This window comes from Salinivibrio sp. ML198, assembly GCF_001996015.1.
Classification (GTDB): Bacteria; Pseudomonadota; Gammaproteobacteria; order Enterobacterales; family Vibrionaceae; genus Salinivibrio; species Salinivibrio siamensis.
Genome location: NZ_MUEZ01000013.1, coordinates 57672 through 114048, shown reverse-complemented (window position 1 = coordinate 114048; position 56377 = coordinate 57672). Strand labels below are relative to the sequence as shown.

Annotated in this window: 54 protein-coding genes (1 of these 54 running past the window's edge); 25 read left to right on the top strand and 29 right to left on the bottom strand. The window is 50.4% G+C overall.

The window, feature by feature from the left end; all coding sequences use genetic code 11:
* Positions 1-282: 282 nt before the first annotated feature.
* The gene (gene gmhB / locus BZG25_RS10870; RefSeq protein ID WP_077639060.1) at positions 283-837 is read right to left on the bottom strand and encodes a D-glycero-beta-D-manno-heptose 1,7-bisphosphate 7-phosphatase; all 555 of its coding nucleotides are present in this window, start codon (positions 835-837) and stop codon (positions 283-285) included.
* Positions 838-958: 121 nt separating this feature from the next.
* Here gmhB and tsaA point away from each other — a divergent pair, with 121 nt between their 5' ends.
* On the top strand, positions 959-1684 hold the full coding sequence (gene tsaA / locus BZG25_RS10865) for a tRNA (N6-threonylcarbamoyladenosine(37)-N6)-methyltransferase TrmO (protein ID WP_046074199.1): 726 nt from the start codon (positions 959-961) through the stop codon (positions 1682-1684).
* 44 nt (positions 1685-1728) lie between these two features.
* Positions 1729-3444: a proline--tRNA ligase gene (locus tag BZG25_RS10860; RefSeq protein WP_077578853.1), complete on the top strand. Its 1716-nt coding sequence runs from the start codon at positions 1729-1731 to the stop codon at positions 3442-3444.
* Positions 3445-3510: 66 nt separating this feature from the next.
* On the opposite strand, the gene BZG25_RS10855 is transcribed toward BZG25_RS10860, so the two are convergent.
* Positions 3511-4131, bottom strand: a complete 621-nt coding sequence (locus BZG25_RS10855) for a superoxide dismutase (RefSeq protein ID WP_077578854.1) — start codon at positions 4129-4131, stop codon at positions 3511-3513.
* A 165-nt stretch (positions 4132-4296) separates the two neighbouring features.
* Between BZG25_RS10855 and BZG25_RS10850 the strand changes: the two genes are divergently transcribed.
* The 4 genes from BZG25_RS10850 to BZG25_RS10835 all read left to right on the top strand — a co-directional run bounded on the left by BZG25_RS10850 (position 4297) and on the right by BZG25_RS10835 (position 6858).
* Complete coding sequence (locus BZG25_RS10850) at positions 4297-5427, top strand: patatin-like phospholipase family protein (RefSeq protein WP_077578856.1); 1131 nt, start codon at positions 4297-4299, stop codon at positions 5425-5427.
* Positions 5428-5547: 120 nt separating this feature from the next.
* Positions 5548-6402 carry a GGDEF domain-containing protein gene (locus BZG25_RS10845; protein WP_077578858.1) on the top strand — a complete coding sequence of 285 codons (855 nt, stop codon included), beginning with the start codon at positions 5548-5550 and terminating at the stop codon, positions 6400-6402.
* 62 nt (positions 6403-6464) lie between these two features.
* Positions 6465-6668, top strand: a complete 204-nt coding sequence (locus tag BZG25_RS10840; protein ID WP_046074194.1) for a YaeP family protein — start codon at positions 6465-6467, stop codon at positions 6666-6668.
* Between the two features lies 1 nt (position 6669).
* Entirely contained in the window at positions 6670-6858 is a 189-nt protein-coding gene (locus tag BZG25_RS10835; protein ID WP_046074193.1) for a DUF4250 domain-containing protein, read from the top strand.
* Between the two features lie 69 nt (positions 6859-6927).
* On the opposite strand, the gene BZG25_RS10830 is transcribed toward BZG25_RS10835, so the two are convergent.
* The 19 genes from BZG25_RS10830 to rpsB form a co-directional block, all read right to left on the bottom strand.
* Complete coding sequence (locus BZG25_RS10830) at positions 6928-8277, bottom strand: sodium-dependent transporter (protein WP_046074192.1); 1350 nt, start codon at positions 8275-8277, stop codon at positions 6928-6930.
* A gap of 190 nt (positions 8278-8467) precedes the next feature.
* Positions 8468-9778, bottom strand: a complete 1311-nt coding sequence (gene tilS / locus BZG25_RS10825) for a tRNA lysidine(34) synthetase TilS (RefSeq protein WP_108743411.1) — start codon at positions 9776-9778, stop codon at positions 8468-8470.
* A 95-nt stretch (positions 9779-9873) separates the two neighbouring features.
* Positions 9874-10833: an acetyl-CoA carboxylase carboxyl transferase subunit alpha gene (accA, locus tag BZG25_RS10820; protein WP_077578861.1), complete on the bottom strand. Its 960-nt coding sequence runs from the start codon at positions 10831-10833 to the stop codon at positions 9874-9876.
* Between the two features lie 55 nt (positions 10834-10888).
* Positions 10889-14368 (bottom strand): DNA polymerase III subunit alpha, encoded by a 3480-nt coding sequence (dnaE, locus tag BZG25_RS10815; protein WP_077578863.1) that lies wholly within the window; start codon positions 14366-14368, stop codon positions 10889-10891.
* 46 nt (positions 14369-14414) lie between these two features.
* The gene (gene rnhB, locus BZG25_RS10810; RefSeq protein ID WP_046074188.1) at positions 14415-15014 is read right to left on the bottom strand and encodes a ribonuclease HII; all 600 of its coding nucleotides are present in this window, start codon (positions 15012-15014) and stop codon (positions 14415-14417) included.
* A complete protein-coding gene (gene lpxB, locus BZG25_RS10805; protein WP_077639059.1) occupies positions 15007-16161 on the bottom strand; it encodes a lipid-A-disaccharide synthase in 1155 nt (384 codons plus the stop codon). The genes rnhB and lpxB overlap by 8 nt, the downstream gene beginning before the upstream one ends.
* Complete coding sequence (lpxA, locus tag BZG25_RS10800) at positions 16161-16949, bottom strand: acyl-ACP--UDP-N-acetylglucosamine O-acyltransferase (protein ID WP_046074186.1); 789 nt, start codon at positions 16947-16949, stop codon at positions 16161-16163. The genes lpxB and lpxA overlap by 1 nt, the downstream gene beginning before the upstream one ends.
* A gap of 2 nt (positions 16950-16951) precedes the next feature.
* Positions 16952-17404, bottom strand: coding sequence for a 3-hydroxyacyl-ACP dehydratase FabZ (gene fabZ, locus BZG25_RS10795; protein WP_046074224.1), 453 nt, complete (start codon positions 17402-17404; stop codon positions 16952-16954).
* An 83-nt stretch (positions 17405-17487) separates the two neighbouring features.
* Positions 17488-18513 carry a UDP-3-O-(3-hydroxymyristoyl)glucosamine N-acyltransferase gene (gene lpxD / locus BZG25_RS10790; protein ID WP_046074185.1) on the bottom strand — a complete coding sequence of 342 codons (1026 nt, stop codon included), beginning with the start codon at positions 18511-18513 and terminating at the stop codon, positions 17488-17490.
* Between the two features lie 14 nt (positions 18514-18527).
* A complete protein-coding gene (locus BZG25_RS10785; protein ID WP_046074184.1) occupies positions 18528-19037 on the bottom strand; it encodes an OmpH family outer membrane protein in 510 nt (169 codons plus the stop codon).
* Positions 19038-19057: 20 nt separating this feature from the next.
* Positions 19058-21490, bottom strand: coding sequence for an outer membrane protein assembly factor BamA (bamA, locus tag BZG25_RS10780; RefSeq protein WP_077578867.1), 2433 nt, complete (start codon positions 21488-21490; stop codon positions 19058-19060).
* A 33-nt stretch (positions 21491-21523) separates the two neighbouring features.
* Positions 21524-22879, bottom strand: a complete 1356-nt coding sequence (gene rseP, locus BZG25_RS10775; protein WP_077578869.1) for a sigma E protease regulator RseP — start codon at positions 22877-22879, stop codon at positions 21524-21526.
* Positions 22876-24072, bottom strand: a complete 1197-nt coding sequence (gene ispC / locus BZG25_RS10770; protein ID WP_077578871.1) for a 1-deoxy-D-xylulose-5-phosphate reductoisomerase — start codon at positions 24070-24072, stop codon at positions 22876-22878. Before ispC ends, rseP begins: the two co-directional genes overlap by 4 nt.
* A gap of 18 nt (positions 24073-24090) precedes the next feature.
* Positions 24091-24942, bottom strand: coding sequence for a phosphatidate cytidylyltransferase (locus tag BZG25_RS10765; protein WP_046074180.1), 852 nt, complete (start codon positions 24940-24942; stop codon positions 24091-24093).
* A gap of 15 nt (positions 24943-24957) precedes the next feature.
* Positions 24958-25728 (bottom strand): isoprenyl transferase, encoded by a 771-nt coding sequence (locus tag BZG25_RS10760; RefSeq protein WP_046074179.1) that lies wholly within the window; start codon positions 25726-25728, stop codon positions 24958-24960.
* A gap of 75 nt (positions 25729-25803) precedes the next feature.
* Complete coding sequence (gene frr / locus BZG25_RS10755; protein WP_046074178.1) at positions 25804-26361, bottom strand: ribosome recycling factor; 558 nt, start codon at positions 26359-26361, stop codon at positions 25804-25806.
* 53 nt (positions 26362-26414) lie between these two features.
* Positions 26415-27143, bottom strand: a complete 729-nt coding sequence (gene pyrH / locus BZG25_RS10750) for a UMP kinase (protein ID WP_046074177.1) — start codon at positions 27141-27143, stop codon at positions 26415-26417.
* An 82-nt stretch (positions 27144-27225) separates the two neighbouring features.
* The gene (gene tsf / locus BZG25_RS10745; protein ID WP_046074176.1) at positions 27226-28068 is read right to left on the bottom strand and encodes a translation elongation factor Ts; all 843 of its coding nucleotides are present in this window, start codon (positions 28066-28068) and stop codon (positions 27226-27228) included.
* 132 nt (positions 28069-28200) lie between these two features.
* Positions 28201-28929: a 30S ribosomal protein S2 gene (gene rpsB / locus BZG25_RS10740; RefSeq protein WP_046074175.1), complete on the bottom strand. Its 729-nt coding sequence runs from the start codon at positions 28927-28929 to the stop codon at positions 28201-28203.
* A 446-nt stretch (positions 28930-29375) separates the two neighbouring features.
* Between rpsB and map the strand changes: the two genes are divergently transcribed.
* From map to BZG25_RS10725, 3 genes are all read left to right on the top strand, one after another.
* Positions 29376-30170, top strand: coding sequence for a type I methionyl aminopeptidase (map, locus tag BZG25_RS10735; protein WP_046074174.1), 795 nt, complete (start codon positions 29376-29378; stop codon positions 30168-30170).
* A gap of 54 nt (positions 30171-30224) precedes the next feature.
* On the top strand, positions 30225-32843 hold the full coding sequence (gene glnD / locus BZG25_RS10730) for a bifunctional uridylyltransferase/uridylyl-removing protein GlnD (RefSeq protein ID WP_077578875.1): 2619 nt from the start codon (positions 30225-30227) through the stop codon (positions 32841-32843).
* A gap of 78 nt (positions 32844-32921) precedes the next feature.
* Positions 32922-33299, top strand: a complete 378-nt coding sequence (locus BZG25_RS10725; RefSeq protein ID WP_046074172.1) for a DUF3461 family protein — start codon at positions 32922-32924, stop codon at positions 33297-33299.
* A 60-nt stretch (positions 33300-33359) separates the two neighbouring features.
* On the opposite strand, the gene truC is transcribed toward BZG25_RS10725, so the two are convergent.
* Entirely contained in the window at positions 33360-34112 is a 753-nt protein-coding gene (gene truC, locus BZG25_RS10720) for a tRNA pseudouridine(65) synthase TruC (protein ID WP_241828699.1), read from the bottom strand.
* Positions 34109-34426 carry a YqcC family protein gene (locus BZG25_RS10715; protein ID WP_046074171.1) on the bottom strand — a complete coding sequence of 106 codons (318 nt, stop codon included), beginning with the start codon at positions 34424-34426 and terminating at the stop codon, positions 34109-34111. The genes truC and BZG25_RS10715 overlap by 4 nt, the downstream gene beginning before the upstream one ends.
* 139 nt (positions 34427-34565) lie before the next feature.
* On the opposite strand from BZG25_RS10715, the gene BZG25_RS10710 reads away from it, so the two are divergent.
* From BZG25_RS10710 to BZG25_RS10695, 4 genes are all read left to right on the top strand, one after another.
* On the top strand, positions 34566-35618 hold the full coding sequence (locus BZG25_RS10710; protein WP_077578878.1) for a DUF3549 family protein: 1053 nt from the start codon (positions 34566-34568) through the stop codon (positions 35616-35618).
* Entirely contained in the window at positions 35608-35931 is a 324-nt protein-coding gene (locus BZG25_RS10705) for a DUF3301 domain-containing protein (protein ID WP_077578880.1), read from the top strand. The genes BZG25_RS10710 and BZG25_RS10705 overlap by 11 nt, the downstream gene beginning before the upstream one ends.
* Before the next feature lie 876 nt (positions 35932-36807).
* Positions 36808-37041, top strand: a complete 234-nt coding sequence (locus BZG25_RS10700) for a DUF2789 domain-containing protein (RefSeq protein ID WP_046074168.1) — start codon at positions 36808-36810, stop codon at positions 37039-37041.
* 36 nt (positions 37042-37077) lie between these two features.
* On the top strand, positions 37078-37356 hold the full coding sequence (locus BZG25_RS10695; protein ID WP_077578881.1) for a hypothetical protein: 279 nt from the start codon (positions 37078-37080) through the stop codon (positions 37354-37356).
* Here the strand turns inward: BZG25_RS10695 and BZG25_RS10690 are convergent.
* Together BZG25_RS10690 and syd are read right to left on the bottom strand one after the other, a co-directional pair.
* Entirely contained in the window at positions 37353-38132 is a 780-nt protein-coding gene (locus BZG25_RS10690) for a Zn-ribbon-containing protein (protein WP_046074166.1), read from the bottom strand. The two genes, BZG25_RS10695 and BZG25_RS10690, sit on opposite strands and share 4 nt — an antisense overlap.
* A complete protein-coding gene (gene syd, locus BZG25_RS10685) occupies positions 38129-38677 on the bottom strand; it encodes a SecY-interacting protein (RefSeq protein WP_046074165.1) in 549 nt (182 codons plus the stop codon). The genes BZG25_RS10690 and syd overlap by 4 nt, the downstream gene beginning before the upstream one ends.
* A gap of 63 nt (positions 38678-38740) precedes the next feature.
* On the opposite strand from syd, the gene queF reads away from it, so the two are divergent.
* From queF to xni, 5 genes are all read left to right on the top strand, one after another.
* Positions 38741-39589 carry an NADPH-dependent 7-cyano-7-deazaguanine reductase QueF gene (gene queF / locus BZG25_RS10680; RefSeq protein WP_046074164.1) on the top strand — a complete coding sequence of 283 codons (849 nt, stop codon included), beginning with the start codon at positions 38741-38743 and terminating at the stop codon, positions 39587-39589.
* 57 nt (positions 39590-39646) lie between these two features.
* Positions 39647-41992 carry a hypothetical protein gene (locus BZG25_RS10675; RefSeq protein ID WP_077578882.1) on the top strand — a complete coding sequence of 782 codons (2346 nt, stop codon included), beginning with the start codon at positions 39647-39649 and terminating at the stop codon, positions 41990-41992.
* Positions 41993-42069: 77 nt separating this feature from the next.
* The gene (locus tag BZG25_RS10670; protein ID WP_052708027.1) at positions 42070-43626 is read left to right on the top strand and encodes a diguanylate cyclase; all 1557 of its coding nucleotides are present in this window, start codon (positions 42070-42072) and stop codon (positions 43624-43626) included.
* A 119-nt stretch (positions 43627-43745) separates the two neighbouring features.
* Positions 43746-45101, top strand: coding sequence for a nucleotide 5'-monophosphate nucleosidase PpnN (ppnN, locus tag BZG25_RS10665; protein ID WP_077607288.1), 1356 nt, complete (start codon positions 43746-43748; stop codon positions 45099-45101).
* A 118-nt stretch (positions 45102-45219) separates the two neighbouring features.
* On the top strand, positions 45220-46011 hold the full coding sequence (gene xni, locus BZG25_RS10660; protein WP_108743037.1) for a flap endonuclease Xni: 792 nt from the start codon (positions 45220-45222) through the stop codon (positions 46009-46011).
* Positions 46012-46096: 85 nt separating this feature from the next.
* Here xni and rlmM read toward each other — a convergent pair whose 3' ends face one another.
* The 4 genes from rlmM to BZG25_RS10640 form a co-directional block, all read right to left on the bottom strand.
* Entirely contained in the window at positions 46097-47173 is a 1077-nt protein-coding gene (rlmM, locus tag BZG25_RS10655; RefSeq protein ID WP_046074221.1) for a 23S rRNA (cytidine(2498)-2'-O)-methyltransferase RlmM, read from the bottom strand.
* A 119-nt stretch (positions 47174-47292) separates the two neighbouring features.
* On the bottom strand, positions 47293-47673 hold the full coding sequence (locus BZG25_RS10650; RefSeq protein ID WP_046074160.1) for a DUF423 domain-containing protein: 381 nt from the start codon (positions 47671-47673) through the stop codon (positions 47293-47295).
* On the bottom strand, positions 47670-48308 hold the full coding sequence (locus BZG25_RS10645) for an alpha/beta family hydrolase (RefSeq protein WP_077578886.1): 639 nt from the start codon (positions 48306-48308) through the stop codon (positions 47670-47672). Before BZG25_RS10645 ends, BZG25_RS10650 begins: the two co-directional genes overlap by 4 nt.
* Entirely contained in the window at positions 48305-49210 is a 906-nt protein-coding gene (locus BZG25_RS10640; RefSeq protein WP_046074158.1) for a transcriptional regulator GcvA, read from the bottom strand. Before BZG25_RS10640 ends, BZG25_RS10645 begins: the two co-directional genes overlap by 4 nt.
* A 356-nt stretch (positions 49211-49566) precedes the next feature.
* Between BZG25_RS10640 and BZG25_RS10635 the strand changes: the two genes are divergently transcribed.
* The 7 genes from BZG25_RS10635 to BZG25_RS10605 form a co-directional block, all read left to right on the top strand.
* Entirely contained in the window at positions 49567-50778 is a 1212-nt protein-coding gene (locus tag BZG25_RS10635) for an aminotransferase class V-fold PLP-dependent enzyme (RefSeq protein ID WP_077578888.1), read from the top strand.
* Between the two features lie 19 nt (positions 50779-50797).
* Positions 50798-51223 carry a cysteine desulfurase sulfur acceptor subunit CsdE gene (csdE, locus tag BZG25_RS10630; protein WP_046074156.1) on the top strand — a complete coding sequence of 142 codons (426 nt, stop codon included), beginning with the start codon at positions 50798-50800 and terminating at the stop codon, positions 51221-51223.
* A 504-nt stretch (positions 51224-51727) separates the two neighbouring features.
* The gene (locus BZG25_RS10625) at positions 51728-52468 is read left to right on the top strand and encodes an SDR family oxidoreductase (protein WP_046074155.1); all 741 of its coding nucleotides are present in this window, start codon (positions 51728-51730) and stop codon (positions 52466-52468) included.
* Positions 52469-52483: 15 nt separating this feature from the next.
* Positions 52484-53695, top strand: a complete 1212-nt coding sequence (locus BZG25_RS10620) for an acetyl-CoA C-acetyltransferase (RefSeq protein WP_077578890.1) — start codon at positions 52484-52486, stop codon at positions 53693-53695.
* Between the two features lie 58 nt (positions 53696-53753).
* Positions 53754-54101 (top strand): phasin family protein, encoded by a 348-nt coding sequence (locus tag BZG25_RS10615; RefSeq protein WP_046074153.1) that lies wholly within the window; start codon positions 53754-53756, stop codon positions 54099-54101.
* Positions 54102-54180: 79 nt separating this feature from the next.
* Positions 54181-56004 (top strand): class I poly(R)-hydroxyalkanoic acid synthase, encoded by a 1824-nt coding sequence (gene phaC, locus BZG25_RS10610; protein ID WP_046074152.1) that lies wholly within the window; start codon positions 54181-54183, stop codon positions 56002-56004.
* Positions 56005-56183: 179 nt separating this feature from the next.
* On the top strand, positions 56184-56377 hold the beginning of the coding sequence (locus tag BZG25_RS10605; RefSeq protein ID WP_158010031.1) for an ABC transporter substrate-binding protein. The gene runs 523 nt beyond the window's last position; 194 of the gene's 717 nt are visible here — the first part of the coding sequence; the start codon lies at positions 56184-56186; its stop codon lies beyond the right edge, outside the window.

Genomic DNA, 56377 nt, shown 5'->3' with positions numbered 1-56377 from the left:
ATCGAATAAATCTTTTTGTCTATTCTCAACGAGTGCCCACACAGATTGCATAGGTCAAATTGTTAAAGAGCGCCGCTCAATCTTGAGCGGGAGTGGCATTTTACGCCACCTCGGCAATGAGTCAAGCGTTTTGTTTTGCTCGTTTGTTTTGCCGTTGTTAGCGCGGTTTGCCGTGCCAACGAGAAGCGAATTATAGAGGGTAGATTTTTGGATGCAAGCGTTTTTGTTCAAAAAAATCTAACCGAGCAAATAATCGCCAACTCACTCTATAAAGACAGCTTTTTAGCGGCGAGAGATTAACGTGGGTATATCCGCGATCGAATTAACCACCTCAGTGGCTAATGCGACGCCCTGCTCGGTGATAGGTTTACCAGAGCGAACAAGAAAACGCGTAGTAATGCCCGCAGCCTCTGCCGCTATCATGTCATCTGCTTTATCTCCCACCATGACAGAGTGGACGAGGTCGATATTGAGCTCTTTCGCTGCATCTAGAAGCATTCCAGGCTTAGGCTTGCGACACTCACACTCGATGCGGTATTCCCCGCTTCCTTCGCTGGGATGATGGGGGCAGTAGTATATCCCATCAAAATCGACACCTTTGTCAGCAAAGTTCCAGTCCATCCATTCAGTCAATTGCAAAAAATCTTGCTCAGTGTAGTAACCTCTCGCGATACCGGCTTGGTTGGTCACGAGGACGAGTAAATAGCCTCTTTCTTTCAGCGCCCTACATGCGTCGAACACGCCCTCAATATATTCAAAGCTATCGATACTAGACACATAACCGTGATCGACATTAACGACACCATCACGATCGATAAAAACGGCTGGAAGACTCACGCGTTGTTCCCCTCGGTAAATAATGTTGGGATTATGTCACGCCCAAGACTGACTTGCATCCATACTCCCCTCTTCTATCACATGCTAAAGTATACCCACTTTATTTTCGGTTTATTTGATTATGTGTTCCCAGTTTTCTATCACGCCGATTGGCACACTTCATTCTCCTTTTAAAGAGAAATTTGCGGTACCTCGTCAACCTGGGTTAGCGCCTAACGCACTCGCTTATCTTTACTTGCAGGGGGATGCCAATCAGATCGACGCCGTGCGAGGCATTGAACAATACTCCCACCTTTGGTTACTTTTTCTTTTTGATCAGAACCTAGATAGGGGATGGCGCCCTACCGTCCGTCCACCTCGACTGGGGGGGAATGAGAGAATGGGTGTGTTTGCTAGCCGAGCTACATTTCGTCCTAATGGCATTGGTATGTCAGCCGTAGAGCTGGTTGATGTCACTCAAGATAGCGGGCAAGTCATCTTGGTATTACGAGGGTGTGATCTTGTTGACCAAACTCCGATTGTCGATATTAAGCCATATATTCCTTACTCTGACAGTATTGCCGACGCCCAAGGCGGATTTGCTCAAACCAAACCTACTCCGCTCGATGTTCATTTCTCTGACCGAGCCTTATTGGCCTTATCTCCATATCCTCAGCAAGCATACTATCAAAGCGTGATTGCTGAAGTCTTAGCGCAAGATCCACGCCCGGCTTACAGAAAAGGTCAACCGGATAATCGCCGCTATGCGGTTCACCTGTTCGACTTTAACGTCACGTTTTACGTTCAAAACGAGCAAATCGAAGTGGCTTCCATAGAAGCTTTTGTCGAAACTCCCCCACGCTGTTAATATGCTTGAACTTATTGATCGCCAATATCAACGGATAACTTTACATGCGTACCAGTCAATATCTGCTTTCTACTTTGAAAGAAACCCCTAGCGACGCAGAAATTGTCAGCCATCAGCTGATGCTGCGCGCGGGTATGATTCGAAAACTCGCTTCAGGCCTTTATACTTGGCTCCCCACAGGTGTTCGCGTCCTTCAACATGTTGAGCGTATTGTCCGCGAAGAGATGAATCGTGCCGGTGCCGTCGAAACCATGATGCCTGTCGTGCAACCAGCAGATTTATGGCAAGAAACGGGACGTTGGGAAAAATTTGGCCCTGAGTTACTGCGTATCGCTGACCGCCATCAACGCGATTTTGTCTTGGGTCCTACGCATGAAGAAGTGATTACGCACTTGGCGCGTAACGAAATTAATTCTTACAAGCAACTGCCGCTCAACCTGTATCAAATCCAAACCAAATTCCGTGACGAAGTACGCCCACGTTTTGGCGTCATGCGCTCTCGCGAATTTACCATGAAGGATGCCTACAGTTTCGATATTGATAAAGCAGGCATGGAGCAGAGCTACGAAAAGATGCGTGCCGCTTACTGCGCCATCTTTGACCGTATGGGATTAGACTATCGCGCGGTGCTGGCTGATACCGGCGCAATTGGTGGTTCCGCCTCACACGAGTTCCATGTTTTGGCAGACAGTGGTGAAGACCTGATTGCTTTCTCGACTGAGTCTGAATACGCAGCGAATCTCGAAAAAGCTGAAGCGCTCGCGCCCAAAGATCAGGCTGATGCGCCAACCCAAGCGATGGAATTGGTCGATACGCCAAATGCAAAAACCATCGCTGAACTGGTTGAGCAGTTTGATCTTCCCATTGAAAAAACGGTGAAGACGCTTTTCGTCAAAGCGTCTGAACAGGTCGAGTCTGATCTTATCGCGCTAATCATCCGTGGTGATCATGAACTCAACGAAGTGAAAGCAGAAAACCTACCAGAGGTTGCCGCCCCGCTGACTTTCGCCACCGAAGAAGAGATACGTGCACTTGTCGGTGCCGGTCCTGGCTCTTTGGGCCCGGTAAACCTACCCGCACCTTTCATCGTTGATCGCAGTGTTGCAGTGATGAGTGACTTTGGTGCCGGTGCAAATACCGACGACAAACACTACTTCGGAATAAATTGGGAACGCGATGTACAGCTGGGTCAAGTCGCCGACCTGCGCAATGTCATTGAAGGCGATCCTAGCCCTTGTGGTAACGGCACATTGATGTTTAAGCGTGGCATCGAAGTGGGCCATATCTTCCAGCTGGGCAATAATTACTCACAAAAGATGAATGCAGGCGTGCTAGGCCAAGATGGTAAGAACGCCTTGTTAGAAATGGGCTGTTACGGTATTGGTATTACGCGTGTTGTGGCTGCAGCCATTGAGCAAAACCATGACCAAAACGGAATTATATGGCCTGACGCTATCGCGCCTTTCAAGGTGGCCATTGTCCCCATGAACATGCACAAATCTGAACGTGTGCGTGAAGCGGCTGAAAAGCTATACGCCGATCTCTCAGCGGCAGGTATCGATGTACTCTTTGACGACCGTAAAGAGCGTCCAGGTGTAATGTTCTCTGATATTGAGCTTGTCGGCGTGCCTCACACGGTAGTGATTGGTGAACGCAGCATGGACAACGGTGTATTCGAATATAAACACCGTCGAGAGGGCGAAAAAGTGCCTTTTGCTATCGACGATGCACTGACGTTTATTCAATCCAAGCTTAGCTAAGCCGGAACTGACAGTACCATTTTAATGCCCCGCTCTGCGGGGCATTTTATATTAGCTAATGTTGCATCAGCTAATCGTCTCAAGCGCTTTTTGGTATGCCTTTTCAGCAAAATCCCAGTTGACTACTTGCCACCAAGCATTGACATAATCTGGCCGCTTATTCTGATAACTAAGATAATAAGCATGCTCCCACACATCGCAACCTAGCAGAGGCTCCCCTTTCACCTCAGCAACATCCATCAATGGATTGTCTTGATTAGGTGTCGATGTAATCGCAAGCTGTCCATCTTCTTTCACCACCAGCCACGCAAAGCCTGAACCAAACTGACCAATGGCCGCCTGACTAAAGGCCTCTTTAAACGCATCAAGTGAGCCGTACGTCGCTACAATGGCATCGTAGAGCGGCCCTTCTGGTGCCCCCTTAGGGTTAGGTGTCATTGATTGCCAGTACACCAAATGATTGTAATAACCACCGCCATTATTACGGATGGCAGCAGGCAGCGTTGAAATCTCAGCAAACAAAGCCTCAAGCGATTCACCATTACGCGCCGTCTCTTCGATCGCCGCAACAAATTTATCGTAATAGGTTTTGTGGTGACGCTGATGATGAATGCGCATCGTCGCCTCATCAATGTGGGGCGCTAGCGCATCGTAGGCATAAGGAAGATCCGGAAAAGGATAAGTCATAGTGTCACTCCATTGATGATTAAGACACCACCAGCCTAGATCGAATTGATAACAATTTTCAACCTAATTATCATTAATGATATTTAGGGTCTGTGATATACCGCCGCGCGTGAGATAAAAGAGCATCTATAATCAAACTGTTAGCGCGGTAATAATGGTAGCCCTATGTCAAAAAACAAACCTAAAATTGCCTTGGTACTCACCGGCGGCGGCGCACGAGCGGCTTATCAAGTGGGTGTCTTATCGGCCATCGCTCACTGGTATCCGCGTGTGCACACGAGTCCATTTACCATTTATTGCGGCACATCCGCCGGTGCTATCAACGCGGTATCTTTGGCAAGCTATGCGTCATGTTTTCGACTAGGCGTCAAAAAATTGTCTTGGCTATGGCATCGGTTGAACACCTCTCGGGTGCTCGCCAGTCAGCCCAGTGCACTTATCGGCCATCTTTTGTCGCAAACCGGGCAACGCTTTCAATCTCACTACCAGCCCACTCAGCCTTTCGGGTTGCTCAATAACCGGCCATTAAGAGAGTTACTGAATCAAACGATCAGCTTTAACAAGCTTAACTATCAATTACTGGCTGGGCATTTGAATGGCTTGTCTGTCACGGCCTCAAACTACCAAACGGGGCAATCGGTGAGCTTCTTTCAAGGCGCATCACATATCAAACCATGGGAAAGAGCCCGTGCAGTGGGAAAACGAAGTCAAATTTCCACCGAACACTTACTGGCCTCTTCTGCCATTCCTTTCATTTTTCCCGCCTCCAGGATTGGTCACGAATTTTATGGTGATGGCGCCATTCACCAAATTTCCCCGTTGCGTCCCGCTGTCAAAATGGACGCGGAGCGGATTTTAATTCTGGATCTGACCACAGGGATACGGCGGCCTGAACAAATTAAACACACCGCGCCAGGTTTAGCGATGCTCGGCGGTCATTTAATGAATGCGATCTTTGCCGATACGCTCTCGGCAGACTTAGAGCATTTACAACGGCTTAATCATGTTGCCAGCGCTTTATCTCCCGACCAAAAAGAGCGTCTAGGGCTGCGCCACATTGATGTTCTCCACCTTCGGCCTTCAGAGCCATTTGAACCCATGGCGAACCGCTACTACAGCCATATGCCACTCGCATTGCGCAGCTTGCTTAAACTTTTGGGGATTAATGCCAGTCAAGATGCCACCTTTGCCAGTTATCTATTATTTGAGCCGGCATACCTTCGCCAGTTGATTGACATTGGTTACCGTGATGCACACAATCACCAGTCTGAGATCCTTTCTTTATTGACAGATTAGTTACTTTAAAACAGTATCCTCACTCGCATCCACCCATCGCCATTCGCAAAAATATATAGACTGGCACGATACCTGCTTCATAGATTGAAACCGACGTTGTTACTGAGTAGTTGATCACGCATGAATGCCTCGCACATCAAACAATATACAAACTCTGATCGCGCCCCGCGGATTGTCCCGCTCGGTGCCGATCAACGTTTGTTGTTGTTACAAAAGCTGCAAGGCCACCTTGATATCAAAGTGTTGTTTGAAGTGTATGCGCGTGAACTAGAAAAGCAGATCGATATTGGGCGAATTATTTGGGAGCATGATGATATCTCCAACATCATTCGTCGTGGCGCACAACACACATTTCGTCAGACGTTTTCCATCAAGTTCAATAAGCAGCCATTGGGTGTGTTGCAATACTCTACCCCTTACAAGCTCGACCCAGATGAAATCAGCTTGCTCCATACCTATCACAAGCTGCTCGCCGGCCCGCTGAATAATGCCGTTGAATATACGCGAGTGAAAAACATGGCATTGCTCGATGGCCTCACTGGCCTACATAACCGCACCAGCTTTGAACAAGACCTTCAGCATGCCGTCGCAGTCTGTGAACGGGAAAATATTGGTCTGGTCATGGTGATGTTCGATATGGACAACTTCAAACAAGTCAACGATACCTATGGCCATTTGGATGGTGATAAGGTACTACGTCGTTTTTCATTGCTGGTCAAAGAAGCCGTGCGTGGCAGCGATCGTTGTTATCGACTCGGTGGCGATGAGTTTGCCGTTATCTTGCAACCTGCCAGTAAGAGCTCAGTGAAACACGTGACCTCACGAGTGAAGAGCTTAGTTAGCCAAGATCATTTGTTATCAAGTCACCAGATCAGCGCGTCAGTGGGTTTCTCTGTCTATCGACAAGGTGATAATAACTTGTCGCTCTATGAGCGCGCCGACCAAAGTATGTACCGGCAAAAACGCGCACGTTAGCGCTTTCCTCTCCCCAACGAGATTGGGTATAGTGATCCTCATCATTACTTGAGGAGAACACCATGAAAATAGCAGACTGCTGTGACTTAATTCGCCAACGCTATGCAGAAATTGGCAGTGGCGAACAAGGCTATATACCGGCGGCGATCCATTGCGCATTAAAAGCCCTCAACGATATTGCACAAGACACTGAGATCCAGCAAGCGCGTCGAGAGCAAGCCGCATTTGCCGCGGCCAACTTGTTGATCAGCGATCACGAGGACTAAGATGGATTTAAACAATTACGCCACCATGGACCCTGTCATGCTGATGAGCATCGTCAATATGAAACTACGTGACGAGTTTGACAGCTTAGAGGATCTGGTTCGTTATTATGATATCGACAAAGCCGTGTTGTGCACGCGGCTCGAAGAAGCAGGCTTTACGTATATCGAAGACGCCAACCAATTTCGCTAAGCCCATACCTACGGAAAAAGCGGACACATGGTCCGCTTTTTGTCTGCATTGACTTTCCCAGTACGCTTGTTAACCCAACGAAACCCAAAGGACGGTTGCCACTAAGACAGGACAAACGAACTTGACGTAGACAGGCCATACCTTCCAAAACATCCCCTGCTCAATATCCTCGTACCCTTCACGCAAGGCTGACAATTTGCGGTCACGCGACCAAATCCACCCACCAAACAAGCAGAATAGCAAGGCAGCAAAAGGCTGGAAGTACTGTGTTGCCACTTTCGCTACAAGTCCAAATAAAGTGCCAAAATGAAACACGATAACGGCACTGAATGCAGCAATCAGTCCACCCAGTACCCAACTGGTGATTTTACGGCTTGAGCCTAACCGTTCACTGGCGAGCGCGACCGGGCACTCGAGCATCGAGATAGAAGAAGTCAGCGCCGCAATGGTCATCAACAAGAAAAAGACCAAAGAGACATAAGGCCCTGCAGCGCCCAAGCTTTCAAACAACAAAGGTAACACGGTAAATACCAGTGTATCGGCACTCAGCAAGCTGCCATCTTGAGCATAGATTTCGACGCCCTGATTCATCGCCACGAACATCGCGGGCAGAACCACTAGACCGGCAATGACTGCCACCGCGGTATCTACCAGCGTGACACTCAATGCCATCTTAGGCAGGTTTTCTTTCTGACTCAGGTAAGAGCCGTAGATCAGCATCGAACATCCACCAATGGTCAACGAGAAGAAGCCTTGCCCCATCGCTGCCAAGAGCAGATCTCTGTCCATGATCTTGGAGAAGTCAGGAATAAGGTAGTGCTTTAAACCCTCTGTCGCCCCAGGTAACGTCATGATGTAGAGGAACATCGCGGCAAACAGCACGAATAACGCTGGCATCAAACGGGTTGACCAACGCTCAATACCTTGTTTCACACCTGCTTGCACAATAAAGATCGTCAACACATAAAAGAGGATGGCGCCAAACAAGTTACGTGAAGCCGAGAAGCCTTTTAACCATGCTGCCACGTCGGTAAAGTGCAAGATCTCTGCAACCGCGGCGAGGAGGAATGACACTAACCAGCCTCCAACAATGCTATAGAACGCCAGCACCATACAAGGAACGGCCAGTCCCACTAAACCCACACCGCTTCCTAAGCGCTTCATCAAAGGATTATCACTCAGTGCACGCATGCTATCCAGTGGATTCGCACGCCCATGACGGCCAATCGCCATTTCCACCACCAGCATGGGAAATGCAACCAGCAAAATCATCAACAAGTAGACGAGTAAAAAGGCGCCTCCGCCATTACTGGCCGCTTGAGTGGGAAATCCCCAAATATTACCCAGTCCAACTGCAGCACCTGCTGCAGCAAGAACAAAGCCAATCCTAGTACCAAATAATTCGCGACTTGATGCCATTACTGCTTACCTTATGTATCATTAGACTAGTACATTAAGTAATTCGTCACGATTAAGCAAGACAAGATAGCCTAACTGCTCAATTAATCATCACCAGCTCAGTGTTCTGATCTCATCCAGCTCGCCCGACGTTTGCTCTGGCACCTTGTGAGCGATGTTCAGTGAGCAAATCGCACAGGTGACAAGGAGACTAAGACTCTTGCTGCCAAATAAGCCGCCATTGTTTACCGCTCGCGGTCTGGCTAACATACCTATCGGCAATGGCCACCACTGTCTCGCCATCGCAAATAATCGGTTGGCGTCGGCGCAACCAGCTGGGGATCCCCGCTTCTTGGTAAAGTTTTTTCAGCTTTCGACGCCCTTGTCGGCCAGCAGGATGAATCGATAAGCCACGAGGGTTAAAGTGTACATGCAGTGCCCGCGACGCGAGATCTCCCAGCGCGAGTCCTTTCGCTGTCGACGAATAAGGCAGTAAGTATAAGGTACCCAGTCCATCTGGCAGCACTAACGGCGATTCTGACGTCAATGTGCCCTGCCATTGAGATAAATCTGCATAAGGCATCACGATATAAAGCTGTTGCTGGAAGCGGCGAATGCTCACCGTTCCCACGCTCAAGCTTGGGTTGGCATCCGATTTAGCGTTGATGACATCTGAGAGCAATGCCTGTAACTGTGCTTGCGTTAAGGTAATACTGTGACGCTTTAGCCAATGGCGCAGCATGGCCTGCGTGAGTGCTAAATCGTCTTGTGGTAATGCGGTAATAGGCAGGCTACCTGCTTCTGTCTCCGCCTGTGTCACCATAGGCTCAATCAAACGTGCCAATAACGAAGCTTGTTCGGCACACAGAAGTTGGGTCCGTTGTACCGCTTTACGAAACCCTGGCCAGCGCGTATCCGCTTGCGGTAACCAGTGCTGACGCAAAAAATTGCGATCAAATCGCGTGTCTTGGTTGCTCGGATCGTCTACCCAATCGAGTTGATGTTGGCGCGCATACGCCTCGAGGCTCGCCCGTGATTGCGTCAAAAAAGGACGCACCAGATAGCCTTGCCCGAGAGCTCGCACCGCTGGCATCCCTGCTAAACCTTCCAAACCACTGCCGCGTTTTAGCGCGAGGAAAAAGGTTTCAACCTGATCATCGCTATGCTGAGCGGTTAACACCAGTCCATTGGGCTCAAGCAGGTGCGCGATGGCCTGATACCTTGCTTGTCTTGCCGCATGTTCCACACTGAGCGACGTATCCAATCTTACCCTTTCCACGCAACAGCGAAATCCGGCGTTGTCCGCCCACGTTTGGCACTGTTCCGCCCATCTATCTGCGTCGGGATGCAAACCGTGATGAACATGAACCACAAGGTAATCATGTTGGGGGTGCTGGTCGCGATACTGCGTTAATAATTCAAGCAACACGCGAGAGTCTAACCCGCCACTGAGCGCTAGCACCACCTGTCGCGGTGCCGATGTCAGCGGGGCTAATGTGTCACTCAGTTGATGGTAAAGCATAGCCATTCATCATTGATATAATGTGTCATTGTTACTGCCCTTTACGTAAAAGAAAAGGGCCCGCAGGCCCTTTATCGCAGTTCATTCCATCACGATTAGCAGTAACCGTAATTGAGCAAGCGCTGATAGCGGCGATCCCGCAAGCTTTCGATATCAAGACTGTCTAAATCGCTTAGCTGGGTAAGCAGCGTTTGCTTAATGCTCTCAGCCATCGCGTTAATGTCGCGGTGTGCGCCCCCCAGTGGCTCAGTGATCACACTGTCAATCAAGCCAAGCTCTTTGAGGCGTGGGGCGGTTATCCCCATCGCATCAGCCGCTTGCGGCGCTTTTGCAGCATCACGCCACAAAATAGATGCACAACCCTCGGGGGAGATCACCGAGTAGGTGGAGTACTGCAGCATATTGACATAGTCACCCACGCCAATCGCCAACGCGCCACCTGAACCACCTTCACCGACCACATTACAAATTACCGGCACGGTTAGGCCCGCCATTTCTTTGAGGTTACGTGCAATCGCCTCTGATTGGCCTCGCTCCTCGGCACCGACACCTGGGTAAGCGCCTGCGGTATCGATAAAGGTAATCACCGGCATATTAAAACGCTCGGCCATTTTCATCAGACGCAGCGCTTTTCGATAGCCCTCAGGCTTGGGCATACCAAAGTTACGCTTAACCTTTTCATTGGTGTCTCGTCCTTTTTGATGACCAATCACCATCACTGGACGCCCTTCTAATCGCGCCATTCCTCCCACCAATGCTTTATCGTCAGCATAGGCGCGGTCGCCAGCCAATTCATCAAATTCATGGAAAATGCGATCCAGATAGTCGTAGGTATAAGGACGTTGAGGATGACGCGCCAGTTGTGCCACCTGCCATGCGCCTAAATCACCAAAAATCTTTCGCGTCAGCTCAAGGCTTTTTGTTTCCAGTTGCTCAATTTCTTTATCTAAGTTAACCGCGTCTTCTCCACCCCGCTTAGAGACAGCGCGAAGGGCCTCAATTTTGGCTTCTAGTTCTGCGATAGGTTGTTCAAACTCTAAAAAATTAAGACTCATACCAAGAGAATCCTATTGGTCACCGCCAGTGTACGCGTTACGTCACCAGCCTGGCTTAGTTAAACTCTAATTCGACCTGCTCGTTACCGAGCAAGCCTTTCAAGGTGTCGATTAATTCATCGGTTGGCGTTACGCGCCACTCTGCGCCTAAGCGTAACCGCGCGCGCGCATCGTCGCGCTGATAGTAAAGATTCACAGGAACGGTACCGGATCGGTAGGGTGCCAGTGCATCATGAAACCGTTCAAAAAAGGGCGCATCGACCTGCTCAGATGTCATCGATATCCCTAAACAACGCGCATATTTTTCCCGCGCCTGACTAATGTCCATCACTTCACGGGCGGTCATTTTAAGCCCCCCGTTGAAGTCATCAAAGCTGACCTGTCCTGAGACCACTAAAATTCGATCTTTCTCCACTAAATCGAGATATTTGTCGAGCACATCAGAGAAAAGCATCACTTCCATACGCCCTGAGCGATCGTCTAGTGTGAGGATCCCTAATCGAGACCCTCGTTTAGTGGTCATCACCCGAGCTGCGATCACTAATCCTGCCACCGTCGACACCACATCGCGTTTCGTTGCATGAGCATCCTCGAGCCGCCACGTGATATAGTTTTTTAGCTCTTTGCGGTAACTGTTGATCGGATGACCGGTCAGATACAAGCCCAGTGTTTCCCGCTCCCCTTCTAACCATACTTTATCTGGCCACGGGTTGGCATGCGCATAGGCATGCTCGACTTCTTCGGGGGCATCGGTCAACACCCCAAACATATCGGTTTGCCCGTAGGCTTCCGCTTGGTGATGTTGGCTCGCAGCACGAATAGCTTCATCGACCGAGGCCATCATCGCCGCACGATGAGGGCCGAGTTTGTCCATGGCACCAGCGCGGATCAGGCGCTCTATCACGCGCTTATTGACTTTTTTGGTATCAATGCGGGCGCAAAAATCAAACAAGTCGCGGAAATAACCGTCTTGCTCTCGCGCGGCGACAATGGTGTCGATAGGGCCTTCACCGACCCCTTTTATCGCCCCAATACCGTAAACAATTTCCCCTTGCTCATTGACGGTGAAATGGTGCAGTCCCGCATTCACATCCGGCGGTAACACCGTCAACTTCATTCGCCGACACTCCTCGACCAAGCCAACCACTTTATCGGTGTTATCCATATCCGCGGTCATTACCGCCGCCATGAACTCCGCCGGGTAGTGAGCTTTCAACCACAAGGTTTGGTAAGAGACCAGCGCGTATGCGGCTGAGTGCGACTTGTTAAAGCCATAGCCGGCGAACTTTTCTACCAAGTCAAAGATCCGCATTGCCAGCTCGCCATCAATGCCGTTGGCAATCGCCCCTTTTTCAAAGATGTCTCGCTGCTTGGCCATTTCTTCTGGCTTTTTCTTACCCATTGCCCGGCGCAACAAGTCCGCCCCACCCAAGGTGTAGCCTGCGAGTGTCTGAGCAATCTGCATCACCTGCTCTTGATAGAGAATGATGCCATAGGTCGGCTCAAGCGTTTCTTTCAACGAGTCGTGTTGCCATTTTTCATCCGGGTAAGACACGACTTCACGGCCATGCTTACGGTCGATAAAGTTATCCACCATCCCAGATTGCAATGGCCCAGGCCGGAACAAGGCCACCAATGCGATCATGTCTTCAAAGCAGTCAGGCTGAAGGCGCTTAATCAGCTCTTTCATGCCACGTGATTCAAGCTGGAATACCGCAGTCGTCTCTGCCTTACGCAGCATCTCGAATGACGCTTGGTCCGCCATGGGAATCGCGGCGATATCAATAGGATCTTTCCCTTGACGCTGTAAGCGCGGATTTATCATCCCCAGCGCCCAGTCGATGATGGTCAGCGTCCGCAGACCCAAGAAGTCAAACTTAACGAGACCGGCGGTTTCAACGTCGTTTTTATCAAACTGCGTGACCGGATGATGCCCTTCACTGTCGCAATAAAGGGGGGCGAAATCGGTGATCGTGGTGGGTGATATCACCACCCCGCCCGCGTGCTTACCCGCATTTCGGGTTACCCCTTCAAGCATCCGCGCCATGTCAATCAGCGCTTTGACTTCCTCATCGTTGTTATAAACCTCGACCAGCTGAGGTTCGGCGTCGAAGGCTTTCTCGAGGGTCATACCTGGGTCTGGTGGCACCAGCTTGGAAATCCTGTCCACAAAACCATAAGGATGGCCCAACACACGGCCCACATCGCGGATCACGGCTTTCGCAGCCATGGTACCGAAAGTAATGATCTGAGATACCGCATCACGGCCATACATTTCAGCGACGTGATCGATCACCAGATCCCGCTTGTCCATGCAGAAGTCGACGTCGAAGTCAGGCATAGAGACGCGTTCGGGGTTCAAAAAGCGCTCGAACAGAAGATCAAACTGTAGCGGGTCGAGATCGGTGATTTTTAGGGCGTACGCCACCAAAGAGCCAGCCCCTGAGCCGCGTCCTGGGCCCACGGGGATATCATTATCTTTTGACCATTGGATAAACTCCATGACGATCAAAAAGTAGCCGGGAAACCCCATTTGGTTGATGACCCCAAGCTCGCGCTCTAGCCGAGCATCATAGTCGGGGCGTCGGCGCGTTCTTTCCGCTTCGTCAGGAAAGAGAAAAGCGAGACGTTCTTCCAAGCCTTCTTGTGAGCGCTTAACCAAATATTGATCAATTTCCATTCCCTCAGTCGGGAAGTTAGGCAAAAAGTACTCATTCAGCCGCACCGGGACGTTACATCGCTTGGCGATTTCTACGCTATTGGTCAGTGCCTCGGGAATATCCGCGAAGAGCTCACACATCTCTTGCTCGGTACGCAAATACTGTTCGGCGCTGTATTTCTTGGGACGGCGAGGATCATCGAGAGTGAAACCATCATGAATCGCAACTCGGATCTCATGCGCATCAAACTCCTCAGATGAAATGAAGCAGACTTCATTGGTCGCCACCACAGGCAAGTCATGCTCGGTCGCGAAATCAACCGCAAAATGGAGATACACTTCTTCATCTTGCCGCCCGGTGCGCACCAGCTCCATGTAGTAGGCATCGGGAAAATAGGTTTGATAGAAACGGGCGCATTCCTTAGCCAGTGTTTGATTGCCTTTGAGTAAGGCTTTCCCCAAGTCGCCGCGGCAGCCGCCAGACAACACAATCAATCCTTGTGCATGCTCAACCAACCACTGCTGATCGATCACTGGGCGGTGCTGAATATGGCCTCGGAGGTAGGCCTTGGAGATCAGCAAGGTCAAGTTCTTGTAGCCGGCTTTATCGGTCGCCAACAAGGTAAGCTGGCAAAGCTCCTCGCCAAAGGCGTCAGACTGGACCAGAAAGTCAGCGCCGATAATCGGCTTAACACCAACGTTATTGGCCGTGTTGTAGAATTTGACCAACCCACAAAGGTTACTGAAATCGGTCAGCGCCATGGCGGGCATGCCCATTTCCGCCACTTTTTTTACCAGTGGCGGCACTTTGGACAACCCATCTACCATGGAAAAGTCACTGTGGATGCGTAAATGGACAAAACGTGGCTCAGACATACGGCTCGTTACTTAACGGTAATAGGGCTGGAATTCGCCGCACGCACTAGTCAATGCCCAGTGCGCGCTTAACAGGTTTAAAACTTTTACGATGCATTGGCAGAGCGCCATGCTCGGCCAACGCCGCCATGTGGACCTTGGTGGGATAGCCTTTGTGTTGAGCAAACCCATAGTTCGGGTAAGCGGCATCCAACATGGCCATTTCATGATCGCGATCGACTTTCGCCAAGATCGAGGCGGCACTAATTTCTGCTACCCGCAGGTCACCTTTTACCACGGCCTGTGCCGGCATCGGCAAGGATGGTACCCGGTTGCCATCAATTAATGCGTAATCAGGGGTGACCGATAAGCCATCAATCGCACGCTGCATCGCCAGCATGGTCGCATTTAAGATATTCAGCGAATCGATTTCATCAGGCTCTGCGCGCCCCACTGACCAAGCCAATGCTTTTTGTTTGATTTGATCATAAAGCGCGAGCCGTTTTTTCTCGCTCAACTTTTTCGAGTCCGTTAGACCCGCAATAGGCTGAGCCGGATCGAGAATCACCGCGGCAGTGACCACGGCACCGACCAAGGGCCCACGTCCGACTTCGTCGACCCCCGCGATAAGCTGTGCGTCAGGGTAGTGAAAAGGGTGTTCAGTCATGGCTATCTAATAAATTTAATACGGCATTGGCTGCAGACGTATCCGCATCTTTGCGGATGGTGTGATGCAACTCAGTAAAGGTGGTCAACAATGCCTGGTTATCACTGTCTAATTGCGCACTGACCGCGTCAGCCAGTGCGCCTGGCTCACACTCTTCTTGCAGCAGTTCCGGCACTAAAGGCGCGTCAGCGAGAATATTGGGTAAGGAAACATACTGCGTTTTAAGCAGGCGTTTGGCAAGCCATGCCGTGACCGGCTTGACCTTGTATCCCACCACCATCGGGCGTTTAAGTAACATGCACTCTAACGCTACGGTGCCAGAAGCGAGCAGCACCGAGTCGGCGGCGCTAATCACTTGGCGCGCCGTATCATCAACCAGGGTAAATGAAAGCTCTGGCGCGATCGCTTGCCAAGCCTGCTCAAATTGCTGTCGCCGGGTTTCATTAACGAGCGCGACCACAAACCCCAAGTCCGGATATCGCGCCGCTAGTTGCTGACACGCTTGTAAAAACGGCGGAGCTAACATCGACATTTCACTGCCACGGCTGCCAGGCAGCACTGCTAACCAACGTTTTTGGCTATCTAACCCAAGAGCACTCTGCGCGGCGAGTTTGTCCACCTGCATCGGAATGCTATCGGCCATGGTATGGCCAACAAACGCACAAGGCACATTAAACCTATCGTAAAACGCTTTCTCGAAGGGCAAAAAAGCCAGAACCAGATCAGTGGCTGCAGCAATCTTAAAAATCCGCTTTTGCCGCCATGCCCACACTGATGGGCTGACATAGTGAACGGTTTTGATCCCCGCTTTTTTTAATGATGCCTCGAGACGTAAATTAAAATCTGGGGCATCGATACCAATGAACACATCCGGCGGATTGACGGTAAAATGCTTGACCAACGCCGTTTTTACTTTCAGCAAACGTGGCAGTCGTCCTAGCACTTCCACCAGCCCCATCACAGAAAGCTCTTCCATATCGAACAAGCTGTGACAGCCTTGAGCCATCATTCTTGGGCCACCGATACCGACAAACTCAACATTAGGGTGTTGAGCTCGCATCGCTTTGATCAGGCATTCACCTAAAACATCGCCGGAGATTTCTCCGGCGACGATTCCAACGCGTAATGGACGTTCACTCGGTAACATTAACGAATAACGCCTCGCGTCGAACGCTCAAAGAAGTCAATGAAAAGAGCCAGCGCCGGCTCGCTCTCGGCTTGCTCTGCAAGCTCTTTTTTCACTTCTTCCAACGTTTTACCGGAGCGGTACATATTTTTATATACCGCCCGAATGGCGCGAATCGCTGATTTTTCAAACCCGCGTCGCTTCAGGCCTTCCACATTAATACCAAATGGCGCGCAATGATTGCCCTGTGCCATCACATAAGGGGGGACGTCTTGAACCACAATCGAGCCACCGCCGAGCATGGCGTGGCTGCCAATCACACAGAACTGGTGAATGGCTGACATGCCACCGACAATCGCATAATCATCGACATGAACGTGGCCCGCTAAGGTAGCGTTGTTGGCAAAAATACAATGATTACCGACCACACAATCATGGGCGACGTGGGCATTAATCATAAACAGGTTGTCGCTGCCAACTTTGGTTTCGCCTTTATCTTGGACCGTACCACGGTGCATCGTCACGCTTTCACGAATGGTGTTACGATCACCGATTTCTAGCGTGGTTGGCTCCCCAGCATATTTAAGATCTTGGCACGCTTCACCAATGGAAGCGAATTGATAAATGCGATTGTCTGCGCCGATACGGGTCGGGCCTTTGATCACAACATGTGTCATCACCTCGGTACCTGTACCGATTTCAACCCCTTCGCCAATATAAGAAAAAGCGCCGATTTTTACGTTTTCGCCCAATACGACGCCGTCTTCGACAACCGCAGTGGGGTGAATGTAAGCCGTTTCGTGGATCACAATTAGATCTCTCTTCTTGCGCACTTCAGTTCCGCCGAGCAGACAACCTCGCCGTCTACTTTCGCCACCCCATTAAAGGCCGCAATACCTCGACGCTCTTTAATAAATTCCACCTCAAGCACCAATTGGTCACCCGGTGAGACCGGACGGCGGAATTTCGCATTATCAATGCTTGCAAAGTAGTATAGCTCGTTGTCTTTCGGCTTACCGAAGGTCTTAAACGCCAACAAGCCTGTTGCTTGCGCCATGGCCTCTAAAATGAGTACGCCTGGGAAAACAGGCAATTGCGGGAAATGACCCGTAAATTGAGGCTCATTGACAGTGATGTTTTTAATCGCGTGAAGGTATTGCCCTTCTTCAAAATCGATAACGCGATCAATCAACAAAAAAGGATAGCGGTGTGGTAACAGCTCTTTGATTTCGTTGATATGTAGAACTTTGTTTTCGCGAGTCAAGGTAGTATTCCCGTTCAAATCCAATACTGACTTCATTAACGCAAAACGGCCCGCGTTGCTAAGGCGGGCCTGTCATCTCGGCGTTAATCTTGTTTTTCGAGCTGATTTTCCAGCTCTTTGAGCCGCTTGTGCATCTCATCAATTTTGAGTACACGCGCGGCAGTCTTCCGCCACTCGCGGTTGGGCTGCAACGGAATGCCGGACGAATACATGCCCGGCTCAGTGATTGGCCGCATCACCATCGCCATTCCCGTGATGGTCACGTTATCTGTGATTTCCATATGGCCATTAAACACGCTGGCGCCACCAATGATGCAGTGTTTACCTACCTTGAGGCTGCCTGCCATGACAGTCGCGCCGGCGATTGCCGTGTTCTCACCGATCGACACATTATGCGCAATCTGACACTGGTTGTCGATAATCACCCCATCGGCAATTTCGGTATCATCCAGTGCGCCCCGGTCAATGGTGGTGCACGCACCAATTTCGACCCGATCCCCAATCACAACGCGGCCAAGCTGAGGGATTTTAACCCACTTGCCTTTGTCATTGGCATAGCCAAAGCCGTCCGCACCGATCACGGTACCCGCTTGAATCAAGCAGTCTTGCCCTATCACTACCTCATGATAAAGGGTGACATTCGCCCAAAGCTTGGTCCGAGCGCCCACCTTTGTCCCTTTGCCGACAAAGCAACCCGCACCGATTTGCACACCATCACCAATGAGCGCGCCGGATTCAATCACCGCATTCGGTCCAATCGCCACACCTTCTCCCAACACTGCATCATCGGCCACCACCGCGGATGGGGCAATGTCGGTGGCGCAAGCTGGCGTCGAGTCGAGAATTTGCGCGACGTGGGCATAAGCCAAGTAGGGGTCTGACACCACCAAGGCGTTGCCTTGGCAGTACGATAGGTCGCCCTCTTTTAGCATCACAGCGCTGGCGCGGCAGAGTGCCAAATTTTTACGGTATTTAGGGCTGGATAAGAAGGTGATTTGCCCTTCTCCCGCTGAATTCATCCCTGCAAGCGAGGTTATCGTTACAGCGCCATCTCCGTGGAGCTGTGCATCCAGTTTATCCGCTAATTCAGCGAGAGTAATCGAAACCATGGGCTCCTCGACTGTTATTTAACTGCGTTGATCACTTTTTCAGACAAGTCATCACTTGGGTTGGCGTATAAAACGGCATTGGCGTCAATCACCATGTCGTAGCCTTCTTGCTCAGCCACTTGATCGACCGCTGTCTTCAGCTTTTTGACCAGTTTAGACTCTTCTTGACCACCACGCTTGCGTTGATCTTCTTGTAACGCTTTCACTTTCAGCTTGTAATCGGACTCCATTGATTGGAGTTTACGCTGAAGCGTTACGCGCTCGTCTTCACTCATCAACTCACCATTACGCTTGAGCTTTTCCACGCCTTCAGAGAGCTTCTCTTTCAAGCGCTCAATTTCGGCCACTCGGTCTTTAAACTCACCGCGTAGCTTCTCATTGAGGTTGTTTTTCTTCGCCAATTGCGACATCACGGCCCCGGTTGATACATAGCCCACCTTCTGTGCAGCATCAGCCGCTGATGCGTACATGGACGTCGTCAATACCGCGACACTCAGTCCCGCTGCTTTCAAAAATGATTTCACAATAGTCTCCTTTCTGATCATCAGAATGTGCGCCCGATCGTGAAGGTAAAGAACTCTTCATCGTCGCCAGGCTGGCTTGTAATAGGTTTTGCGATGGAAAATACCAAAGGTGCCATCGGGGACATCCACTGCAGTGCCATACCATAAGAGGCACTGATATTGGATGGATCTGAATAATCCTTAATGTTATCTCGGCCACTGTAATTAGCAGCAGCGGATACGTCATACTCGGTATCCCACACTGAGGCAGCATCAATAAACACACTGGTACGGATTTGTTCGCGCGCTTCCTCTGAGGCAAACGGCGTTGGCACAATCAGCTCAGCACTGGCGCGTGCCATAGCGTTACCACCGACGGAGTCTGAAGAGCCATAATCTCCTTCATTTTTCTCAACATCGTCACTACCAGGCTGCGTGGAACCACCGTTCTCATACACCGCTTTAGGGCCTACAGAGTTCGAACGGAAGCCACGCAGTGACGAGAAGCCCCCCGCGTAATAGTTCTCATAAAACGGCAGCATGTGATCTTGGCCATTGGTTTGCCCATAACCGTTACCATACGCAAGTCGGCCACGCATCAACAGCGTAAACTCGTGCTCTTGTGTCAGCGGCACGTATTGGCGGATGTCATACTGCATTTTAAAGTACTGTACATCCGAGCCGGGTACCGTCATCCGATACGAGGCACGTTGGTAGTTACCTGCGGTTGGGAAATAGCCGCGGTTGAGGTTATTGCGCGTCCAGGATACTGAAATATCAAAGTCGTCAACTTCCAGGCCTTCATTGTGATTCAGGTTATCCTGATGACGCTCCAAAAACTCATCAATTTGATAATAACGGCCGAGGTTCTCAATCTTGTTATGCGTGTACCCTAGCGAGAAATCAATCGAGTTCAGCTCATCAGTCCAAAAACCCCAGGTGAGGTTGGTACCGTAACTTTGGTTGGTATACTCAACGATGTTAGCGTCACGGGCTTCAAACTCGTTATAGAATACCTTACCGCCCAGGCTCACACCGTCGAGCGTAAAGTAAGGATCACGGTACTCAAGCGTCAGGTTTTTGCGATAGTCGTTGACCATGGCGTTGATACCAAACCGGTTCCCAGTGCCCGCAAAGTTATCTTGCTGTAAGCCGAGCTGTAAGCTTGCGCCTGACTCGGTGCCATAACCGATACCAAAGTTGATACTACCTGAGTTAGCTTCTTTAACTTTGTAGTTAACGTCGACTTGATCATCAGTGCCTGGTACGCGCTGAGTGTCCACTTCAACATTCTGGAAAAAGCCGGTTCGACTGAGACGCTCTTTACCGCGGGTGACCGCTTTTGAGTTAAGCCAAGTGCCTTCAAGCTGTCGCATTTCACGGCGCAACACTTCATCTTTGGTGGTGGTGTTGCCTGAAAAACGGACATTGCGCACGTAAATACGCTTACCTGGCTCGACATTGACCGTTAACGACACTTGCTGATTGTCATCATCAAAGCTGGGTAAGGTGTTCACTTTGGGGTAGGCAAAGCCTGTCTCGCCTAAGTGGCGTTTGATCGCCTCTTCAAGTGCAGTCACTTTATCACCGTTATAGGTATCACCACGGGTGAAGGTGACTAATGAACGGTAAATCTCTTCATTCTGTGGATCACCACGAAAGTCCAAATCAGCGACCTGATAAGGCTTGCCTTCGTTGACATTCAAGGTGATGTAGACCCCTTTTTTGTCAGGTGAGATAGCCACTTGTGTCGACTCAACACGGAACTTAAGGTAACCGCGATTGAGATAAAAACTGCGTAGTTTTTCAAGATCGCCTGCAAGAACCTGTTTTTGGTACTTTTCGTTGGCGAGGAAGTTCCACCACGGCACGTCGGCACGCAAATCAAAATTATCACGCAGCTGCTCATCACTGAACACGTCATTGCCGACAAAGTTAATTTGCTCAATTTTGGCCGATACGCCCTCAGTGAAAACAAATTTCAAATCGGCACGATTACGCGGCAAGGGAGTAACCACCGCTTTCACCGACGCACTGTACTTACCGACGCTGTAGTAAAAGTCTTCAAGACCTTTTTCGATTTTGCTCAGTTGGGTGCGATCGAGCGCTTCACCGACACGAAGGCCTGACGATGTCAGGTTCTCTTTTAGCTGCTCTTCCTTAATCGCCTTATTCCCTGAAAAGGAAATACTGGCAATGGTCGGACGCTCTACCACTTTGACCAGCAGTGCTTCGTCATCGCGGTAAACTCGCACATCCTCAAAGTTACCAGAGGCAAAAAGTGCATTGATAATGTCAGCCACATCGTCGTCGTCCACTTTGTCGCCGACACGCACTGGCATTGACAACAAAGCGGCCCCTAGACTGACTCGTTGCAGTCCCTCAAAGCGGATATCGCTGACTTGAAATGTGTCAGCATGCGCCATACTACTGCTTACTAAAAGAGACGCTATTAATAGTTTTTTCATCGCCATCTGCTATCTGACTTATCCTTGAATACTAACCGTTTAAAGTCGGGCGAAGTCGTTAAACAATGCCACTGCCATTACCATCATCAACACGGCAGCGCCGATTCGATACCCAAAGTCCTGCACACGCTCCGATACCGGTCGCCGTGTGACAGCCTCAATCCCAAAGAACAGCAAATGGCCGCCATCCAATACGGGCAGAGGGAGTAAATTGATAATGCCTAGGTTCACACTAATCAGTGCCATAAACCCTAAAAATGAGATCAGCCCGATCTCCGCGGTCATCCCCGCGCCTTTTGCTATCGATATTGGGCCACTCAAATTATTCACCCCAACATCGCCGGTAATCAGTTTTTTGATCATATTGACCGTCATACTGATCACTTGGCCTGTTTTCCCCACTGCCTCCGGTATCGCTGCGAATGGTCCATACTGTTGGGTGAATCGATATGACTCGGGCCACTCGCCCATTTGTGGCGCAATGCCAGCATAGCCTGTGACCTCACCATGACTGCGACGCGCATCCGGCGTTAATACCACAGATTGACGCTGCCCCTGTCGCAATATTGTCAGCGACAGGGCTTGGTCTGGGCTCGCTTTAATCACCTCGACCAAGCGCTGCCATGACGACAGCTCGGTATCAGCCACTGCAATAATTTTGTCGCCTTGCTTGAGACCCGCTTGCTCTGCCGCGCTTCCTTCTACCACTTGCGCGATCGATAAAGTAATCGCAGGGCGATAGGGGGTGATCCCCAGCGTCGTCAGAGGTGATTGGTGCTCTGGGTCAAACTGCCATTGGCGTAAATCCAGTTGATAGTCTCTGCCATAACTAGACGTTGGGCTCGGTTTGGCGGTGAGGGTCATGCTCTCATCACCAATGTGACCAATCAACGCAAAATTAACAGCTTGCCAATCAGCGGTTTCGACGCCTGAAACCTGGGTTAGTTCCATACCTGGTTCAATTCCCGCTTCTGCCGCGATCGAATTGGGTGCAATTTCACCAATCACAGGTTTGACGGCAGGAACACCTATCATCATCACCAGCCAGTATGCAAAAACGGCAAATACGAAATTAGCGATGGGGCCAGCGGCAACAATAGCACTGCGCTGCCACAAAGGCTGGTTGTTAAATGCGCGTGGTTTATCGGCATCCGGCACCGCTTCGATGCGCTCGTCCAGCATTTTGACATAGCCGCCAAGGGGGATGGCGGCAATCACATATTCGGTGCCATCCTTACCAAATTTTCGCCACAATGCGCGACCAAAACCAATGGAAAAGCGCTCCACTTTCACGCCACAACGGCGAGCCACCCAAAAATGGCCGAACTCGTGAATCGCAACCAGTATGCCCAACGCGACGATAAACGCCGCTGCATTCCATAGAAACCCGCTCATGGTGTCACCTTAGCAATCTGCTCATTTGCAGTGATGCGCGCTATTCTATCCAGCTCAAATAAGCAATCCAAGCTTGTTGGCGTAGGAAGCGAGGACTGGGTCAAAACCTGTTCATTGATACGCGCAATATCCATAAACCCGATTTTTCCTGCCAAAAAGGCTGCTACCGCCTGTTCGTTGGCCGCATTCAAGCTCGTCGTCGCCGCTTGTCCTTGCTCGCAGGCCGCGATCGCGAGCGATAAGCAGGGATAACGTCGAGCATCCGGTGCCATAAAGGTAAGTTCGCCAATTTGGGTAAAATCCAGCGGCGCAACGGAGGCATGAACACGCTCAGGGTACCCCATCGCATGAGCAATAGGGGTACACATATCTGGCGTCCCTAATTGTGCTAACACCGAGCCGTCACACATTTGCACCATGGAGTGGATCACTGACTGAGGATGGATCACCACCTCCAGCTGTTCAGGCTTGGCGTTGAATAACCAACGCGCTTCTATGTATTCCAAGCCTTTATTCATCATGGTGGCTGAGTCGACTGAGATTTTAGGACCCATCGACCAGTTCGGATGTGCGACTGCCTCTTCGACGCTCACACTGGCAAGACTTTGCGGATCGCGATAACGGAACGGGCCACCAGAGCCGGTTAACAGGATTTTGCTGACCCCCGCGGCATGAAGATCGCAACGCCCAGGCGTGTGTTGAACCGCCTGCGGCAAGCATTGAAAAATGGCATTGTGTTCACTGTCGATAGGGAGCAGCTCGGCGCCATATTGATAAACGGCGTCAATAAAGAACTGTCCAGACATCACTAAGGCTTCTTTATTGGCAAGCAGAACACGTTTGCCCGCCTTCACCGCCGCCATGGTCGAGGATAACCCTGCCGCCCCGACCACGGCAGCCATCACCATATCTACCTCAGGTAGCGAAGCCAGTTGACACAGCCCCTCCTCTCCAGCAAGCACCTCGGTAGCTAGGCCTTTGCTCGCGAGTCTTTTCCTGAGCTGCTGAGCCGCATCGTGGTCGGCCATCGCCGCATAAGCGGGCTGCCAACAAAGACACAAAGCGGTCATTTTTTCCACATTGGTATGGGCAGCCAGTGCCACTACCTCATACTGCTCAGGGTTCGCTTCAACCACTTTCAATGTGCTTGAACCAATCGAACCTGTCGCGCCTAACACGGTGATTTTTTGCATTTCAACGACTCGTTTCACTTAATTCGCAAACGCGAAGTACAACACGGTAAAAACAGGGAATGCCGCCGTCAGACTATCAATACGATCGAGAATGCCGCCGTGACCGGGCAGCAGGTTCCCGCTGTCTTTAATCCCTGCCACACGCTTAAACATGCTTTCCGCGAGATCCCCCAATACCGACGCAAGGGCCGTCACCATTGCAATCGCCAACAAGATACCGAGGTTGGCAAAATGAAGCTCGAGGACATGGGCGCCAAGCCAGGTCACACCAACCGCTGCGGAAAGTCCACCCAGCAACCCTTCGAGGGTTTTATTGGGGCTTACCGCCGGCGCCATTTTGTGTTTGCCAAATTTCTTTCCGGCAAAGTAAGCGCCACTATCGGCGCACCACACCAAAACAAAGACCAGCAAGACTAGCTTCGCACCGTAATAGGTCGAAAACTGATAGTCCGCCGCCCGCAATAACAACACACTCCACATAAACGGCAGCATAGTAAGCAGGCCAAAGACAAGACGGAGTAGCTTGCTATGAGTCCAATAGTTACCCGAGCGCGGGAACGCGAGCACTAAAACGGTGGCAAACAGCCACCACGCCGCCCCCGCAGCAGCAACCGCAAAAGGCGGAAAACGTACGTGCCCCAATGCCATGGCATCAAAAGGGAGAGCAAACAGAGACAATGCCAACGCAGCAGCGGGAATGATAAAAGTCAGCAGGCGTGAAGACGCTGAAACAAATTGCGTCCACTCCCATAGCCCAATAAGCGTGACGACCGCTATCGCTGCCACAAAGGCAGGAAAGGGTAAGTAGAAGACGCCCGCGACCACTAACGGGACTAATAAAGCCGCGGTTAAAACTCGTTGTTTGAGCAAACTGATTCCTCGTGGTTACTTATCCGTTGTTATCATGGCTTTGATTTGCTCGCCCGTGCAACCAAACCGTCGCTCCCGGTTGACGTACCAAGCCACAGCATCATACAAACTCTGTTCGTTGAAGTCCGGCCAATATTGCTCGGTGAAACACAGCTCGGCATAAGCGGCTTGCCATAAAATAAAGTTACTAATGCGACACTCCCCGCTGGTGCGGATCATCAAGTCCACATCCGGCAAGTCGGCCAACATGAGATGGCGCGCAATATCTTGTTCGCCAATATCATTGGGCTGCAACTGTCCTGCCGCGACTTCTTCAGCCACACGGCGTGTTGCCTGAGTGATGTCCCACTGCCCACCATAATTGGCAGCAATATTGAGCACTAAACGGTCATTGTCGGCCGTTAGGGCTTCGGCTTCGGCTATTTTGGCTTGCAGTGACGGGCTAAAGCGAGAGGTATCACCGATGATGCGTAGTTGCACCCCATGACTGTCGAGTCGTTTGACTTCACGAGAAAGCACATTGATAAACAGCTCCATCAATACACTCACTTCGTCTTCAGGGCGACGCCAGTTCTCGCTGCTAAATGCAAACAAGGTGAGGGCTTTGACCCCGATTTCAGACGCTGCTTTCACCGTTTTACGCACCGCTTTCACACCCGCTTTATGTCCAAACACACGGGCTTTGCCTCGTGCCTTGGCCCAGCGTCCATTACCGTCCATGATTACGGCAATGTGCTGCGGTAAAGCGGCAGATTCGAGCTGCGCATCAAGAGACTGGGAACTCATGTTTCTCCTTGGCAAATAAAAAGCGCTGTACTGCACGCACAGCGCTTTAGCATCGGCGGTAAAGTCTAATGAGATTTAGACTTCCATCAACTCTTTTTCTTTTGCATCAAGAAGTGCATCAACATTCTTGACCGCTTCGTCAGTCAACTTTTGAATATCATCTTGCGCACGACGTTCGTCATCTTCAGAGATTTCTTTGTCTTTAAGCAGCGCTTTAAGCTCATTGTTAGCGTCACGGCGAATGTTACGAATGGCCACACGGCCTTGCTCGCCTTCGGCACGCACTACTTTCACCATGTCTTTACGACGCTCTTCGGTCAGCGGCGGCAAAGGGACACGGATCACGGTGCCGGCAGAGGCTGGGTTGAGACCCAAGTCTGAGGTCATGATTGCTTTTTCAACCGCTTGAGTCACTTGCTTGTCGTATACGCTGATCGCCAACGTACGCGCATCTTCAGCCACGATAGAGGCGAGCTGATTAAGTGGCGTTGGAGCCCCATAATACTCGACAGTAATCCCCTCCAGTAAACTGGGGTGAGCACGGCCTGTGCGCAATTTACCTAGCGTGTGTTTTAGCGCCTCTACACTTTTATCCATACGCGCTTTCGCGTCGTCTTTTATGTCATTAATCACGGGAGTATCCTTGCGATTGAATTAGTTTGTAAGATTATGCCACCAATACCGGCTTAGCTGTTAGTGATCAAAGTGCCTTCTGCCTCGCCCATCACGACACGGCGCAATGCACCTGGCTTGTTCATATTAAAGACACGAAGTGGCAACTTATGATCGCGTGCTAACGTAAATGCGGCCAAATCCATCACTTTCAACTCTTTTTCTAAAACATCTTGATATGTCAGCGAGTCATAAAGCGTTGCATCCGGGTTTTTGGTTGGGTCATCACTGTAAACACCATCAACCTTGGTTGCCTTAATCACGATATCAGATTCAATTTCGATACCGCGTAAGCACGCCGCCGAATCCGTGGTGAAGAAAGGGTTACCTGTCCCGGCGGAGAATATCACCACGCGACCATTGCGAAGCTGGCTAATCGCTTCTGCCCAATTGTAGCTATCACACACACCATTCAAGGGAATGGCTGACATCACTCGCGCGTTCACATAGGCACGATGAAGTGCGTCACGCATTGCCAATCCGTTCATCACGGTGGCTAACATACCCATGTGATCGCCCACAACACGGTTCATTCCCGCCTCAGCAAGACCAGCACCACGGAATAGATTACCGCCGCCGATAACCAAACCCACTTGAACACCCAGCTCGACCAGTTCTTTGATTTCTTGTGCCATGCGATCTAGCACGGCGGGATCAATCCCGAATCCATCATCGCCCTGCAGGGCTTCACCGCTAAGTTTAAGTAAAATTCGTTGATAAGCTGGCTTAGGATTTGTAGTCATTTCACTACCTTTCTATTAGGCACTAGTTAGGGAAGAAGGTTATGGAAGACCGCGGCGAGCACCGCGGTCTGAGTCAGAAAAATCAGCTTTGTTGTGCCGCAGCAACTTCTGCAGCAAAGTCTACTTCTTCTTTCTCGATGCCTTCGCCCACTTCAAAGCGGATGAAGTCGGTCACTTCGGCACCTTTCTCTTTCAGCATTTGGCCCACAGTTTGTGATGGATCCATGACGAATGCTTGACCCGTCAGAGAAATTTCACCGGTGAATTTCTTCATGCGGCCAGCAACCATTTTCTCTGCGATGTCAGCAGGCTTGCCTGATTCCATTGCGATATCAACCTGAATTTGCTTCTCTTTCTCTACCACGTCGGCAGGTACATCTTCAGGGTTAACATAGTCAGGCTTAGACGCTGCAATGTGCATAGCCACGTGCTTGATGGTTTCTTCGTCCGCTTTTGCCGCAACGATAACACCGATGCGACCGCCGTGACGGTAAGAACCCACTTTCTCGCCTTCGATGAATGAAACACGACGAATATCCATGTTTTCACCGATTTTCGCGACGAGATCAGCACGCTGCTGTTCAAATTTTTCTTTCAGCGCGTCGATTTCAAGGCCTTCAGCCAGTGCAGTTTCAGCAACTTGATCAGCAAATTCCGCGAAGTTTGCGTCTTTTGCAACGAAGTCAGTTTCACAGTTGATCTCAACGATCGCTGCTTTGCCTTCGTTTTCTTTCACTAGGATCACACCTTCAGCAGCAACACGGCCAGCTTTTTTCGCTGCTTTTGCCGCACCGCTCTTACGCATGTTCTCGATTGCCACTTCGATATCTGCGTTCGCTTCAACCAGTGCTTTTTTACATTCCATCATGCCAGCGCCAGTGCGCTCGCGAAGTTCTTTAACCAGGGCAGCGGTAACAGTTGCCATTGTTCAATCCTCGATTCGAAACTATTTGGGTAAAAAACAGGGGCCCGAAATCGGCCCCTGCTAACCATACTTAGCTTACAGCATGAAAGATGACACGCTGATGGCTAAGAACGCTCACAAGGAGCTGTCGTCTTATTCAGCGACTTCAACCAGCTCGTCTTCTGCTTGCGCAACGATGTCTTGGCTACGGCCTTCTTTGTAAGCGTCAGACGCGGCATTCAGGTAAAGCTGGATAGCGCGGATTGCGTCATCGTTACCTGGAATGACGTGGTCAACGCCGTCTGGGTTAGAGTTAGTATCTACCACTGCAAATACTGGGATACCCAGGTTGTTCGCTTCTTTGATGGCAATGTGCTCGTGATCCGCATCGATAACGAACATTGCATCAGGCAGGCCGTTCATGTTCTTGATACCACCCAGTGATTTGTCGAGCTTTTCCATCTCACGGGTGTACATCAGTGCTTCTTTCTTGGTCAGCTTCTCAAACGTACCGTCAGTAGACTGAGTTTCCAGGTCTTTCAGACGCTTGATAGATGTACGAACGGTTTTCCAGTTAGTGAGCATGCCGCCCAACCAACGGTTGCTTACATAAAACTGCTCGCAGTTTTCTGCTGCCGCTTTTACCGCTTCGCTTGCTGCGCGCTTAGTACCAACGAACAGGACTTTACCTTTACGCTCACCGATTTTTGACAGTTCAGCCAAAGCATCGTTAAACATTGGTACAGTTTTCTCAAGGTTGATGATGTGCACCTTGTTACGTGAACCAAAGATGAAAGGCTTCATTTTTGGGTTCCAGTAACGAGTTTGGTGACCGAAGTGTACGCCCGCCTTGAGCATGTCGCGCATTGAAACAGTAGCCATGATAATTTCCTCTTGGGGTTAGGCCTCCACATATCCCATTCACCGACCCGCTTGAGGGCACCCCGGTTAATGTGTCGATATGTGTGTGATTTAAAATAAAAAGTATTGAGTGAAGACCATCAAACTGAAACCCAGCTCGGCTAGATTGATCACAATGACGGTTTTCGGCGCGCTTTATACCACAAAAACACCAGCAAAATCCAGCAATATTGCGCATTCGGTCAAGCGTGGTTGCCACTGCATCTCATCGGGATCCTGCCCCTTTTGGTTTCCAGAATGCAGATGGCTTGGTACCATAGCGCCACATCATACGGCTGATCACCTCAGTCACTGCGACAAGCGTAGCAGGTCTGGGCGGCTGTGCTCGATGATACCGAGCGTGAAAAGATCCGGCTCTCGTTCTTATCGTCATCATTGAGCGACCCAAATTAAAGTGAGAAAGCAAAATGACAATCCCGATTAAAACAGAAGAAGAAATTGAAAAAATGCGCGTCGCTGGCCGCTTGGCGTCCGACGTGCTCGTCATGCTTGGCGACCATGTAAAACCCGGTATCACTACGCGTGAGCTGGATGACATTGCCCACCAATACATGACTGAAGTGCAAGGCACCACGCCGGCTACCTTGGACTACCACGGTTTTCCAAAGTCAATGTGCACCTCGATTAACCACGTGGTTTGTCACGGCATTCCGAATGATAATGATGTGTTGCAGGATGGCGATATTGTCAATATCGATGTGACCGTGATTAAAGATGGCTACCATGGCGATACCTCAAAGATGTTTTTAGTCGGAGAGGTCTCTTTGGAAGACAAACGTCTTTGTCGTGTGACACAAGAAAGTCTCTATCACGCGATCAAAAAGGTAAAACCGGGGGCTACCGTGGGTGAGCTCGGGACCGCCATTCAAAAATTCATTAAAAATAGCAATACACGCTACTCTATCGTGAAAGAGTACTGTGGGCATGGCATTGGTGCGAGCTTCCATGAAGACCCTCAAGTGGTGCACTACAAAAATAATGATCGCACTGTACTCAAACCTGGCATGTGCTTCACCATTGAGCCTATGATTAATGCAGGTAAATACGGTACCGTGCTTGATGAAGACGACGGCTGGACGGTATACACCATCGACGGTAAAAAATCGGCCCAGTGGGAGCACACCCTGTTGGTCACCGAGACGGGCGTCGAGGTATTAACGTTGAGAGAGGAAGAAAACCTCCCGCGTTACATCAACCACTAATCCAACCCTTAAAAGCCGGCTTCGCTCCGGCTTTTTTTTGCGCAAAGGATCGCCATGACAGACACAGTGATTACGCCACAACACCTTGAGGATGATCAGCTCGACCCCATCACCCTCAAAGCCCAATTTCAGCAATTGCTTGAACAGCAAAAACAGGACTTTTTGGCCAATGTTCCTGTGGCGGAATTGGTGTACCAGCGCACCGATTATATGGATGCCTTACTGGCACGCTTGTGGCATCACTTTGGGTTCGCACACACCTCACTTGCCTTAGTCGCGGTGGGGGGATATGGTCGGCGCGAACTGCACCCTCTGTCGGATATCGATTTACTCCTGCTCTGCCAGGCCCCATTAGATGCTCACCAGCAACAAAGTTTAAGCGATCTGCTTACTCTTTTATGGGATTTAAAGCTCGAAGTCGGCCACAGTGTACGCACCGTCGACGAGTGCATTCGGGTTGGGCTGGACGATTTGACTGTCGCCACCAACTTACAAGAATCTCGCTTATTATGTGGTGACGCGCAGCTTTTTGATGCGCTTGAAACGCGCGTGCATGATGACAGCTTTTGGCCCAGCGAACGGTTTTATCAAGCCAAAGTTGAAGAACAAAAAGCCCGCCACCGCCGCTATCATGACACCGCCTACAAGCTTGAGCCTGATTTGAAACTCAGTCCTGGCAGCCTGCGCGATATTCACACCTTATCGTGGATTGCGCGCCGTCACTTTGGTGCCACCAGCTTACGAGAGATGAGTGATTTTGGCTTTTTGACCGACGCGGAATATCGCGAGCTCAATGAGTGTCAAAATGTATTATGGCGAATTCGCTTTGCGCTTCACCTTGAGCTGCGCCGTTACGACAATCGCCTCACCTTCGCGCATCAAACATCGGTCGCGGAACTACTCGGTTACCGCGGTGAAGGGAATCGTGCGGTCGAAACCATGATGAAAGACTTCTTCCGCACGCTTGGGCGGGTCGGTGAGCTCAACAAAATGCTGCTACAAATCTTTGATCAAGTGATCATCGATAATGGTCGCGCCGGAGAAACCGACGTCTTAAGTGATGATTTTCAGCGCTGCGGACGCACCATCGAAGCGCGCAAACCCGCGCTATTTCAAGCGCGACCGGAAACCATTCTCGACATGATGCTGCATATTGCCAATGACACGTCGATTGAAGCGATTGCAGCGCCTACCCTGCGGCAGTTGCGTACAGCAAGACGTCGACTCAATCACTTTTTGTGTCAGCAAGAAGACGCACGCGAAAAATTCATGGCCTTGGTTCGTCACCCCAATGCGCTGCACAAGGCCTTTGGCTTAATGCATCGCCACGGGGTGATGTCAGCCTACTTACCACAGTGGAGTCAAATTGTTGGGCAGATGCAGTTTGACTTGTTCCATGTCTACACGGTTGATGAGCACACGATCCGACTGCTCAAACATATGCGCTTATTTGATGACGAAGCCAACCGAGACCGCCATCCGATCTGTTGTGATGTCTTCCCCCGTTTAGCACGCCGTGAGCTTTTATTGATTGCAGCCATTTTCCATGACATTGGCAAGGGACGTGGCGGGGATCATAGCGAAATTGGCGCCATTGAATCGCATGATTTTTGTTTAGAGCATGGTTTGTCAAAACCAGAAGCGAATATTGTTAGCTGGCTCGTCCGTAATCACTTATTGATGTCCGTCACCGCACAGCGCCGCGATATATACGATCCTGATGTTATCACCGATTTTGCCAAAGAAGTGCGCGACGAAGAACGACTGGACCTTCTCCTTTGTCTCACCGTCGCAGACATTAATGCCACCAACCCAGACTTATGGAACAGTTGGAAGCGCACACTGATCGCAGAGCTGTATTACTCTACACAAAAAGCGCTCCGCCGAGGCTTAGAAAACCCACCAGATGTGCGTGAACGCATTCGTCATAACAAACATTTAGCGGCTGCAATGTTACGTAAACAAGGCCATAGCCCGAGGGATATAGAAGTGTTATGGCAGCGTTTCAAGGCGGACTACTTTCTGCGCCATACCCATAAACAAATTGCTTGGCACAGTGAGCATCTCCTTCATCACACCGGCGACGCCCCACTGGTGCTGGTAAGTAAAAAAGCAACCCGTGGCGGGACCGAGATTTTTGTTTACTGCCAAGACCGGCCCAGTTTGTTTGCGCGCGTGGTAGCGGCTCTCGATAAGAAAAACCTGAGCGTCCATGATGCACAAGTGATGACCAGTAAAGATGGTCACGCCCTCGATACCTTTATGGTGCTAGACCAAAATGACGATGCCATTCCTCTTGACCGTCACCCGAGCATAATCAAAGGGGTCAGCAAGGCGCTGGGAGAAACCGGGACAATGACTATCCCCAAACGGCGAGCACCGCAAAAACTTCAGCATTTTTCGGTTAAAACCCAGGTACTTTTCTTACCCACGAAAAACGGTCGTCGCACATTGATGGAGCTAGTAGCACTCGACACACCTGGACTACTAGCTCGGGTCGGGGCCGTCTTTGCGCGCCAAAATGTCAGTGTCCATGCCGCTAAAATCACCACCATTGGCGAGCGCGCCGAAGACTTTTTTATCGTCACCGACGCAGAGAACCAAGCATTAACTTCCGAGCATCAGGAACAGTTAAAAGCGGCACTGGAGAAAGCGCTCGCTCGCGCCAAGTAACAAGCAACCCCCATCAACTATGCTAAGCGACGATGAGTTCGTCGCTTAATAGAGAAAACATTCAACCATGAGGTGGCTATGTATCAGCAGTTGAAAAATATCGGTATTGAACATCCGGAAAAGATTGAGCGTTATTCTCTGCGTCAAGAAGCCAGTTATGACACGCTCAAAGTGTACTTCAGCAAGCAAAAGGGCGACCTTTTTGCGCGAAGCATGAAATTTAAGTATCCACGCCAGCGGAAAAATGTGGTTGTCGACAGTGGCACCGGACGCTCTCGAGAGGTCACTGAGATCAACCGCAGCTTGTCTCTGGTGATCGATGAACTGGATCGTATCGTTCAGCACGAGCACACCGAACAAGACGTGAAGCAAAAAGTACTCACCGATCTCCGTCATCTGGAAAAAGTGGTCGCCAGTAAGATTGCCGAAATCGAAGCCGAGCTAGATAAACTCTAACACGTATATTGGTGCGGCCTGCAAGGTGCGGCCTGCAAGGTGCGGCCTGCAGAGGGCTGTTTACGCCAAGGAGGTTGTGCAAGGCACATCCCACTCCAATGCCGACAGGATACGTTGCCACGTGGTATCGAGCGGCGCCTGTATCTTGACCGTCTCAGCGCTAACGGGATGGATAAACTGCATCTCATTGGCATGAAGTAAAAGCTGATGGCAGTGAAAATGCTCGCGGAAAACACGATTGTGCCTTCCGTCGCCATGCGTAGTATCGCCAATAATCGGATGACTGAGGTGATGCATGTGGCGACGCAATTGGTGTTTTCTTCCCGTTTGCGGCTGCATCGCCACGAGGCTATAGCGGCTGGTCGCATACCGTCCTGTTGCGATAGGCAGCTCCACCGATGCCAGCGGTTGATAATCCGTCACGGCCGGTTTGGCCGTGGGCGGCTGGCTCGCCTTTTTATCTGCTATTTTGTCTTGTTCTTCCACCAGTGGGTAATCGAGTCGACTGGCTTCTGTGATCCAGCCTCTGACCACCGCATAGTAGGCTTTTTTAATCTGCCCTTGCGCAAACTGAGGCATCATCAAGGACGCCACCTCGCTCGACAGCGCAAACACCAACACACCAGACGTCGGTTTATCGAGTCGGTGTAAAGGGTAAACATGCTGACCAATCTGATCCCTTAGTGTCTGCATAACAAAACGCGTTTCCCCTTTATCCAGCCACGAACGATGGACCAGCATCCCTGCAGGCTTGTTCACCACAACCAATGACTCATCGCGGTATAAAATGGATAATGGTTGTTCACTCATCATTGGGTTAAAAGCGCATCAATACGATAAGTCACTTTGACCACCGCCGTCGCCCCTTGCTGCTCTTTCATCGCTTCTTCCACATAGGGGGCGATTTCAAAATTTCTTGGCAACGGCTGGCGAGCAACCACCAAGGCACGCATTTTGGGTATAAATATCCACTGTAACCACTCATGGCAATCAAGCGTATCCACCGCAAAAGGCTCGCGGCTGGCCAGTCGTTTAGGTGATGGTGGCTCGGACTGGAGTAGGTCACACGCATCTAACACTTGCTCAAGCTCATCCAGAAGTTGCTCACACTGTTGGTAAAGTGTCATTGACAGTCCCATCATTACTCAAATTAGAAACCGCGAAGCATAGCATGATCCCGACAAAGACAACATCAACAAGACAAGCATCTAGCCGGGAAAAACTGATATACTCGCGCGCATCAAGCGATAACTAAGAGCGGACATCATGGAAACGGTTCACGCCCTCAGCGCCCTATTCGACCACGCCGGTTGTCAATTCAGTATTTACGACCTAGGCCGTCGTGTTTGTCAACTGGATGAAACGGCCTTTCGTGCGGTTGAGGCCAATCAACAACCTTACCCTTACCCCTTGCGTCAACACGCGCATATGGCTATCGCCTTTTGGCCGTCAGGCGGCGCTCCTTGGGTATGGTTCTTAAAAATGCCTCTCGATGAACGCGGCCTCCTCAATCACACCGCGATGGGAGACTTTTTACAGTATGTCAGCGCGGCCATGGGAGAGCGCTTAACCGCGACACCGAATAAAGAGCAGCGTGAGAAACTGGCCAATAACCCCTATACGTTTACGCCCACCGACGACAAAATGGCGATGTTTCATGCCACATTGACCTATCAACTGGGCCGGCCAGCTAGCCAGTATTATGATCATGCACAGCATTATTTAAATGGCGAGCTTGGCTGGGATAATTGGCAAGGGGTGGGCCTACAAGGGCTCGCTGATACCTGTGTACGCATGGCCGAGCAAAACAATGCCACTCGCGTCCGCAAAGCGCTCAATCATCTACCGACCACGCCATTGTACGCCCTTCTCGGGTGCTTGGAGCACTGCCAAATCAATGACAAACTCGCGGCAAGCTTGCGCGATATGTTTCAGCAAATGTGTCAGACGCAAGAGGTTGATATTTTTTTGGTCAGCGCATTAATCCGCACACATGCGGGCGCCCCATCAGCCACTCGGCATCAACTGATTGATGCGGTACTTGATCGCGCTGAATTACACCATCGCGAGATTTTTGTCGCGATAGCCGGTCGCTGCTGGCATCACTTGACCGATGATGCTGCTCTGGATCGCTTTTTGATTGCTCTCGCCGATCAGCACGATGCGACGTTATTTCAACAGGTTTATGCGGATCTGGTGATGTTACCTCCCCTTCGTGGCGCGCTATTGGGTCGTTTACATGGCCATACATCACCCGCCCTGACTCAAGCAATGGCACGCATGCAGCAAGCGGTGAAGCAAACCCACCATGATCACTGATCTATTGACCATTCTCTTGGTTGTTGTCGCCGCTTTACTGTTCTGGCAACAGCGGCGACAATCCGAGCAAGCGCACCAGTACATTCGCCAATACTGCCAGCGGATGGAGTTGCAATTATTGTCTATCGCACGAGGCCGTCACACCATACGGAGAACCGAGCAAGGGTGGCAATGGCTCACTCAATACTGGTTCGAGTTTTCTGCCACCGGGGATGATCATTATATCGGTCACGCTCAGCTTCGAGGGTTAAGATTAAAGGCCATAGACACACCGGTTCATGCGATGCCAAGAGCAGGCCAAACCGACGGTTAGATGTCACCCGACAACGCCAACCATGTTGATACTAAAAAGGCGGGGATAATTATTCGCGCGACGTGAAAAGCTGTACTAGATTAGAAGTATGGTGCACACGCAAGGTTAGTGCTAACGGTGCGTGACAGGGAGTCACCGGTGTCGGTTTAACCGGCCAGAAAAAAGGAAAGGGCGCAGCTTGCGCCGCGCCCTAGAGTTTTACTTGCAGCCATCCTGCTACTAAAAGGTGCTCCCTGCATCATTCCTTGATCAGTCGCCGAATCCTTCAGCGTCGTTCCATGTCTCTCCGTCTTGGAGGTGTCCTTTCGTCATCCTGACAAACCGAAATTCCCGTTTTCGATAAGCTCTCCATCCTGGAGGTGTCCATGACTTCGTCCTGAAGTAGTCCTTAAGCCCCCATCCTGGGTTGTCCTAAGTCTTCCTGACGTACAAGCTTCCTGCTTGTAGAGAACGGCTCCATCCGTTGTCCTTTTTGCAATCCATGCCAGCGCTTCTTCCTGAAGTACTGCCTCATCCTGAGGTACCAAGTCCTTGGTGATTCCTGTTCCCTGTGTCAGTTCCCTTCCGACACCGACAAGATTACGCGACTGAGCGTTTGGTACAAGCCATTCTCACCTGCTCAATCTCTCATTTTTTATCTTAAACCAAAGAATAAACAGTAAGCACTTGTAATAGAAGAAAAAATAAAAACAAGGGGGTCAATTTTCGTAGCAAGATTCTGCTTTTATCCCACGCTCTTGTAAGAGATATCTCACACGGAGCAGGGATCTTTTCTATGCATTGTCCTATGCTCACAGGCACCGCTTTCATCACAACATGGGGCGGAGGCTGCTACTATAGTGAGTATAGACGCGTATCGAGCAGCCAGGAGGGACAATGGAAACCTTTCAACACGACTTACAGCACCTTTTTGAGCAGCTGGGCTTAGCAACCGATAAGGCCTCAATTGAGCACTTCCTATCCAGCCACTGTTTGGTTGAAGGGCAAACACTGGTCGATGCCCCATTTTGGAACGCGGCACAACGGGCGTTTATTGATGAAGCCATAAAGGAAGACGCGGATTGGGCGGAACAGGTTGATATGCTTGATGCGCTGCTGAGAAAGCCCTAATCTTTCTCTCTCCTGTTATGTCGCTAGGATTAACTGATGAGCTATCAAGCTGAGCTGGCGCGAGCACTCAAGGTGCTCGACGCAAAAGGGCAAACCGTCACCGTGGCAAAGGTGAAAGCCCAATTGACAACGCAAGTCCCCCTCCCCTTGATTATTCAAGCGGTGAAGAGCGCGAAGACCAATACACCGCTACCCGAGATACCCGTCGATGACATCAAGCTATCTGATGCTGAGCGTATCAGCCAGCTCGAACAACACGTGGCCGAGTTGAGCGAGCGATTAGCGACGCTAGAAGCCCAGTATTCAAGCCGCTAAGCCAGTTTAAAGTCCCAAGAAAGGTTGGATACTAGCCGGCAACGGTCGCATTTAAACAGAAAGATATCGTGTAACGGGGCCTCAAGCCGCCAAGGCTCGCCACACTGAGGGCATGGGCGATGAAGCTCACTCTCTTTATCTTTACCGCCAACGCGATATTGATAGTAGTAAGTCGGCGTGCCTGTTAAGTACTCTATCCGCCCACGTAAATCCCAACCGCGCTGAAATAGGCGCGTATTGGGACACCCAATTTCATTCAAGCCTGCAAATTCGGCATCGCTGGCACCGGCCATTTGTAACTCATCACAGGCTTGCCATTCTGTTTGCCATTTGATGACCGCTTTGTGATCACCGTTAAAGGTGGCGGGTAAGCGATAAAGCGGGATGGGGAGCAGGGTATCGCCACAACGCAGCGGCGAACACGTGTGAACAAAGGTGGTGTAGAGCACTTGCCAGGTCGGTGAGACACTTGGAGCGGCTTGTTCTGAGTTCAAATCGCGCCCAAGCACACGCACTTTCGGTTGGGTTAAGCACGCATCGGCTAGCTGCTGTAAGGCCCGTTTCACTTGTGGGCTGTGAAAGCGTGGGTGCAAGGCGTCTTCATCTGGGCAGACAACACGAAGCTGAAACTGGCCCTCTTGCATCAAGATCGGAAACTCGCGTCCAAGCACCTGGCCATTATAACGTAATGCATCCATGAGGCCGTTGATAGTACGGTCGACCGCACTAACGGTGGTATTATCAAAGCACTCAAAGGTCAGTTCCGTGAGAATCATGCCACATCAACCTCTAATGCCGCGAGAAATGTTTCCAGGTTGGGGGCAATCACATCACGCGTCCCTTTATTAAGGGTTTCTCTGATCACTTCTCCGCTCATGTTATCAATTGCAATGATCACCATTTCATCGGCTGTGGTCGCAATAAAGACACTCGGCGTAAGCTTGCGCTGACGCTGCATCATCAGATGCCCCAAGATATTTTCTTGTAAGCGCGCCAAGTCATCATCACTCCATACCTGAAGCAAGCTTATCGACTCCCCCTGATAACGAACCGATAAATCTGCACAATAAAATGCGTTGTAAAAATCTTTAATATCGCTATGCAAACGCAACGCGATTGCTTGTTCTACATTGGCAAAGTCGGCCAAAGCGTCGCGCTTGACCGGTTGCCATTGTAGTTGGTGATCGTTTTCGCTCACAACACAGGGAGATGGCAAGCCAATGTAGGCATCTGTACAGGGTAAATGTTGATAATGACTCTGCCATACCGCCATATAATTCTGTGTTAGCGCCCAAAGGGCACGATGTACTGTGTTCTCCATTCGCAACCTATAGCAAGATTCAGTAAACTTTACCCATTCTACTTGAATCAATAGCAGATCCGTATGAGCAATTATCAAGATGCCGATGCCCTCGCCAATTTATCACTTGGCGAAAAAACAGATTATCCAACCCAGTACGATCCGTCACAACTGCGTGCGGTCCCTCGCGCGCTAAATCGTCAGGCCATCGGACTAGATAATGCGCCGATGCCCTTTACCGGTTACGACACCTGGACCTTGTATGAGCTGTCATGGCTCAACAAAAATGGTTTGCCCCAGGTCGCGATTGGCGAAGTCCGTCTACCGGCCTCTAGCCCCAACTTGATCGAGTCAAAATCATTTAAGCTGTACCTCAATAGCTTTAATCAAACCCGCTTTGATAACTGGCAACAGGTAGCTAACGCATTGCAAACCGATTTATCCGCCTGTGCGGGCGAAGAGGTGGATGTCACCTTATCACCGCTCAGTGAGTTAGAGGGAGAAACCATCGCTGGCCTAGCGGGTGAATGCATCGATCACCAAGATATCAGCATCGATGACTACACATTTAACCCAGACTGGCTCGACGGTGCCGCTCAAGGCGCGGTTGTGTCTGAGACCCTTCACAGCCATTTACTCAAATCAAATTGCCTGATTACCAATCAGCCAGACTGGGGCTCGGTGAGAATCGCCTATAAAGGCAACAAGATAAACCGTGAGAAGCTGCTTCGCTACTTGGTGTCATTTCGTGAGCACAATGAGTTTCATGAGCAATGTGTGGAGCGCATTTTTATGGATATCATGCGTTTTTGCCAGCCAGAAAAGCTCACCGTTTATGCCCGTTACACGCGTCGCGGTGGTTTAGATATTAATCCATACCGTACGAACATGGGTAAAACACCAAGCGAAAACAACCGTTTGGCAAGACAATAACACCACAGGCTGCCTGCGGGCAGCCTTTCTCTCATCGCTTTATTTAGAGGATGGCGCATGCGCATCAGCCGACTACTCGTAGGCCTGCTTTTTTGGTTAACGTCGATAACGGCGTTTGCCGCTATCCACTCCTCACCTGTGCTAACCAATGCCGAAAAGCTTCTCGAGACCTCTCCAGCGCAATCGTTGGAAATCAGCAATCGGTTTTTAGCCCAACGCCGCCTAACCACAGGTGCCAACCGCTCACACGTCAATAACGACACGGATCGCTCGATTCGCACGCCATTGCATACCGTGTATGCCTATTTGATCAGTGCCCGAGCCTATGCGTATCTCGATCAACCCATAGAGGCTAAAGCCGCGCTACAAAAAGCGTATCAAGTGGTCGATGAATACGACTTAAAACACGTACAAGTGCAAGTTTTACTGACCGAGGCCTCTCTTGTCTGGCACCTTGATCGCGACTCGACGCGCGCCTTAGCGACACTCGATGCCGCCCAAAAAGCGATTGAAACCTTGCCGGAAAACAGCTTAAACGGCCAAGCAAGCCGCTTTAAAAGCGCTTTACTGCGTGCCAATATTCTCGCGGCGACCGCAGACAGTGAAACCGCGCTTGTCGCCTATGAGAATGCGCGAAGCCAGCTTAGCAATGATCCCCAAGACTTGCGGGATAAAGTCGAGTTTCAGCTCTCGTTGGGCGGCTTTTTACTCGACCAAAAGCAACATGAAAGTGCCCTTACCGAGTTACTCAGTGCTTTCTGGATAGCAAGCGAGAACGAATACACGGCATTGATTGCGGATGCCAATATGAAGCTGGCCAAGCTGTATAACCAGCAAGGCGTGCTCAATCAAGCCCTTGAGCACGCGAACCAAGCCGCTGCCTTTTTTGAGCACTTCTCATTAAGCCGACGTTTATCAGCGTCACAGCGCCTATTAGCCACCATTTATGAGCAGCAAGCCCGTTATAATTTTGCCTTGGTGCATTATTTTAATGCGCTTGAAATTGAGCAAGCACTCGGTCGCCTCCAACCGCTTGCGCAAGTCCACTTAGCCATCGCTCGCACTTATTATCAGCTAGAGCATTTCCCGCTCAGTGACAGATACATTCAAGATGCGTTAAGACTGGTCGGTAGCCTACCCAACTCGCCGCTGACCACACAGGCAATGTTGTTACAAGGACGTATTCATCTTGCACTGTCTCAACCAAAGCAAGCAGAGAAAGAAATTCGCACCGCACTGGAGCGAGCAGAGGTAGAAAAAGACCGCAAAACCATGACGATGGCGCATCACGCCCTCTCCAAAGCCTTGGAATCGCAAGGCAAGTATCAAGCGGCTCTGATGATGCAACGTGATTATGAAAAGCTGCGCGCACAGCAAACGCAATCAGAGCAACAGCAACAAGCCGATACCTTTAAACAACAACAGCGTGTGGTCGAGCGACAGCTACAGATGGATGAATTGCAGCGCCAGCTAGATAGCGCACACCAAGAGCAGCTCCACCTACAAAAGGTCAACTATTTCCTACTAGGCAGCCTTGGGGTGTTGGTGGCCATTGTTTACCTTCGTCATCGTGCCGCGGTGATGCGTCAAGGAGAACTCGAAGAGCTGCGTGATGACTTTTATACGCACCCACGCACCGGGCTGAGGAACTTACGCATGCTGAATGCCAAGTTACCGCGTTCGTTGGAAAAAAGTAACGCCAACTTTGAGCAATGGTATCTGAACGACATGATCCACCAGCCACTCAGTGATCGGCTACGCTTTGCCATGTTCGATGTCGCCTTTCTAAAAGCGTTATTTTTGCGTCTCGGTTATCAAAGGGCGCAAGATATCGAGCGTCAGCTTGGCGACTATTTGTCCGAACGAGTCACTCAATCTGGCCGCTTATATCATTTCGCTGATACCTTGTTTATTTATATCGAGACCAATTGGGATCAAGATACCCAGCCTGACGCGCTTGCTCATTTTGTGCAGTCTTTGATCGCAGACTTTGTCAGCCACTACCAAAGCTGTCAGGCACAAACGGTGAATGCAGGTGACCAACCTCCAGCGCTCACGCCGCAAGTCGCCATTGGTCTCGCGGAATACCCTTTTTTACCGCGCGCGTACACATCGATTAATGACCAAGAGTTAATCGAGATTTTATTAACGGCTACTCATCAAGCCAGTGATCTCGCGCAACAGACCGGAGAAAGTCATTGGGTACACTTTAGCGCGATTAACACAGCGCCCGCCGCGAGCTTCGTGAACACCAACTTACGTCATGCTTGCTTGAAAGGGATTGACTCTGGATTGGTAAAGGTTAAATCTTCAGCGAACGACTTATTGAACTGGCAGAAGGATCACGAATCTGATAAAAAGCCATCGTCAGTTATTGATGATCAGAGCAATAAGTCGGTATAGCTACAGGTAGTTAGTGAAACTGTTTTCGCTACCAATGGCGCCAAAACGCGAATATAATCAGGTATTTCCTCGATAAAATGACTAAGTCCACCCCATCACCGTTGTCGGCCCAGCCCGCTCAGGCGGGTAATAATGCGTCGCCCTCAACGTATCGGGAGCTGGCGCTTAAGTCGCGTCGAGAAATCCATAGCCTTAAACGGCTGGTTTCGCGCTTTATCGCCACGTGCTCGGGTAAAAATAACTTGGTCGACCAAAAACTGGCCGAGTTCCGTGACGTATTGTATTCAACGCAGGATGTTAGCGCGTTGCTTCCGCGTTTAGCCGTTATTGAACGCATGGTGGGTCATCAAAACATGACACAAGCAAAAGCACAGTCACACCTCGATGAGCAATTTCACACCAGTGGTGAAACACTACAGCGAGTGACAGGTCTCCCCGCTCAATTGAAACGTGACTTGCGAGATCTATTAGCGCAACCGGCGAACGGTGATACCGAACGCACACAACACCTCATTAAGTTACTTCAGCTTTACGAACGCGCCGTGACCTTGCAAGTTGCTAGGCCCCGCACCCAACAAACACCAGACATCGACAACGATCAGATACGTCGCGTCGCTGATGAACTACAAAACCTGATTACAGAGCTCGATATCAACGGTCAAGCAGGCGATAAGTTGCTTGAAATCCGCCGTGAACTGCTGACCGATATATCACCGGCTACCGTGGTGTCTTTGACGTTGGCGGCACTCAAGCTGATTCTGGAAGCTACCCAATCTGAGCGGCGGGCTTCGCAGCAATTTCTCAGTCAAGTCAATGATGACCTCGTCTCAATAAGCCAACAAAATACCCGTGCGCATGATCATGCGACACAACTACGGCTGGCACATCAAGGTGTCGATCAGCGCCTCGACCGCACCATTAACGATATTGAACACGAACTCAAACGGAAAGGCGCGGCAAAAGCCAACCCAGAAGCCGCATTAACCCAAGCGCTTGCAGAGCTGAAAGTGATCGCGCAAGAAAACAAAGCGCTCAAAAATCGCGAACAAGCCTTGGAAGAGCAGTTGGCACACAATCAGAACCAACTTAGCGCCTTAGCAGAGCAAACCCTCGATCAACATCGTCGCGTCGGCGACCAAGAACGTAAACGCCTGTTAGACCCGCTGACCCGCGTCTACAACCGTGCCGCCCTTAACGATCGTTTGGAGCATGAGTACCGGTTATGGAAAAAGTACCAGCGTGAGTTTTGCCTTGCCGTCATTGATCTTGACCACTTTAAACAAGTGAATCAACAATTTGGCTACGAAGTCGGTGATAAAGCGTTGAAAATTATCGCGCGCAGCATCTACCAATGTCTGCGCGACACCGACTTTATTGCCCGCTTTGGTGGCGAAGAGTTTGTCATTTTACTACCTGATGCGGATGATGAAACGCGGACCGATATTTTGGCCAATATTAGCCACACCATTCGCAAACTCCCGTTGAAGTTTAAAAACGAGCGCGTTTCAATTAGCGTCTCAATTGGTGCCACCCTCTTCCAAGGTGAGGACACCCCCACGCCGGTGCTAGAGCGTGCTGACCAAGCCCTCTATCAAGCGAAAAACAGTGGTCGCAACCAAATCATCTGGTGTTAATTTTTACTGGTCAATTGTGGCTAGCGTGTGTATTTTTAATTAACACACTGATTTTTATAGCACCGCTCGACAGCCTGGCTTGCGTTAAACAGGATGTCGGCGTGTAAGAGGTTGTCGCTATGATCACACACATTAGTCCGATTGGAACGATGGATCTGCTTTCTCAAATAGAGGTCGATCGTTTAAAAGCCAGCGCCAGCAGTGATCTGTACCGCTTATACCGCAACTGCTCATTGGCCGTTTTAAATTCAGGCAGCCATACAGACAGCTCCAAAGCACTTCTTGAAAAACACGCCAACTTTGAAATTCGCGTGTTGCGCCGAGAGCGGGGCATCAAACTCGAGCTGGTTAATCCACCGGATCATGCCTTTGTCGACGGTAAGATCATTCGCGGCATTCAAGAGCATATGTTCTCGGTACTACGCGACATTATTCACGTCAATGTGCAGCTCGAGCATAGTCCTGCCCTCAACCTCGATAGCTCACCACATATCACTAACTTAATATTCGGTATATTGCGTAATGCGAAAACGCTCCGCCCGCGAGTCGATCCTAATTTAGTGGTTTGCTGGGGGGGGCATTCAATCAACGACATCGAATATCAATACACGCGTGAAGTGGGTCATGAACTTGGTCTGCGTGAACTAGATATTTGTACGGGGTGTGGCCCTGGTGCGATGGAGGGGCCAATGAAAGGCGCAGCCATCGGCCATGCCAAGCAGCGCACGTATGACAGCCGCTTTATTGGCTTAACCGAGCCCTCTATTATCGCTGCTGAGCCGCCGAACCCCATGGTTAACGAGCTGGTGATCATGCCAGATATTGAAAAGCGCCTAGAGGCATTTGTCCGTATCGCGCATGGGATTGTCATTTTCCCAGGTGGCGCAGGGACAGCGGAAGAGCTGCTGTATATTCTTGGCATCATGATGCACCCTGATAACCGCTCACAGCCTTTGCCTATCGTGTTAACCGGCCCGAAAGAAAGTGAAGATTACTTTCGCGATATCGATGCCTTTATTCGTGATGTATTGGGCGAGGAAGCCACCCAATATTATGAAATCGTGATTGACGATCCAGCCAAAGCCGCACGATTAATGAAAAATGCCATGCCTGCCGTCAAAGAGCATCGCAAAGCCACCGGCGATGCCTACTCGTACAATTGGTCATTGAAAATCGAGCCGGACTTCCAACATCCCTTTGCGCCAACACACGAAAACATGGCTAACCTCAACTTGCACATGAATCAGCGCCCAGAGTTACTCGCTTCAGCGTTACGTCAGGCATTCTCGGGCATTGTGGCAGGGAATGTTAAAGACGAGGGGATGCGCAATATCGAGCAACACGGCCCATTTAAAATTGATGGGGACAAGTATTTGATGGCAAAAATGGACAAACTGTTACAAAGCTTCGTCGACCAACAACGGATGAAGCTGCCAGGCACCGCCTATGTGCCGTGCTATGAGATTGTTTCCTAGCCTTAACGCGCGCACTGAGCCGGCGAGCTATCGATAACCTGCATCTCGCACACTGCGTTATGCCACTAACACAGGTATAATGCGCGGCTCATGCTGCGCGTTATTACTGGTTTTTATTATGTCTAACCTCCATGTTGTCATTATCGATGCAATGAACCTCATTCGCCGTGTCCACGCGGCTCAGCCTGAAGGCGATGCCATCGACACCACGGTGAATGCCTGCCTCAAAACCCTCAATAAAATCATCAATCATAGCCAGCCGAGCCATATTATTGCTGTCTTTGATCACCTGGGTAATGATCGTGGCTGGCGCGCAGAGATCTTGCCGGCATACAAACAACACCGTAAACCAATGCCTGCAGTACTCGAGCAAGGGTTAGATGCGATTCAAGATGCATTTTGGCAGCACGGCGTCGACTCGTTGCTTTCTCAAGGCGATGAAGCTGACGACATGATTGCCACCCTGGCTTTAAAAGTGGCCGAGCGCCGGCAAGATGTCACAATCGTATCGACTGACAAAGGCTACTGTCAGCTATTGCAACCGACAGTCAGGATCCGCGATTACTTTCAGCAGCGCTGGTTAGATCTCGCCTTCGTCCAATCACAATTCGGCGTTCGTCCAGAGCAGCTTTGCGATTTTTGGGGGCTCGCAGGGATCAGCAGTAGTGAGATAAGTGGCGTGCCAGGGATCGGTCCCAAAACGGCCGCCAGCTTGCTGAGCGACTATGCCACTATCGATGCAGTGTTCGCTGCTGAGGATCTGGCACCAAAGTGGCAAAAAAAACTCAACGGTCATTATGAGCTGGCTCAACGTTGTAAAAAGGTCGCGCAACTAAAAACGGATATCCCACTAGGCTTTAACCTACAAGATATCCGTTTTGAACCTGCCGCTGAGGGCCAACCCTCGTAACCGTATTCAGTGGTGATGAAGTTCAGTGGTGATGAATAAGTATAAAGCCGGTATGCGGTGCTAAGATAGGCCCACACTGCTGCATCTAGCGCTGACGTTTTACCCGCCGTAAGTGCACCGTGATTTCCTCGCGATCATGGTACAGATGCTTCGCGCGCATTTCATACGCCACCTTGTAGTCATCAAGAAATGCACCTAAGGTGTCGAGGTTCTCCGTCACCTGCTCATAGCGGCGGCTCATGGGCAATTTCAAATTAAATATTGCTTCTTTTGCCCACCCTTCAATCAGCCACTCACCCATCAATTGGGCCACACGAGAAGGCTTTTCAATCATATCGCACACCAGCCAAGTGACATTTTTTCGCGTAGGCTCAAATTTAAATCCATCTTCGGCGTGATGAAACACTTGCCCTGTATCCATGAGCTGTTCATCCATCGCCCCGTTATCCACCGCGTGGACAAACATCGAGCGCTTGACCAATTGATAGGTCCAACCTCCCGGACACGCACCTAAATCGACCGCCCACATGCCGGGCGCTAAACGCGTCTCCCATTCTTGCTTGGGAATAAAGTGATGAAATGCCTCTTCCAATTTTAAGGTGGAGCGACTCGGCGCATCAGCCGGAAACTTCATGCGTGGTAACCCCATATAATGCGGGGAGTTATTGGTTGTCAGTGAATAGCCGATCAAACAGGTGCCTGGGGCGGTAAAGCACACGTGGATCACCGGCTTTTTCGGGTTATCCTTTGCCAGCATCACGCCTTGCTTACGTAGCGCCTGACGCAATGGCACGGTGAACTTACGACAGAATTTCAACAGGGCTTTCGCTTCATCATTATCTGGGGTTTCCACCCGTAAGTCGCCGCCTTTGGGTAAGCGCTCGCCCACTGCCAAAATCGGTGAGATACGATCGTCAGGGTCGAGCTCAGAAAGAGACGCGGTGATAGCGATCATTTGCCGGGCAAAAATCAGTGAGTCTAGCGGGAGATCACGAACAACACGCTCGGCATCGCCCTCTTGGTAACACTCAAACAGGACATACGCACTGTTATTGACCACGCGCGGGAACCCATATACCCCCATGTCGGTGGTTTTTTGTTGGATCTCTGCGGCACAGTCTTTCTCAAACCCCGCACGACAATAAAGCAGAACCTGATTCATAACACCCTCTGGCTCGAACATATCACCACGCTGTGTGGCGGTAAAAATAAGCTGCGCATTATATCTGCCATCCAGACCAGAAAGAAATGCCCGCGAGGCTTTTATTCATGTCAGCGGACTCAGCGCTGATAAGAACGCCAGGCTCCTATGGCTAGCCCCACCCAGCCGATCAGAAAGCTCACACCTCCCATTGGGGTAATGGGCCCAAGCCAATGCCAAGATGTCAGCGCCAGGAGGTATAAGCTACCACTAAACGCCACAACACCGATAAGCCAAGCCCAAGCCACAATGGCAAAACAGCGAGAAGAAACCTGGGAGGCGACACCGCAAATCCCCAATAAGGCGAGACTGTGCCACATTTGGTAGTCTACGCCCGTTTTAAAAATCGCTAACTGATAATCTGACAGCACCGCTTTTAATCCATGCGCGGCAAAAGCGCCTAGCCCCACGGCTAACCCTGCGCCGATCGCCGCTACACACACCCAATGATGTAATTTCATCCTTGCTGACCTTGTTGTTCAATAAACCGATGTAGGCTATCCACCGCCCACTGGCGATTGCCTGACTCTGTATACCCTGAGGCTTTACGAGGCTTAAAGCTATGATCGCCATCCGGGACAACAATCACTTGAACCGAGGGAGACAGCGGATAATGCATCACTTCGTCTTCACGGCCGAACGTATCGCGTGCACCTTGTATAATCAGCAGTGGACGCTCAACGGTCGCCAGATGCGCTCCTTTATACTTTTCCGGCTTCCCTGGGGGATGGAATGGAAAGCCCAAACAAATCCCCCCACTGACAGAGGCATGATCAGTCAAATGACTCGCCATACGCCCACCCATCGACTTACCAGCTAACCATAATCGGCTCCCAGCAGGGCGCAAACCATCCACGTGCTCAATCACAGACTCAAAATGGGCAAGTAATTTTGGAGCGCGATCGGGCGGGCGCTTTTTTCCCTCTTGATCGCGCTTTTCCATATAGGGAAAGTTAAATCGCACCACTTTGCAGTGTTTCCCTATCCGCGCGGCCATATCAGCCATGAACTCGTGATCCTTTCCAGCGCCCGCACCATGGGCAAAAATCACCCAGTCTGTTGCCGTTTCCGGCCCGTCAACCTCTAAACCTGTCATAAATTCATTTTCTCTTGTTCTTTCGCTGCCGTCGCCAACATCCATTCTCGGAATGCGGTAATACGTCCGGTATCAGCATCGCGTTGCTGGCTGACCAAGTAGAAGCCATTATCGCTCTTTAGTACTTGCTCGAAAGGCTGAACCAAGCGCCCAGATGCTAACTCTGGTTGAGAAAGCACATTGTTTCCTAGCGCGACACCTTGCCCATGTGCCGCCGCCTGCAACACCATGGATGAGTGACTAAAAATCGGCCCATGCTCAACATTCACCTCACTAAGTTGATGGGCTTTCGCAAATGCTTTCCATTCTTTACGCGAGCGGTCATGCAATAAAACATGATGAACCAAATCATCTGGGGTTTGTAGAGGCTGCCCTGACTCCAGTAGCAGTGGAGAACACACAGGCAACAAGCATTCTTGATACAAAAGATCGCAGCGCAATCCCGTCCAGTGTCCCCGGCCATAGTAAATGGCAACATCGACATCATCGGTCAGAGACCCTTCTTCCAAATCAACCGCTTTTATCCGAACATCAATATCAGGATGCGCTGTATTAAAATCAGCTAATCGAGGTACTAGCCATTGAATCGCAAAACTGGGCGGCAAACTAATCGTCAGCGCCCCTTTGGCACTGCGTTCCAGCACTTTATCCGTCGCATAGGAAAGCTCAGAGAAAATATCTTTTATATCAAGAAAGTACCCTTGTCCTTCTTCGGTCAATAGTAACGAACGGTTACGCCGGCGGAAAAGCTTCAAACCAAGAAACTCCTCTAATGCCTTGATTTGATGACTGACTGCCGCTTGAGTCACAAACAGCTCTTCTGCCGCTCGCGTAAAGCTCAAATGTCGTGCGGCTGCTTCAAACACACGCAGCGCGTTGAGTGGGGGAAGACGCCTCGCCATATGCTGACACCTCTATGCATTAATTTTTCTAATCGTTGGCATTATAAATTGTCGATTGCTGATATACCAGCAAACTCCTATAGTGCTCCCCGCATCCACTTGTGACGTCTCTCTATTTAGACTGTTTCCGTGGTTGCGATGTTGTGTTTGCATTTGTCTAACACTGGTTAGACAGGTAGTCGTATCTACCACTTTTAACTTCCTGTATTTTGACATTGTCTGTCATTACATATTTGTTGGCACTGAGCGTCGCTCAGTGCTTTTTTTTGTCTGTAATAAGGCGCGAACCAACAACAGACTTGAGTTACATCCACGAGATAGCGATCATAGACGGGATTTTATTTCGGACGATAACTATGACCGACGGTTTTGATCCCCATTTCCTACGCGCCCAGTTTCCCGCTTTTGATACGCCAGGCTGGGTATATCTAGACAGTGCTGCTACTGCCCAAAAGCCGCAGTCAGTGATTGATGCGATCAGTCGCAGCTATATGATGCCGGTTGCAAACGTCCATCGAGGCCAGCACCAAGCGTCCCTCTCCGCAACCGAACAGTTTGAGCAAGCGCGGCGAGATGTAGCACATTTTATCGGTGCCAACCCACACAATATCGTCTGGACCCGGGGCGCGACAGAAGCCATTAATCTGATCGCCTATGGCCTAAGCCACTCGCTTACCCCACAAGACGAGATCCTGGTCAGCGAAATGGAGCACCATGCCAACCTGATCCCTTGGCAATTGATGGCACAACGCACGGGCGCTCAACTGGTAAAAATCCCCTGCTGCCCTCGCACGGGGCACTTAGATATGAAGGTATATCAGCAACGCTTAACCGCACGGACACGCATTGTTGCGATCAGTCATGTCAGCAATGTCACCGGCACCCGCCATCCTATCGAGGAAATGACCCAGCTGGCGCACAAAGTTGGTGCAACCGTGATCATTGATGGCGCACAGGGTATCGTCCATGAGCCTATCAGTATGCAAACACTGGACACTGACTATTATGTTTTTTCGGGCCATAAACTTTATGGTCCCACAGGAATTGGCGTCTTGTATGGAAAATCAGAAGCGCTGAGCGCGCTCTCGCCTTTCCACGGGGGTGGGAAGATGATCACAGACGTGTCGTTTGACCATCATAGTCTCGCCCCCATTCCCGCCCGTTTTGAAGCAGGCACGCCTAACACCGCCGGCGCAATTGGCCTTGCCGCTGCTATTCATTGGCTCCAACAACAAGACAGCCAAGCAGTGGAGGCACACATAGCAAGCTGTTACCAACAACTTATAGAAGCTTTACGCACGAGGCCGCGCATTCATTTAATCGCGCCACAGGCGACCAGTTCTATGGTCTCTTTTGTCGTGCGTGACGAGCATCATGCCGATGTAGCTGAATTGTTGGCCCAGCAAGGTATTGCTGTTCGCTCTGGCCATCATTGTGCCCACCCTTTTATTAAGGCGCTTGGGGTCGATGGCACCATCAGGGTCTCTCTGGCGGCCTACAATACACACCAGGATATCGCACAGTTTATTGCAGCATTAGATAAGACCCTGGATCTACTCGACATTTAATCATAAGGCAGGATAGACAATGGCGTTACCCCATCACCCTTTTGGCACCGAGCTTAACCAAGCGACGGTCACCGAGATGCTCGCGCAACACACCAGCTGGGAAGATAAATACCGACAATTGATTTTGTGGGGAAAACGGCTACCAACCTTTACTGATGCACAAAAACAAACAGCAAGCCAAGTACACGGCTGTGAGAGCGCGGTTTGGTTTCTCCATCAGGCAGAGGGGGACACCCATTACTTTGCCGCCGACTCCAACGCCAGAATTGTTAAAGGCTTATTAGCGATCGTGCTTGCCTGTGTTCACGGTCAACACGGTAATGCCATTCATACCCTCGATATAGACCGCATTTTCCAGCAAGCGGGACTGGCGCACCATTTAAGTGAGTCACGCACCAATGGCTTGCACGCTATCATTGAATACATTCATCAGGTCACTCGTTAGTTCTTTATCCACGTGGTGGCGTGTCGCCACCGCTCTCCACTCAACGCACAAGCAGTGATCATTTTCTGACCACCCTGTCCATTTAAAAAGGCAGACTTCAACATAAACCCACCAACCTGACCACTAATGCAATCCATTTCATGGACTTAGTCAAGCAGTGGGCAATTCGATTTAAAACCAACAAAAACAAACACAAAACAAACATTATTTTAACAATTGATTGCAGTATTTCCTCATTAGTATGACCAAGATCTCGAATGCGGAACATGGGGTTTTTATACTTTGCGTATTTGTCTAGATTCGTTAGCTTAGAAGCAGGCAGTCATAAAAGGGTCACACCAATCCGTTAGGCTGCCTAACAATATCGGCAGCATGATAAGTTGATTTTTGGCACAACTATTGCTGCTGTGAGAAAAAGATGACTGTAATTCTGGTTTGAAGTGGTTCCAGATGCGGCTTCAGGCATCTCGTTTAGTTTGCTTGTTGTAGTGAATGGAGTCATAAATGAAAAAACTGGCATTAGTAACCGGCGCGAAAGGCGGGATAGGATCAGCAATTACCGAGAAATTGGTGGAAGATGGATACCGCGTCATCGCGACCCACTTTACAGGGGGAGCGGAGTGCGCCCAAGAGTGGTTTGACGAAAAGAAATTTAACCACGACCAAGTTCGTTTGTTTGAGCTTGATGTCACCGATACCGAACAATGCGCCTCACGGATTGCTAAGCTACTCGAGGAAGAAGGCACGGTGGATGTACTGGTAAACAATGCTGGTATTACCCGCGACAGTGTGTTCAAGAAAATGAATGCCTCACAATGGCATGATGTCATTAATACCAACCTCAACAGCCTCTTTAACGTCACTCAGCCCTTGTTCGCCGCCATGTGCGAAAAAGGAGGAGGACGCATCATTAATATCTCATCCGTCAATGGCCAAAAAGGCCAATTTGGCCAAGCCAACTATGCCGCCGCCAAAGCCGGCATGATGGGCTTTAGTAAGTCACTCGCGGCAGAAGGGGCGCGGGCCGGTGTCACTGTCAACGTCGTGGCGCCAGGCTATACCGCGACACCAATGGTTACCGCCATGCGCGACGATGTGTTGGAGTCAATCACCAACCAGATCCCGATGAAGCGCTTGGCCAAGCCAGAAGAAATTGCGGCATCGGTGGCTTACCTTGCCAGCGACGCAGGCGCTTACATTACGGGTGAGACGCTGTCGGTAAACGGCGGCCTCTACATGCAATAAATCAAGGATAGATTGATGGAACGTATTTTTATTGTGGCGGCAAAACGCACCGCCATCGGTGCCTTCTCAGGCACGCTCAAAGACGTCCCAACGGGGCAACTGGCCGCTTACGCCATTAAAGGCGCGCTAAGTGAAACATCACTTGCCCCAACCGCGATTGATGAAGTCATCGTGGGTAACGTGGTCAGCGCAGGACAAGGGATGGGGATCGGTCGTCAAGCTGCGATTTACGCGGATATCCCGACCCATGTCCCTGCGTATTCAATCAATATGGTCTGTGGTAGCGGCATGAAAAGTATCATGGATGCTGTCACCCATATCCGAGCCGGCGATGCACAGGTTGTCGTCGCGGCTGGGGTTGAAAACATGTCACAAATCCCATTTGCGGCAGCGGGCAACCTCCGCACTGGACAAAAAATGGGCAACTTCGCCATGAAAGACTTGCTCATTAATGACGGACTTACCGATGTGTACAACCAATATCACATGGGAGTCACCGCCGAAAACGTTGCCAAAGAAGTCGGGATTACCCGTGAGCAACAAGATAGCTTTGCGCTTAGCAGCCAACAAAAAACCGTTTCAGCCATTGAAGCGGGTCGGTTTAAAGATGAAATCATCCCGATTGAGATTAAGCAGCGCAAGCAAACCATTACTTTTGATACCGATGAGTACCCAAAAGCAGACGCCACGCTAGAGGGCCTCAGCAAGCTGCGCCCAGCATTTGATAAAGAAGGCTCAGTAACGGCCGGTAACGCCTCGGGTATCAATGATGGCGCGAGTGCGGTGATCCTCGCGTCTGAGTCCGCAGTCAAAGAGCACGGGCTGACACCACTCGCAGAAGTTGCCGCCTACGCTCAGCACGGTGTCGATCCGAGCATCATGGGCTTAGGCCCAGTGGGGGCTGTCAATACGGCATTGGAGAAAGCCAACCTGACTCTCGACACCATTGATTTATTTGAGCTTAATGAAGCATTTGCAGCACAAGCACTGGGGGTCATACACCAATTGGCGGAGCACCACAAAACAACACCTGATGCGATATTGGCGCGTGCCAATGTCAACGGCGGTGCCATTGCACTCGGTCATCCGCTCGGGGCATCAGGTAACCGGATTGTGGTGACCTTGCTACACGAGCTCGCGCGAAGAGGCGAAACCCACGGGGTGGCTTCTTTGTGTATTGGCGGCGGCATGGGTACAGCTTTAATTGTTAAGCGTACACAAGCATAAACGGACACTTGCGACCTTGGGTTAGAAACCCATACACAACACTATCAGGAGATACACCATGTACACAGATATGTTTAAAGCGTTTTCTGAGCAATCTGAAAAAGCCCTGGCTCCCTATGTTAATTTCAACAAGTTGGTAGCCAAAAATGTTGAGACGCTGACTGAGCTACAAATGAATGCTATGCGCACCTATAGCGAGCTCGGTCTAGAGCAAATGAAAGCAGCCAGCGAAGTGAAAGATGTCTCAAGTATGACGTCATTCAGCAGCCAACAGCTGGCCGCTTTGACCAAGCTGTCTCAGCAAATGATGGATGACAGCGCCAAGCTGCAAAACATCGCCAAAGAGTTTAAAGAAGATATCGACAAACTCACGGCTGAGAATATGAAAGCCGGCACCCCAGCATAAAGGCAGGGTTTTTGCACTAGTGCCTGCTGTCATTGACGGCAGGCCTTTGTAGTGCTTATCCGATCAAGAGGGCAAGACTATGTTTCATCACTTCTTTTCGGACTACCTTGCCAGGCTGCAAGAACAAAACCAGCAATGGTGGCAGGATCTTGAGCAGGGCAAGGCAGCCGTAAATACACCGTTCAATCAAGCCATGCAGGAAGTCAGCCTGCAAGACACTGCTCAGTTGCTGGAAGGCGCGGCTCAACAACCCGCTGCACTTCTACAAGTGCAAATGCAGTGGTGGGAACAACAGATGCAAATCTGGCAGAACGCCATGCTCGCGCGTGATAACACGGGAGAGGTAGTGAGCGAAGGCAGCGACGATAAACGTTTTAAGGATAAGGCTTGGCAGGAAGATGTCCTTTACAACTTTATCAAACAGTCCTATCTGCTGTTTGGGCGTACCTATATGGAAACCATCGATGCCATTGAAGGCCTTGATGATAAAACCCGTGAACGTCTCTCATTTTTCTCACGCCAAGCGATTAACGCCATGGCCCCAAGTAATTATATTGCGACTAACCCTGAACTGCTCAAAATGACATTGGAGTCTCAGGGCGAAAATCTACTGCGCGGCATGGAACAGCTTAAGCAGGATATGGAGTCTAGTGCGGATATTCTTAAAGTGCGCATGACCAATAATAACGCGTTTCGCGTGGGTGATGATGTAGCCAACACACCTGGCGACGTGGTGTATAAAAATGAGTTATTCGAACTCATTCAGTATCGTCCGATGACGGAAAAAGTGCATACCACCCCCATCTTGGTCGTGCCTCCGTTCATCAACAAATACTATATTCTCGACTTACGCGAGAAAAACTCACTGGTTCGTTGGTTGGTTGAACAAGGGCATACGGTATTCTTGATGTCCTGGCGTAACCCCTCTGCCGAACAAGCCGAAATTGGTTTCGAAGACTACGTGACCCAAGGCACCGTCAAGGCGGTCAGTGCCATCGAAGACATTACCGGCCAATCGCAGATTAACGGTGTGGGTTACTGTATCGGTGGTACCGTTCTGGCTTGTACTATCGCCTACTATGCCGCGAAGCGCATGAAAGCACGGATTAAATCGGCGAGTTTCTTCACCACCTTACTCGACTTCTCGCAGCCGGGGGAAATTGGTGCCTACATCAATGACAGCTTGATTCGAGCCATTGAAGCGCAAAACACGGCGCGTGGTTATATGGATGGCCGTTCACTCAGCGTCACCTTCAGCCTACTTCGTGAAAACAGCTTGTACTGGAACTACTATATTGAGAATTACCTCAAAGGTAACAGTCCTGTCGACTTTGATTTGCTGTATTGGAACAGTGACAGCACCAATGTCGCCGCGAAGACACATAACTTTATCCTGCGCGATTTGTACCTTGAAAACAAACTGGTGCAGGACAAGGGGGTGAAAGTTGGAGGTGTCTGGATTGATCTCAATAAGATCAAAGTGCCCAGCTATTTCATTTCAACCAAAGAAGATCACATCGCGCTTTGGCAAGGCACCTATCGTGGTGCACTGAATGTTGGCGGGAATAAAACCTTTGTACTGGGCGAGTCAGGGCATATTGCCGGTATCGTGAACCACCCCGTGAAGAAAAAATACGGTTTTTGGACCAACGATAGCTTGCCTGATAGTGCCGATGAGTGGCTCGATAATGCGTCACATCACACTGGCTCTTGGTGGACCCACTGGGAAAAATGGTTACGTAGCTACAGTCCAGAAGAACAAGTGGAGCCATACTCTATAGGCTCTGAGACCTATCCTGTGCTTGATACGGCGCCCGGCGAATATGTTCGCCACGTCCTGCCTATTGAAGCGGAGGCTCAGCAAGCTCAGGCAACGCCAACCCCTGAAGAAGAACAGGCCTGATCAAACGTCACAGCCTGCGTCTCAATATTGAGAATAGTGGTGCACACTCGGTGGTAAACGCTGAGGTGCACCTTTTTTTATATGATTGAACTACACTCAAAGCCATGGAAGCAAAACGGTGTAGCGTCAATATGAGATGGGCATGGTACTGTCTATTAACCACTCTTCTTTTCATTTCGATGAGCGTACAGGCTCAAACACTGCGCCTGACATCGGGTGAATATGCCCCCTTTATTACTCAGACTGTGCCTGATGGAGGCCCGATCACTGAAATCGTGATGCAGGCGGCGCAAGAGGCAGACATCGCGGTATCACTGGGTTATTTCCCATGGCATCAGTCGATGAATCTCGCTCAAACCGGCGAATGGGACGG

Bases quoted from the DNA above. Each gene is read 5' to 3' on its own strand.
- rlmM (WP_046074221.1), bottom strand. From the start codon at position 47,173: ATGAATCAGGTTCTGCTTTATTGTCGTGCGGGGTTTGAGAAAGACTGT.
- BZG25_RS10650 (WP_046074160.1), bottom strand. From the start codon at position 47,673: ATGAAATTACATCATTGGGTGTGTGTAGCGGCGATCGGCGCAGGGTTA.
- lpxD (WP_046074185.1), bottom strand. From the start codon at position 18,513: ATGGTTTCGATTACTCTCGCTGAATTAGCGGATAAACTGGATGCACAG.
- syd (WP_046074165.1), bottom strand. From the start codon at position 38,677: ATGGAGAACACAGTACATCGTGCCCTTTGGGCGCTAACACAGAATTAT.
- BZG25_RS10620 (WP_077578890.1), top strand. From the start codon at position 52,484: ATGGAACGTATTTTTATTGTGGCGGCAAAACGCACCGCCATCGGTGCC.
- glnD (WP_077578875.1), top strand. From the start codon at position 30,225: ATGACAGACACAGTGATTACGCCACAACACCTTGAGGATGATCAGCTC.
- dnaE (WP_077578863.1), bottom strand. From the start codon at position 14,368: ATGTCTGAGCCACGTTTTGTCCATTTACGCATCCACAGTGACTTTTCC.
- BZG25_RS10860 (WP_077578853.1), top strand. From the start codon at position 1,729: ATGCGTACCAGTCAATATCTGCTTTCTACTTTGAAAGAAACCCCTAGC.
- xni (WP_108743037.1), top strand. From the start codon at position 45,220: ATGTCTAACCTCCATGTTGTCATTATCGATGCAATGAACCTCATTCGC.
- BZG25_RS10705 (WP_077578880.1), top strand. From the start codon at position 35,608: ATGATCACTGATCTATTGACCATTCTCTTGGTTGTTGTCGCCGCTTTA.
- bamA (WP_077578867.1), bottom strand. From the start codon at position 21,490: ATGGCGATGAAAAAACTATTAATAGCGTCTCTTTTAGTAAGCAGTAGT.
- tsaA (WP_046074199.1), top strand. From the start codon at position 959: ATGTGTTCCCAGTTTTCTATCACGCCGATTGGCACACTTCATTCTCCT.
- BZG25_RS10760 (WP_046074179.1), bottom strand. From the start codon at position 25,728: ATGAGTTCCCAGTCTCTTGATGCGCAGCTCGAATCTGCCGCTTTACCG.
- BZG25_RS10625 (WP_046074155.1), top strand. From the start codon at position 51,728: ATGAAAAAACTGGCATTAGTAACCGGCGCGAAAGGCGGGATAGGATCA.
- BZG25_RS10715 (WP_046074171.1), bottom strand. From the start codon at position 34,426: ATGACACTTTACCAACAGTGTGAGCAACTTCTGGATGAGCTTGAGCAA.
- BZG25_RS10855 (WP_077578854.1), bottom strand. From the start codon at position 4,131: ATGACTTATCCTTTTCCGGATCTTCCTTATGCCTACGATGCGCTAGCG.
- BZG25_RS10725 (WP_046074172.1), top strand. From the start codon at position 32,922: ATGTATCAGCAGTTGAAAAATATCGGTATTGAACATCCGGAAAAGATT.
- BZG25_RS10830 (WP_046074192.1), bottom strand. From the start codon at position 8,277: ATGGCATCAAGTCGCGAATTATTTGGTACTAGGATTGGCTTTGTTCTT.
- BZG25_RS10690 (WP_046074166.1), bottom strand. From the start codon at position 38,132: ATGATTCTCACGGAACTGACCTTTGAGTGCTTTGATAATACCACCGTT.
- phaC (WP_046074152.1), top strand. From the start codon at position 54,181: ATGTTTCATCACTTCTTTTCGGACTACCTTGCCAGGCTGCAAGAACAA.
- BZG25_RS10850 (WP_077578856.1), top strand. From the start codon at position 4,297: ATGTCAAAAAACAAACCTAAAATTGCCTTGGTACTCACCGGCGGCGGC.
- map (WP_046074174.1), top strand. From the start codon at position 29,376: ATGACAATCCCGATTAAAACAGAAGAAGAAATTGAAAAAATGCGCGTC.
- rpsB (WP_046074175.1), bottom strand. From the start codon at position 28,929: ATGGCTACTGTTTCAATGCGCGACATGCTCAAGGCGGGCGTACACTTC.
- tilS (WP_108743411.1), bottom strand. From the start codon at position 9,778: ATGCTTTACCATCAACTGAGTGACACATTAGCCCCGCTGACATCGGCA.
- BZG25_RS10840 (WP_046074194.1), top strand. From the start codon at position 6,465: ATGAAAATAGCAGACTGCTGTGACTTAATTCGCCAACGCTATGCAGAA.
- BZG25_RS10695 (WP_077578881.1), top strand. From the start codon at position 37,078: ATGAGCTATCAAGCTGAGCTGGCGCGAGCACTCAAGGTGCTCGACGCA.
- queF (WP_046074164.1), top strand. From the start codon at position 38,741: ATGAGCAATTATCAAGATGCCGATGCCCTCGCCAATTTATCACTTGGC.
- rnhB (WP_046074188.1), bottom strand. From the start codon at position 15,014: ATGACTGAACACCCTTTTCACTACCCTGACGCACAGCTTATCGCGGGG.
- BZG25_RS10700 (WP_046074168.1), top strand. From the start codon at position 36,808: ATGGAAACCTTTCAACACGACTTACAGCACCTTTTTGAGCAGCTGGGC.
- lpxB (WP_077639059.1), bottom strand. From the start codon at position 16,161: ATGTTACCGAGTGAACGTCCATTACGCGTTGGAATCGTCGCCGGAGAA.
- ppnN (WP_077607288.1), top strand. From the start codon at position 43,746: ATGATCACACACATTAGTCCGATTGGAACGATGGATCTGCTTTCTCAA.
- truC (WP_241828699.1), bottom strand. From the start codon at position 34,112: ATGATGAGTGAACAACCATTATCCATTTTATACCGCGATGAGTCATTG.
- accA (WP_077578861.1), bottom strand. From the start codon at position 10,833: ATGAGTCTTAATTTTTTAGAGTTTGAACAACCTATCGCAGAACTAGAA.
- BZG25_RS10640 (WP_046074158.1), bottom strand. From the start codon at position 49,210: ATGGCGAGGCGTCTTCCCCCACTCAACGCGCTGCGTGTGTTTGAAGCA.
- pyrH (WP_046074177.1), bottom strand. From the start codon at position 27,143: ATGACTACAAATCCTAAGCCAGCTTATCAACGAATTTTACTTAAACTT.
- BZG25_RS10845 (WP_077578858.1), top strand. From the start codon at position 5,548: ATGAATGCCTCGCACATCAAACAATATACAAACTCTGATCGCGCCCCG.
- BZG25_RS10675 (WP_077578882.1), top strand. From the start codon at position 39,647: ATGCGCATCAGCCGACTACTCGTAGGCCTGCTTTTTTGGTTAACGTCG.
- BZG25_RS10635 (WP_077578888.1), top strand. From the start codon at position 49,567: ATGACCGACGGTTTTGATCCCCATTTCCTACGCGCCCAGTTTCCCGCT.
- rseP (WP_077578869.1), bottom strand. From the start codon at position 22,879: ATGAGCGGGTTTCTATGGAATGCAGCGGCGTTTATCGTCGCGTTGGGC.
- BZG25_RS10670 (WP_052708027.1), top strand. From the start codon at position 42,070: ATGACTAAGTCCACCCCATCACCGTTGTCGGCCCAGCCCGCTCAGGCG.
- BZG25_RS10645 (WP_077578886.1), bottom strand. From the start codon at position 48,308: ATGACAGGTTTAGAGGTTGACGGGCCGGAAACGGCAACAGACTGGGTG.
- tsf (WP_046074176.1), bottom strand. From the start codon at position 28,068: ATGGCAACTGTTACCGCTGCCCTGGTTAAAGAACTTCGCGAGCGCACT.
- BZG25_RS10615 (WP_046074153.1), top strand. From the start codon at position 53,754: ATGTACACAGATATGTTTAAAGCGTTTTCTGAGCAATCTGAAAAAGCC.
- BZG25_RS10710 (WP_077578878.1), top strand. From the start codon at position 34,566: ATGGAAACGGTTCACGCCCTCAGCGCCCTATTCGACCACGCCGGTTGT.
- ispC (WP_077578871.1), bottom strand. From the start codon at position 24,072: ATGCAAAAAATCACCGTGTTAGGCGCGACAGGTTCGATTGGTTCAAGC.
- BZG25_RS10835 (WP_046074193.1), top strand. From the start codon at position 6,670: ATGGATTTAAACAATTACGCCACCATGGACCCTGTCATGCTGATGAGC.
- csdE (WP_046074156.1), top strand. From the start codon at position 50,798: ATGGCGTTACCCCATCACCCTTTTGGCACCGAGCTTAACCAAGCGACG.